Source organism: Trichocoleus sp. FACHB-40, from assembly GCF_014695915.1.
Classification (GTDB): Bacteria; Cyanobacteriota; Cyanobacteriia; order Cyanobacteriales; family FACHB-T130; genus Funiculus; species Funiculus sociatus.
In genome coordinates this window covers 1-57,671 of record NZ_JACJPF010000028.1, presented here as the reverse complement: position 1 = coordinate 57,671, position 57,671 = coordinate 1, and the positions used below count along the sequence as shown (strand labels likewise).

General features: G+C 45.7%; 42 protein-coding genes and 2 pseudogenes (1 of these 44 running past the window's edge). 19 read left to right on the top strand and 25 right to left on the bottom strand.

What is annotated here, in order from left to right; all coding sequences use genetic code 11:
* Window positions 1–749: the final stretch of a thioredoxin-like domain-containing protein gene (locus tag H6F63_RS02560; RefSeq protein ID WP_190634622.1), read on the top strand. The gene continues 772 nt to the left of window position 1, outside the view; 749 of the gene's 1,521 nt are visible here — the last part of the coding sequence; its start codon lies off the left edge, out of view; its stop codon occupies window positions 747–749.
* A gap of 104 nt (window positions 750–853) precedes the next feature.
* Here the strand turns inward: H6F63_RS02560 and H6F63_RS02555 are convergent, their stop codons facing one another.
* On the bottom strand, window positions 854–1,588 hold the full coding sequence (locus tag H6F63_RS02555; protein ID WP_190428181.1) for a circadian clock KaiB family protein: 735 nt from the start codon (window positions 1,586–1,588) through the stop codon (window positions 854–856).
* Between the two features lie 85 nt (window positions 1,589–1,673).
* Complete coding sequence (locus H6F63_RS02550) at window positions 1,674–3,044, bottom strand: PilT/PilU family type 4a pilus ATPase (protein WP_190634620.1); 1,371 nt, start codon at window positions 3,042–3,044, stop codon at window positions 1,674–1,676.
* Between H6F63_RS02550 and H6F63_RS02545 the strand changes: the two genes are divergently transcribed.
* The 3 genes from H6F63_RS02545 (at window position 2,941) to wecB (ending at window position 5,400) form a co-directional block, all read left to right on the top strand.
* Window positions 2,941–3,162 (top strand): hypothetical protein, encoded by a 222-nt coding sequence (locus H6F63_RS02545; protein ID WP_190634638.1) that lies wholly within the window; start codon window positions 2,941–2,943, stop codon window positions 3,160–3,162. The genes H6F63_RS02550 and H6F63_RS02545 overlap by 104 nt on opposite strands.
* Window positions 3,163–3,690: 528 nt before the next feature.
* Window positions 3,691–4,065, top strand: a complete 375-nt coding sequence (locus H6F63_RS02540; RefSeq protein ID WP_190447606.1) for a hypothetical protein — start codon at window positions 3,691–3,693, stop codon at window positions 4,063–4,065.
* A 216-nt stretch (window positions 4,066–4,281) separates the two neighbouring features.
* Window positions 4,282–5,400, top strand: coding sequence for a UDP-N-acetylglucosamine 2-epimerase (non-hydrolyzing) (wecB, locus tag H6F63_RS02535; protein ID WP_190634618.1), 1,119 nt, complete (start codon window positions 4,282–4,284; stop codon window positions 5,398–5,400).
* A gap of 14 nt (window positions 5,401–5,414) precedes the next feature.
* Here the strand turns inward: wecB and H6F63_RS02530 are convergent, their stop codons facing one another.
* The 3 genes from H6F63_RS02530 to ilvN all read right to left on the bottom strand — a co-directional run bounded on the left by H6F63_RS02530 (window position 5,415) and on the right by ilvN (window position 12,743).
* Window positions 5,415–6,515: an ABC transporter ATP-binding protein gene (locus tag H6F63_RS02530; protein ID WP_190634616.1), complete on the bottom strand. Its 1,101-nt coding sequence runs from the start codon at window positions 6,513–6,515 to the stop codon at window positions 5,415–5,417.
* A gap of 143 nt (window positions 6,516–6,658) precedes the next feature.
* Window positions 6,659–11,659, bottom strand: coding sequence for an AAA family ATPase (locus tag H6F63_RS02525; protein WP_199297574.1), 5,001 nt, complete (start codon window positions 11,657–11,659; stop codon window positions 6,659–6,661).
* A 565-nt stretch (window positions 11,660–12,224) separates the two neighbouring features.
* Entirely contained in the window at window positions 12,225–12,743 is a 519-nt protein-coding gene (gene ilvN, locus H6F63_RS02520; protein WP_190634614.1) for an acetolactate synthase small subunit, read from the bottom strand.
* 264 nt (window positions 12,744–13,007) lie between these two features.
* On the opposite strand from ilvN, the gene H6F63_RS02515 reads away from it, so the two are divergent.
* Window positions 13,008–13,376: a BON domain-containing protein gene (locus tag H6F63_RS02515; RefSeq protein ID WP_190634612.1), complete on the top strand. Its 369-nt coding sequence runs from the start codon at window positions 13,008–13,010 to the stop codon at window positions 13,374–13,376.
* 185 nt (window positions 13,377–13,561) lie between these two features.
* On the opposite strand, the gene H6F63_RS02510 is transcribed toward H6F63_RS02515, so the two are convergent.
* A complete protein-coding gene (locus H6F63_RS02510) occupies window positions 13,562–14,509 on the bottom strand; it encodes an alpha/beta fold hydrolase (RefSeq protein ID WP_190634610.1) in 948 nt (315 codons plus the stop codon).
* Between H6F63_RS02510 and H6F63_RS02505 the strand changes: the two genes are divergently transcribed.
* The 4 genes from H6F63_RS02505 to H6F63_RS02490 all read left to right on the top strand — a co-directional run bounded on the left by H6F63_RS02505 (window position 14,489) and on the right by H6F63_RS02490 (window position 19,349).
* A complete protein-coding gene (locus tag H6F63_RS02505) occupies window positions 14,489–14,680 on the top strand; it encodes a hypothetical protein (protein WP_190634607.1) in 192 nt (63 codons plus the stop codon). The genes H6F63_RS02510 and H6F63_RS02505 overlap by 21 nt on opposite strands.
* Before the next feature lie 315 nt (window positions 14,681–14,995).
* The gene (gene infC, locus H6F63_RS02500) at window positions 14,996–15,529 is read left to right on the top strand and encodes a translation initiation factor IF-3 (RefSeq protein ID WP_190428202.1); all 534 of its coding nucleotides are present in this window, start codon (window positions 14,996–14,998) and stop codon (window positions 15,527–15,529) included.
* A gap of 280 nt (window positions 15,530–15,809) precedes the next feature.
* The gene (locus H6F63_RS02495; protein ID WP_190634634.1) at window positions 15,810–18,794 is read left to right on the top strand and encodes a HEAT repeat domain-containing protein; all 2,985 of its coding nucleotides are present in this window, start codon (window positions 15,810–15,812) and stop codon (window positions 18,792–18,794) included.
* 75 nt (window positions 18,795–18,869) lie between these two features.
* The gene (locus tag H6F63_RS02490; protein WP_190428204.1) at window positions 18,870–19,349 is read left to right on the top strand and encodes a Crp/Fnr family transcriptional regulator; all 480 of its coding nucleotides are present in this window, start codon (window positions 18,870–18,872) and stop codon (window positions 19,347–19,349) included.
* Between the two features lie 70 nt (window positions 19,350–19,419).
* On the opposite strand, the gene H6F63_RS02485 is transcribed toward H6F63_RS02490, so the two are convergent.
* The 6 genes from H6F63_RS02485 to fbp form a co-directional block, all read right to left on the bottom strand.
* Window positions 19,420–21,711, bottom strand: coding sequence for a dynamin family protein (locus H6F63_RS02485; RefSeq protein WP_190634605.1), 2,292 nt, complete (start codon window positions 21,709–21,711; stop codon window positions 19,420–19,422).
* Window positions 21,712–21,858: 147 nt separating this feature from the next.
* Window positions 21,859–23,277: a cobyrinate a,c-diamide synthase gene (locus H6F63_RS02480; protein WP_190634603.1), complete on the bottom strand. Its 1,419-nt coding sequence runs from the start codon at window positions 23,275–23,277 to the stop codon at window positions 21,859–21,861.
* A 41-nt stretch (window positions 23,278–23,318) separates the two neighbouring features.
* Window positions 23,319–24,701, bottom strand: coding sequence for a glucose-6-phosphate dehydrogenase assembly protein OpcA (gene opcA, locus H6F63_RS02475; protein ID WP_190634601.1), 1,383 nt, complete (start codon window positions 24,699–24,701; stop codon window positions 23,319–23,321).
* A gap of 116 nt (window positions 24,702–24,817) precedes the next feature.
* Complete coding sequence (zwf, locus tag H6F63_RS02470; RefSeq protein ID WP_190634599.1) at window positions 24,818–26,347, bottom strand: glucose-6-phosphate dehydrogenase; 1,530 nt, start codon at window positions 26,345–26,347, stop codon at window positions 24,818–24,820.
* Between the two features lie 93 nt (window positions 26,348–26,440).
* Window positions 26,441–27,586, bottom strand: coding sequence for a transaldolase (tal, locus tag H6F63_RS02465; RefSeq protein ID WP_190634631.1), 1,146 nt, complete (start codon window positions 27,584–27,586; stop codon window positions 26,441–26,443).
* A 124-nt stretch (window positions 27,587–27,710) separates the two neighbouring features.
* Window positions 27,711–28,793, bottom strand: coding sequence for a class 1 fructose-bisphosphatase (gene fbp / locus H6F63_RS02460; RefSeq protein WP_190634597.1), 1,083 nt, complete (start codon window positions 28,791–28,793; stop codon window positions 27,711–27,713).
* A gap of 240 nt (window positions 28,794–29,033) precedes the next feature.
* On the opposite strand from fbp, the gene H6F63_RS02455 reads away from it, so the two are divergent.
* On the top strand, window positions 29,034–30,113 hold the full coding sequence (locus H6F63_RS02455) for an ATP-dependent 6-phosphofructokinase (RefSeq protein ID WP_190634595.1): 1,080 nt from the start codon (window positions 29,034–29,036) through the stop codon (window positions 30,111–30,113).
* A gap of 188 nt (window positions 30,114–30,301) precedes the next feature.
* Here the strand turns inward: H6F63_RS02455 and H6F63_RS02450 are convergent, their stop codons facing one another.
* From H6F63_RS02450 to nrdJ (H6F63_RS02435), 4 genes and pseudogenes are all read right to left on the bottom strand, one after another.
* Window positions 30,302–30,580, bottom strand: coding sequence for an RNA-binding protein (locus H6F63_RS02450; RefSeq protein WP_190440810.1), 279 nt, complete (start codon window positions 30,578–30,580; stop codon window positions 30,302–30,304).
* 331 nt (window positions 30,581–30,911) lie between these two features.
* Complete coding sequence (locus H6F63_RS02445; protein ID WP_190440813.1) at window positions 30,912–31,130, bottom strand: hypothetical protein; 219 nt, start codon at window positions 31,128–31,130, stop codon at window positions 30,912–30,914.
* A gap of 369 nt (window positions 31,131–31,499) precedes the next feature.
* Window positions 31,500–32,564: pseudogene (gene nrdJ, locus H6F63_RS02440) on the bottom strand (ribonucleoside-triphosphate reductase, adenosylcobalamin-dependent); the annotation flags it as partial.
* A gap of 243 nt (window positions 32,565–32,807) precedes the next feature.
* Window positions 32,808–34,037: pseudogene (gene nrdJ / locus H6F63_RS02435) on the bottom strand (ribonucleoside-triphosphate reductase, adenosylcobalamin-dependent); the annotation flags it as partial.
* Between the two features lie 175 nt (window positions 34,038–34,212).
* On the opposite strand from nrdJ (H6F63_RS02435), the gene H6F63_RS02430 reads away from it, so the two are divergent.
* Entirely contained in the window at window positions 34,213–34,791 is a 579-nt protein-coding gene (locus H6F63_RS02430) for an Npun_F5749 family FMN-dependent PPOX-type flavoprotein (RefSeq protein ID WP_190634591.1), read from the top strand.
* 57 nt (window positions 34,792–34,848) lie between these two features.
* On the opposite strand, the gene cysE is transcribed toward H6F63_RS02430, so the two are convergent.
* Both cysE and H6F63_RS02420 read right to left on the bottom strand, forming a co-directional pair.
* Window positions 34,849–35,616, bottom strand: coding sequence for a serine O-acetyltransferase (gene cysE / locus H6F63_RS02425; protein ID WP_190428226.1), 768 nt, complete (start codon window positions 35,614–35,616; stop codon window positions 34,849–34,851).
* 166 nt (window positions 35,617–35,782) lie between these two features.
* Window positions 35,783–38,182 (bottom strand): PhoX family phosphatase, encoded by a 2,400-nt coding sequence (locus tag H6F63_RS02420; RefSeq protein ID WP_190634589.1) that lies wholly within the window; start codon window positions 38,180–38,182, stop codon window positions 35,783–35,785.
* A gap of 497 nt (window positions 38,183–38,679) precedes the next feature.
* Between H6F63_RS02420 and H6F63_RS02415 the strand changes: the two genes are divergently transcribed.
* The gene (locus H6F63_RS02415; RefSeq protein ID WP_190634587.1) at window positions 38,680–39,513 is read left to right on the top strand and encodes a hypothetical protein; all 834 of its coding nucleotides are present in this window, start codon (window positions 38,680–38,682) and stop codon (window positions 39,511–39,513) included.
* A 2-nt stretch (window positions 39,514–39,515) separates the two neighbouring features.
* Here H6F63_RS02415 and H6F63_RS02410 read toward each other — a convergent pair whose 3' ends face one another.
* The 4 genes from H6F63_RS02410 to H6F63_RS02395 form a co-directional block, all read right to left on the bottom strand.
* Window positions 39,516–39,737: a hypothetical protein gene (locus tag H6F63_RS02410; RefSeq protein WP_190634585.1), complete on the bottom strand. Its 222-nt coding sequence runs from the start codon at window positions 39,735–39,737 to the stop codon at window positions 39,516–39,518.
* 123 nt (window positions 39,738–39,860) lie between these two features.
* Window positions 39,861–40,304 carry a hypothetical protein gene (locus H6F63_RS02405; protein ID WP_190634584.1) on the bottom strand — a complete coding sequence of 148 codons (444 nt, stop codon included), beginning with the start codon at window positions 40,302–40,304 and terminating at the stop codon, window positions 39,861–39,863.
* A 97-nt stretch (window positions 40,305–40,401) separates the two neighbouring features.
* On the bottom strand, window positions 40,402–43,524 hold the full coding sequence (locus H6F63_RS02400) for a PAS domain S-box protein (RefSeq protein WP_190634582.1): 3,123 nt from the start codon (window positions 43,522–43,524) through the stop codon (window positions 40,402–40,404).
* A 243-nt stretch (window positions 43,525–43,767) separates the two neighbouring features.
* Window positions 43,768–45,951 carry an ATP-binding protein gene (locus H6F63_RS02395; RefSeq protein WP_190634580.1) on the bottom strand — a complete coding sequence of 728 codons (2,184 nt, stop codon included), beginning with the start codon at window positions 45,949–45,951 and terminating at the stop codon, window positions 43,768–43,770.
* A 305-nt stretch (window positions 45,952–46,256) separates the two neighbouring features.
* Between H6F63_RS02395 and trpD the strand changes: the two genes are divergently transcribed.
* Window positions 46,257–47,354, top strand: coding sequence for an anthranilate phosphoribosyltransferase (trpD, locus tag H6F63_RS02390; protein ID WP_190634578.1), 1,098 nt, complete (start codon window positions 46,257–46,259; stop codon window positions 47,352–47,354).
* A 60-nt stretch (window positions 47,355–47,414) separates the two neighbouring features.
* On the opposite strand, the gene H6F63_RS30850 is transcribed toward trpD, so the two are convergent.
* Window positions 47,415–48,323, bottom strand: a complete 909-nt coding sequence (locus H6F63_RS30850; RefSeq protein ID WP_190634575.1) for a retropepsin-like aspartic protease — start codon at window positions 48,321–48,323, stop codon at window positions 47,415–47,417.
* 499 nt (window positions 48,324–48,822) lie between these two features.
* Between H6F63_RS30850 and H6F63_RS02380 the strand changes: the two genes are divergently transcribed.
* From H6F63_RS02380 to H6F63_RS02355, 6 genes are all read left to right on the top strand, one after another.
* The gene (locus H6F63_RS02380; RefSeq protein WP_190634573.1) at window positions 48,823–51,360 is read left to right on the top strand and encodes an ATP-binding protein; all 2,538 of its coding nucleotides are present in this window, start codon (window positions 48,823–48,825) and stop codon (window positions 51,358–51,360) included.
* A 346-nt stretch (window positions 51,361–51,706) separates the two neighbouring features.
* Window positions 51,707–52,852: a glutamine-hydrolyzing carbamoyl-phosphate synthase small subunit gene (gene carA / locus H6F63_RS02375; protein ID WP_190634571.1), complete on the top strand. Its 1,146-nt coding sequence runs from the start codon at window positions 51,707–51,709 to the stop codon at window positions 52,850–52,852.
* Between the two features lie 72 nt (window positions 52,853–52,924).
* Complete coding sequence (locus H6F63_RS02370) at window positions 52,925–53,293, top strand: STAS domain-containing protein (protein ID WP_190428330.1); 369 nt, start codon at window positions 52,925–52,927, stop codon at window positions 53,291–53,293.
* A gap of 175 nt (window positions 53,294–53,468) precedes the next feature.
* Window positions 53,469–53,885: a ribonuclease III domain-containing protein gene (locus H6F63_RS02365; RefSeq protein ID WP_190634629.1), complete on the top strand. Its 417-nt coding sequence runs from the start codon at window positions 53,469–53,471 to the stop codon at window positions 53,883–53,885.
* Between the two features lie 343 nt (window positions 53,886–54,228).
* Window positions 54,229–55,161 carry a 23S rRNA (guanosine(2251)-2'-O)-methyltransferase RlmB gene (gene rlmB, locus H6F63_RS02360; protein ID WP_347276761.1) on the top strand — a complete coding sequence of 311 codons (933 nt, stop codon included), beginning with the start codon at window positions 54,229–54,231 and terminating at the stop codon, window positions 55,159–55,161.
* Between the two features lie 108 nt (window positions 55,162–55,269).
* Window positions 55,270–55,554 (top strand): DUF1816 domain-containing protein, encoded by a 285-nt coding sequence (locus H6F63_RS02355; protein ID WP_190634566.1) that lies wholly within the window; start codon window positions 55,270–55,272, stop codon window positions 55,552–55,554.
* A 107-nt stretch (window positions 55,555–55,661) separates the two neighbouring features.
* On the opposite strand, the gene H6F63_RS02350 is transcribed toward H6F63_RS02355, so the two are convergent.
* Both H6F63_RS02350 and H6F63_RS02345 read right to left on the bottom strand, forming a co-directional pair.
* Entirely contained in the window at window positions 55,662–56,507 is an 846-nt protein-coding gene (locus H6F63_RS02350) for an alpha/beta hydrolase (RefSeq protein WP_190634564.1), read from the bottom strand.
* 94 nt (window positions 56,508–56,601) lie between these two features.
* Window positions 56,602–57,303 (bottom strand): CAP domain-containing protein, encoded by a 702-nt coding sequence (locus H6F63_RS02345; RefSeq protein WP_190634561.1) that lies wholly within the window; start codon window positions 57,301–57,303, stop codon window positions 56,602–56,604.
* Window positions 57,304–57,671 lie beyond the last annotated feature (368 nt).

Below are 57,671 nucleotides of genomic sequence, written 5' to 3'. Positions count from 1 at the left end.
AAAATCAGCAAGTGCAAACTATTGCTGGTACTGGCGAGCAAAGCCATCAAATTCGCCCCCACAGTGGTGCTGGACTAGAAACTAAGTTAAATTCCCCTTGGGATTTAGAAAAAGTCGGAAATAGCCTATTTATCGCTATGGCTGGCCCTCACCAAATCTGGGAAATGCAGCTAGAAACTGGCACCGTCAGCACCTATGCAGGCACAGGTGCAGAATCATGCGTCGATGGAAATCTTGACGAATCTGCCTTTTCCCAACCCAGTGGCATCACTACAGATGACCAAGAATTATACATAGCCGACAGCGAAATTAGTTCAATTCGCGGTGTCGGACTAGGCAAACAAGCTCAGGTGCGAACTGTCTGCGGCAGCGGTGAGCTATTTGGATTTGGAGATGTTGATGGTGAAGGCTACGACGTGCGACTCCAGCATTGTCTGGGTGTTGAATATGCCCAAAATTCGCTTTGGGTAGCTGATACATACAACCACAAAATTAAGCGAGTTGACCCCAAAAGCGGCATTTGCGAAACTGTTTTGGGAGGCACGGCAGGATTTCAGGATGGTGAAGGCACCAGCGCACGATTTTCTGAGCCATCAGGACTAAGTGCCGTTGGTTCCAATCTATACATTGCGGATACTAATAACCATGCTATCCGTTGTGTCAATCTCGCCACGCTGAGTGTCACAACCATAAAGTTTCCAGGGTTGTGTGCGCCAGATGTCTGTATTCCCGCCGCTTATGAAAATTAAATTTCTCATTCCCTGGCTGGGCCAGGGAATGCTATTTTCGGAGGCAGAGCCTCTAGATTTACATTGCCAGCCAGAGACTGACAACGAGATAAACAAGAGAAAATTTATAAATCCACAGCGCCGAGTACCTGTAGCACTCTTTCAATGTTATCCAAATCACCAACAATCCTTCGCACAGGCTGAGGCCAGACCCGAACAAGGGTCGGTGTTGCAGAGATATGATTAGACTCCGCCTGCTCTGGGTGTTTGAAGATATCAATAACTTTCAAAGTGTAAGGATGACCAAGAGATTGCTCTAACAGCTGGTGCAAACTTTGGAGAGTCCGTTCAGTGGTTCCATTATGTCCGGAAACAAACAGGCGCAGGACATAGCCACGAGTCGGGACTGTAGGTAATGAAGGTTGGAAACCAGTTCGCTCCAAGCGCACGATCAAGTCGTGGTTTTCCCAAAGCTGGGGAAATTGGTCGCGATAAGTTTCTAGTACAATCGGGTCGCCTAATTCTGGGGGCCAAGGAGCAATCTGCCAATTTTGCCAATCGCCAGTCTGAAAAACCCCATTCAGTAATGCCTGATGTCGTCGCACTGGCGGATAGACTTCAGCCGCAACCTGCAATTCTTGGGTGTAAGGAGCAAACCAGCGATCGATTGTGGCAGTGTACGCTGGCACTAAAAAATGAGGAGGCTCCTGTAACCCCAGCATTTCTTGAAGTCCAGCACACAAATGCAGGTGCCAGTGGTTCTGCTTAGTCGAGTCAATACAATAAATTAAATCCCCCCCTGGTGTAAACAGGGCAATGCCTTTGAACAACTGGGGGATGTGTAGTTGGTATTGGGTCAAGGAAATGCGCCAAAAGAATAAAAATTAAAAATTAAAAATGGAAGAAACTCTTCTTTTTTAATTTTTAATTTTACATTTTTAATCGTTATACCCGTCCTCTGAGGAATTGAGCCATCTCGTTAGGAGTAGGCGACATTTCCAAGGCAGTTTCTTCAGTAATTCTACCTTCTTGATAGAGGTCGAGGAGCGCTCTATTCATAGTAATCATGCCGTCAAAACTGGAGGCAAGCATGATTCCGGTAATCTCTTCATACTTACCTTCCTTGATGTAATCTTTGATCGCCTCAGTATTGATCAGGATGTCGTGGAAAGCAGCACGTTTCCCATCGGTGGTTTTGCACAAACCTTGGGAAATGATGGATACAAGAGATTCAGCGATCGCTATCTTCATAGAATGCTGCTCCTCAGCTGAGTAAAGATTGAGAATACGCTCAATCGTTTTCACAGCGCTGTTGGTGTGTAGCGTTCCCATTACCAAGTGACCAGTTTGAGCCGCTTTGAGGGCAGTGTTAACCGTTTCTTTATCACGCATTTCCCCCACCAGAATCAAGTCGGGGTCTTCCCGCAACGCTGCTTTCAGTGCGTTGTCAAACTTCAAGGTGTTCAAACCGACTTCCCGGTGTTTAATTAGAGACTTGCGACTGGTATGAACAAATTCAATCGGGTCTTCAATGGTGATGATGTGCTTTGCCATTTCTTTATTGATGTAGTCAATCATGGCAGCCATCGTGGTAGATTTACCAGAACCTGTTGGCCCTGTCACCAAAATCAACCCTTTATGGTAATGACAAATATCTTTAAATACTTCTGGCAACCGTAGCTGCTCCATCGTCAAGATATTGTTCGGGATGAGTCGCATTACCATCGCCGGGCCGCGCATGGAACCAAATACGTTGATCCGCGCCCGCGAAAACTCGTACTGCGTCACACCGTCAAAGTCTAGACGTTCTTCAAATTCCCGAATCTGAGCATCACTCATTACTTCCCGCAACCAGCTCATAAAAGTTGCTTCATCGGTTAACGGATAATCCGTCGTTTCCATGTCGCCCCGCTTGCGGAAGCGCGGAACTTCAGATACACCTACGTGAATGTCGGAAATTCCATTTTCATGAGCCTTGACGACGATTTCCCGTAATGTTGGTTGTCCTGGACTAGGGCCTACAGGTTTTGCAGGTGTGCGAGTTACAACAGTTGGTGCAGCCGAGGAAGGCGGGGGAGCTGGTCGCCCCGAAGCTGGCATCCCAGGCGGCATCCCAGGTGGAACTTTCGGGGGAGCCGGAGGAGCTGCGACAGCGGTTCTTTGTGTCGAAGACATTTCCACAGTTTGCATTGGCTGCTGCTGAGTGGAACTGGTGGCAGCTGCATCCCTTGCTGGAGGTCGCATTCCCGGCGGTGGCGCAGGGGGTACGCGGGGTGGAGGGGGCGGTGACATGGGTGGACGCTGGGGTTCTGTCATCTTTCAAATACCGCTGTTAGAAAAATTACATCAATTAATAAAGCGCACTTTCATCCCGCGAAGACGTTTCCTCAAGGCAGCCCTCAGAGGCGATGCGGGGGTTTGGCGGCTGTTGTAGGAGTTTTAAGCGCTCCTATTGGTAGTTTTCCCAAAACTAGGGGCTGAGTAACATTCACCGGAAAAAATTCTTTCTTTTCCGGGGATTGTTCAATTTGGGATTTCGGATGGGAGGCTTTCTCCCAGTTACCTCCTCCCCAGTCCCTTTCATAGATGAGCTTAATTATGAGAATATTTCTTGAAAATCATAAGATATGTTAAGCAGAATGGTGTTGGATTGGTTGTATACAAGTTATATAGGCGATCGCGTCTTTTTAGCCTGCCTAGAAAATAAGCTGAAATCCTAACACTCTTGAAAACCTATATCTTTTGGGGGATGGTGGTTATAATTTGCGCTTTACAATGAGCCGAGGCTGAAAAATTCGCAGCCATAAATAATCTAAACTGAGTGTAAATTTTAGTAAAGATAAGCTCATCTTAAGAAAAGGATTAACTATACTAATTTTCACGTCTAGTCGAGTCCGCAAGGATCGATTAAAAGTCATTTTCTACATATAAATTCGTTGTTTGGGTATCAGGAGAAAAAATCATGCAACTGACTCAGAACCAAAGTTTGGGAAAAGGTTATTCATTATCTACGATCAAAAGCTTTTTGATCTGGACTTTTACTTTAACGGTTTGCTTACTGGTTGTAGGCTTCCCGTTGGTTGTCCTCATGGTTACGGTAGGCGCAATGCTGGCGATCGCTTTACAATCGGTACTGCCTGTGAGCGCTGTATTATTGGTGGCAGGATCTTTGATTGGAGCAAATGTTTTGGCAGTTGTCGCTGGTGCAGCATTGTTAACTCTCAAAGGAGTACATCCTCAAGAAGTGCGTTGGTTGCACTGGCTGCATGGTGAAGCAAATCCTCGCCACACTTCAGTGTATGCAGCTTGTCCACTAACTTGCGATCTAGATTCCTAACAACTGAATAAATTGTGAACGCTCATCTAAAGAAAGTGTGTTGTCTGCAACAGTTCAATGACCCGGCATCTGCCGGGTCTTTTCGTAGGAGAATCTTTATATAGGATTGGGAAAAGCGAACAACTTTGTATGCGTCCGAAGTGTGAAAAACCGCATCAAGTACCATATAAAGGAAGCGATCGCAATTCCTATTACTCGCAAATGACCTAAATTTCCATGCTCCCATCTCCTTTTTCGATTTGCATCACCCTGGGAACCCGTCCGGAAGCGATTAAACTGGCACCAGTTATCCAGCAGTTCCAGCGATCGCCCAATTTTAAAACTCAGGTAGTTTTGACTGGTCAGCATCGAGAAATGGTTCAACAGGTGATGCAGCTATTTGGACTGAGTGCTGATTGGAATCTAGAAATCATGCAACGTCAGCAAACTCTCACAGATATTACCTTTCGCAGTTTGCGGGGACTAGAAGCCATATTTGGACAGTTGCAGCCACAAATGGTAATAGTTCAAGGTGATACAACCACAGCTTTTGCAGCTACTTTGGCGGCATTTTACCAAAAAATCCCCGTAGGTCACGTAGAAGCAGGATTACGCACAGACGATCTATTTAATCCTTACCCAGAAGAAGCCAATCGACGGCTGATTTCCCAATTAACCCAGCTGCATTTTGCGCCAACATCACTGGCGGTGGAAAACCTGCAACGTTCTGGAGTGACGGGTGAAATTCACCAAACCGGAAATACAGTAATTGATGCTTTGCTGACGGTGGCGAAAAGTCAGCCAGAGTGCGACATTCCCGGTTTGGACTGGAATAAATACCGCGTACTTTTAGCAACAGTTCACCGCCGGGAGAACTGGGGGGAACCACTCCAAGGAATTGCAGAGGGATTTCTACATATATTAGATAAGTTTCCCGATACAGCTTTATTGTTACCCCTGCATCGAAACCCGACAGTGCGAGAACCGCTACAAGCACTTTTAGGAACCAACGAGAGAGTTTTTTTAACAGAACCTTTAGATTACGCCCAGCTTGTAGGCGCAATTCAACGCAGTTACTTGCTGTTAACAGATTCCGGGGGATTACAAGAGGAAGCACCGAGTTTAGGTAAACCAGTGCTAGTTTTACGGGAAACCACAGAAAGACCAGAAGCTGTAACAGCAGGTACAGCAAAATTGGTGGGAACCGACTCAAATCAAATTCTGGTTGCGGCGACCCAATTATTAAGTAACCCAGATGCCTATCAAAAGATGGCAACAGCGATTAATCCTTTTGGCGATGGACGTGCATCTGAGAAAATTTTGCAAATTGTAGAGAAATATTTCTCTAGCTGTTAAAAATCACTAAACTTCTAAGGATAGAGAGTGTCGCCAGTGGTGGAGTCAAAGACAAACAGCTGAGTCAGGTCGAGTTGGATGGTCAAGCGATCGCCCGGACGACCCCGCCAATCTGCACCCGCCTGAAAATTCACCACAACACTAGATTCCGGTAAACGCCCACGAACCAGAGTCTCCCTCCCCAAAGGTTCAACAACATGCACCTCAACAACTAACTGTCCATATTCCTTCTCTTCTAGGGACGTTTGCGTTTCAATCCAAATATGCTCCGGACGAATTCCCAAATCAAAAGTTTTCCCTTCAGGGAGTTTTAACTTATTGCGAAGCGCAAACGGACAAGGTAAAGATTCGTTGCCTATCTGAAAAACTTCACCCGTGTAGGTCGCGGATAAAATATTCATCGGCGGACTACCTAAAAACGTCGCCACCATCCGATTAGCAGGTCTGGCATAAATATTTTGAGGGTCGCCAATTTGCTGAATCCGACCTTGATTTAGCACTATAATTTGATCGGCTAAAGTCATCGCCTCTACCTGATCGTGGGTGACATAAATAGTAGTAATTCCCACTTTTTGATGTAGCTGCTTGAGTTCCGCCCGCGTATCATCTCGTAACTGAGCATCTAAATTAGAAAGTGGTTCATCTAAGAGAAATACTTGGGGTTGACGTGCGATCGCTCTCCCCAATGCTACTCGCTGCTGCTGTCCTCCAGAAAGTTGCTTAGGCTTGCGATCCAGAAGATGGGAAATATCAAGCGATCGCGCTACCGTTTCCACCCGTTCTCGAACCATTTTCTTCTCAAAAGAGCGCATCCTCAGACCAAAAGCCAGATTTTCCGCTACCGTCATGTGCGGGTAAAGCGCATAGTTTTGGAATACCATCGCCACATCCCTGGCCCTAGCGGGGACACCATTCATCAAAGTATCCCCAATGTAGAGATTACCGCCAGTGGCAGTTTCCAAACCAGCAATCGTTCGCAAAATCGTTGATTTACCGCAACCGGAAGGCCCCACCATCACCCAGAATTGTCCATCAGGCACCTCAAAGGTAATATTCTCAATGGCAGTGGTATTAGTAAATCTGCGCGTAATGCCTTGTAAGCGAACGTTTGCCATAGTTTTTAGCTATTAGTCATTAGTTATTAGTTTATACGTAGTTATTAGTGAAAATGCCTTACTGTAGGCGCTTCGCCTTCCCAAGGGTAGTCGCAGCTTTGTACGTGGAACATCAAAGCTAAAGCGCTGTGGGTATATATTTCTTAATTATTACTATTGCAAAGAAAGCGATCGCTTGCTCGAACTTTCGGGTTATTTCTCAGATAGTCCTGCACCCAATCACAACTGTGCAACAGGAGATTATCTAAATCCAGATTCCAGATACTCGCTGTTTGATCCTGACTAGCAGAAGCAAGTGCTTTACCATCAGGACTGAAACTGACGCTTGTAACGCGACCACTATGACCTTGAAGAGTTTTAATCAAAGTATCATCAAGTCGCCACAATTGTACTGTATTTTCCCAAGTAGTCGTCGCCAAAATTTGACCATCTGGACTAAAACTAAGGTGAGAAACGCTATCAGTATGCCCTTCTAAAGTTCGATACAAAGATCCATCCCGCCGCCAAAGTTTGACAGTGTTATCATAACTAGCTGACGCGATTAGCTGACCATTGGGACTAAACGTTACATCCAAGACCCAGCCATTATGCCCAGCCAGAGTTTGGATGTATTTGCCATCAGATGTCCAGAGTTTGATAGTATTATCATCGCTGGTAGTTGCCAGTGTATTACCATCCGGACTAAAGGCAACTGCATTAACGCGATCGCTATGTCCCTTCAAAGTTTTAATCAGCCTACCAGAAACATCCCAAAGTTTCACTGTCTTATCGCGAGAAGCAGACGCAAGGATCTTGCCATTAGGACTAAAAGCCACATCCAAAACCCAATTTTTATGTCCATTCTGCCCATTTAAAGTCAAAAGCAGCTTACCCGATATACTCCAAATTTTCACCGTTTTGTCGCGAGAAGCCGAAGCAATCAACTGGCCGTCTGGGCTAAAAGTAACACTAAGTACCCGGTCTTTATGCCCCACCAAAGTTCCGAGTAACAAGCCACTTTTGTCCCACAACTTTACCGTTTTATCTTGACTAGCAGAAGCCAAAGTCTGACCATCTGGGCTGAAACTAATGTCATGGACATGATCCTTATGTCCTTTTAAAATAATGCGCGACATATCGTTAAGTCGCCAGAATTTAACAGTTTTGTCGTAACTACCGGAAGCCAAAGTCTGACCATCTGACGACCAAGATACGCTGGTGACAGCATCGCTGTGTCCCTTAAGAATTCTGTAGGAACGGCTTTCAAACTTGGCCTTACTGTCACGCCGCCAAACTCTCACCGTATTATCATTACTGGCAGAAGCTAACTTCTGACTATCGGGACTAAAACTAACTGCAAACACCCAGTCAGTATGTCCTGCCAGCGTCTGAACCAGTTCGCCGCTTTTGTTCCAAAGTTTTATCGTTTTGTCATCGCTTGCTGAAGCCAAAAGCTGCCCATCCATGCTGAAATTCAGGCAAGTCACTTTGCCTTGATGTCCCCGCAAAATTTTGTCAGGCTGGTCTACCTTTGGCTTGGAAATATCCCAAAGGCTGATGATTTTGTCATAACTTGCCGTCGCTAACAGCTTCCCATCCGGGCTGAAAACAACGCTAGTAACTTTGCTGTTATGTTTTAAGGTCTTCAGCAACTGGCCAGTGCTGCGGTTCCAAAGCTTTACCGTTTTATCATCACTTGCTGAAACCAATATTTTACCGTCTGGGCTGAAGCTGACGTTATTAACCGGGCTACTATGTCCTTTAATTGTTCTAATTAAAGTGCCGTCTGTTTTCCACAGTTTTATCGTCTTGTCTAAACTGCCAGAAGCCAACGTTTTACCGTCTGGGCTGAAACTTACACTGGTGACACTATCAGTGTGTCCAATCAGGTTTCCCAAAGTTTTCAGTAGTTTGCCATCGCGTCGCCAGAGTTTTACAGTCTTATCTGTACTCGCTGAGGCAATTGTTTGTCCATCTGGGCTGAAACTCACACCCCAAACTATATCCCGATGTCCCTCCAAGCGATTGCGCTCTTGCACGCCATAGACTGCTCGCTGCATTGCTAACAAGACGCGCAGCTGAGTCGCTGGTTCTACACCCGTGGCATTTTTTAGGCGTTTACCTGCCCTCAACGCTTCAATTAAAGCATCAAATTCCTTGTAGGAAACAAAGAGTGTTTCGGAAGAGGCACTCAGGGCGCTAAGCTGAGCATTAGTTTGCGCGATCGCAGCCACTTTTCTTTGGGCTTCCGCTCGCCACGCAAATTGTCCAGCCAAAATTGCCAGAATTGCCATTATGATACCAGCGGCAATCGTCCCCAGTTGTTGTTTCTGAACTCGATTCAGTTTTTCCTCACTTCTGGCTAGCTGTGCTTTCAGGTTCAAATCGGATCTATGGCGAATCCGCTCGACCAAATAATCATGCACCAACTGATAGCGGGCTTCTGACTCATCCCAGACGACAAACACTAAACCAGAGCCGATCAGAATCTCTAAAATTAAATTTAGTTTCTTTTTCTTGACAGATAAAATAGTTGCGAATTCCTCTTGAGTCTTCAGCGGGCGGGTTCCTTTTTTATCTGTTAATAAAAACAAAATATCCCAAGCGGCGGACTCGTTCTCTGGGCCACAATCAGCAATAACTTTTTTTAAAAATCTCTCTACCAGTTCTGCTTTTGGGTTAGCTCCAAGTTGCAGATATTGCTGCAAAGTTGTGATTTTGTCTTCTTCTTCTTGTAGTTGAGCGCCCACTAATTGCAACTCAATAGGTCGCACTTCTCCTAACTCTTCAGCCAAATCTTCTACCAACCGACTAATTAATTGCTGCTCCAAATTAAAAAATGGAGAACGTTCAGTTAATCTTTTAATCACCAATTTGGCATCTTTCTTAGAAAAGTTGCCCAAGTAATAACGAATTTCTTGATTTAAAATATCATTATTGATAATATCTAAATAATTAAGCCGTTCGCATTCTAATAAATAGTGTAGATAGTCCTCTCGCAGCGATAAAATAACTTTCAGAAAAGGAATGTTTAGACAGTCGCGCAAAAATTCATAAAATTGATGTCTAATCGCTGGGTTAGTACAAACAAAAAATAACTCTTCAAATTGGTCAAAAATTAAAACTGTTAACAGATTGCCGTTAGCATTTTGTCGCAACTGTTCTAGAATTTCAGTGGAAATTGGGAACTCTTGACTGGGTAAAGGGAATAATTCTCTCTCTCTACTGGTGTTTGCCTCTTCACCTTTCTGATTCCTGAGAGCCAGAGAATGGGCTAAATTTCTTCTCAGCGTCCCCAGCCAATCGCTGTAAGCCTGCACTACGACGGGCAAGACATCGCGAGCGCCAATACTTTTGAGTTGTAGTGCGGGGATTAAGCCAGCAGTAATAATTGAGCTTTTGCCAACCCCAGAAGGTCCGTGAATTAAAATCAGCTTGCGATCGTTGCGGCTGATGCGCTCGATAAGGCGGCTAACATCTTGTTGGCGACCGGAAGCCGCTATCTCCTGGGCAACAGAGCCTCTAGCTCGCGTTTCTAGTGCATGTGAGATACTTGGGTTAAGAGCTTGTCGATGGGGCTGTAGGCGTCCAGCACCAGTGAAGGCGCGGAAACCATACTGCTGTTCAATGGAACGCAGTTGTTGCTTAAGTAGAAAAGCTTGCAGATAGTGACCTTCTTCAAAGTAAAGCGATCGCAAAGCTTTGGCAATCCGAATATACAAATGCGGATCGTACTGATGGTTACACTGTTCTAGAGCTTGTTCCAAGTTTTTGACAGCAGTAGCAGTTTGCCACTCACCCAAATGCTGCTGGGACACAGCCAGAAGAAATAGATATAAACTCTCATACTGGGAGAGTGGCATTGCTAGACAGGTTGTATCTAAATTCGTTATCGCTAACGTCGAGAGTGCAAACCTTGCTTGCAAATTCACCTCTTCCCAGTTGCATACAGAAAGAGCAACTTCCGCCAAAAAGCCATAATCTTGAGCTTGCTGGAGGGACAATTTATAAGTTTGATGTAACAACAAAGCTTTTTGAGCCAAAACCTGCAAGTCTGCCCAAGCTTCTAAACGTTGCAGCACTTCACAAAGAGACGAAATAAACTTAGCAACCAGTTCTGGACGCTCAGCTGCTTCAAAGACCTTAATACACTCCTGTAAATAATCTCTGGATTGGTTCCAGTGTTGGCGGCTTTTTTCTGGTCGCAGGTTAGCCAAACGGCTGTAACATCGCCCCAAGTGAAATAACAGCAAACCCTCTCGCTCTTTCTGGGGGTTCTGAAGGCCTAGCATGGTAAAGCGTCGCAGACGAGAATGGAAAGAAGTGTTTCTCGCCTTTCGGTTTTTGTCAGTTGCCTTTTTGTGACCACTCAGCAGTGAGTTGTCACTTCGGAAATAAGCCAGACTTTTTTGATAATGGACTATGCTCGACTCGATCCGATCTCTGTTGTAGTCATTGCATCCCCGGACAAATTCCAGACTTGCTTGTAATTTTGGCTCTAATTGCTGTCCGCGATCGCGCAAATCTTCTAAAGCTGACTCCAGTTCTAGAGGATGGTCGGAAACACAAGGAGCGAGGGCAAAATTTTCTTGCGACTGATCGGTGCTGAAGTTTAGCTCTTTGGCAAACCAGGAGTCTGCTTTATTTTGCAGTAATTCCATTAACTCCGATGTGGACAGCACAAAGCGGATTGATGAAGCCGCCCAGCTTTTGAAATCCGGCGCAAACCGGATTAGCTTTTGCAGCACCGCATCCGTAATCCACAGCACTATCGGAAAGGGAAAATGAGCGCGAAACTCATCTCGTAGTAAGTTGGTAGATATCAGCACCTGGTCAAGCGCGATCGCTGACTCTAACCCCAAAATCATCAAAGCTGGCGGCATTTCCTGTTGTAGCTGCGATCTGCCTTGCTCCCCCACAGCTTCCAGAATCGGGTTGTAGAGGGTTTTGACTGTATCTGCTAAGAGCAGCTCCTGCATCAAAAACTGATTTTGTTGGCGTATCTGCTGCACCATCCGATTTTGTAAAGAAGCATAGTTGCAGCGCACCAAGATTAGCGAAAAGTACCCCTGAGAAAGTGCGATCGCTCTTAATAATGTCCTCACTGAGCGATCGTTGTATGCAGATGCCTCTTCTGGTTCCCTCAAATCAGTCATTGCTCTCATTTTCGGCCTGTGCGTTCGATGCAAATAGTCATCAACCAGTGCTGTAGCAGTGGCGGTATCTACAAACCTTATAAGCAATAATACTTAGTTTATTTTCCGGTTTTGCAATTGGCTGATTATCAGTATTTGCTAAATAAAGTTTTTTTACTCTCCTGTTGTCTCAGGACATATTTTCAGCACCCAAGTGAAGCCTGTTAATTATCAAAAATCGTTTATTAATCTTTCGCCAGCTCACATCTTATATGCCTTTAGCAGAGAATAATCAATATTTCTTTAGACAGAATATAGAAATCATTGTCCGCAAAAAGCATACGACCGATTGCCCACTCTATACAGTGCTTTTGATACCGAGTAACTAGCAGCCTATCCGGATTCTGTAGATATTAAAGTATGTTTCCGTGGCTATAAACTAATTTAGGGAACACTAAATTAAAGTTGCTGACATAAGAAAGACATAGATAGAAACCCGTTTTCTTAAAGAAAACGGGTTTCTCAAACCCTGCATATATTGGCCGCCTTCCTAGCGCCCAACAGTGGCAACGAAACAGGAAAAATTGCCAGTCCCTTAAAGTTTGGCTTCCAAAGATTTGAGAAACTCTGTATTAACGCCTGACTCGCGAGTGAGGGCAATCTTACCAGTACGAGCAATTTCCCGCAAGCCAAATTTATTTAGCACCTGCACAATTGCTACCAACTTCCCTGGATCTCCTACCACTTCTAAGGTCAGCGCATCCTCAGCGATATCTACTACCCTAGCGCGAAAAATCTGAGCCAATTCCACAACTTCTGAGCGATTCGAGCTGGTAGCATTGACTTTCAGCAGCATCAACTCTCGCTCAACACACGGAGTATCAGTAATATCCTGTACTTTAAGTACATTAACCAACTTGTAGAGCTGCTTAGTAAGCTGCTCAATTATCCGATCATCTCCTGGTACAACCATTGTGATTCGGGAGATTCCCAAATTTTCGGCAGGCCCAACAGCGAGGCTTTCAATATTAAAGCCTCGACGGGCAAATAAACCAGCTATTCGGGTTAGAACTCCCGCCTCATCTTCAACTAAAACAGAAAGAGTGTGTTTCATTGTATACAAAAGAAGCTGAAGCGCAAAATCTTGCTTTGCAATACAGGGTTTTCCTAAAGGTTACGCCAAGCACAAGCCATGCTGACGCAATATGCGGCAACGGGACACCACTTTATGTTACTTCATAGCGCCCCCTGTCCACAAAAACGCTTATATCTGTAGATTTAGCGATAGTAAAAGCTTAAATCTTTCCTTGGGAGATGTTATCAATTCGTCATTTTCATAATAATGGTGTAGTAAACTTCGTTCGGAGTAAGAATACTTATGGGTTGGTTAAAAAGACTTTTTGGGATGGAAAAGCCGCAAAATGCTCAAGTCAATGCGACTCCAGCACCGACAGCTCAAGCTCCTGCCTCAGCTGGTGCTGCAAGTGGTAGCGAGACAATTCCCCCAGAGCGAGTAGGGTTAAATGGGGAATATGACCAAAGCGGTCTTGCCAAGCGGGTTGCTCTGGCTTTTGACCAAGACCCATCGTTGGATGATATTGATACCCTCTACGTAGCGCAGACTGGCGGTACAGTGGTTTTAAAAGGAAAAGTTCCTAGTCAGCAAATTCTCTCTCAAATGGTATCGGTCGCCCGCAGTGTGGAAGGTGCCACGGGTGTTGAAAGCAATCAAGTCACCATTGGTTAGATTGTAGCTAGAGTAATCCTCTTCACAAAAGTAGGTGGGATTGAAGGATACAAACCCAATCTAAATATAGGCATTTGTTGGGTTTTGCTTAGTCGTTCAACCCAACCTGCCCTTATCCTGAGCGCATTTATCATGCGTAGCGCAGGAATAATGCCTGCGCTACCTGGCAAAAGTTACAGCCGCCGTTATTCTCTAGCAGTTAACTGCTTTTGCGGTGTAGCAGAGTCAGTTTTAGATGTGGCTAGAGTTTCCAGCCAGTCGAGGATCAGCTGATTAACTTCGTCTGGGCATTCATCGTGGGGACAGTGACCTGCATCAACCTCAACTAACTGGAGCCTTGCGTTGAGGTTGTTGAAGCGATGTACAAGACTGTAGGGAATCATCTTGTCTTTACGACCCCAAATCAGGAGCATAGGCACATTTAAGGTTGGCAGCAGCTTAGTGACACTAGGGCCAAACTGTGTCCCAGTCATCGCCTTAAAGATGGCGCAGAATGCCGCAGCAGAACCCCGATCTTGGGCAGGGCCTGCGAGAATATCCACCAGTTCGTCGGTAATAGCTTCGGGGTTAGAGTAAGCTAGGCTTGCCCACTTGCGGACAAAAGACGGGCGTTTAACCACAGAAAAAACGTTTTTCAGAACTAGGGGCGATGCCACAACGCCTTTAACACTTGCCACCAAAGGTCGTAAAAACTTGGGAGTAGCCTCCTCCTCCATAGTCGGATCGGGCAAACTCATCATCACAAAGCCCTGCACCATCTCCGGATGCGCCGCCGCCGCCGCTAGCGCAACCAACGAACCAATCGAGTTTCCCACTAGCACCACTGGCTGCTGAATAAAAGTGCGCCAGAAATCATAAACCTGCTCTACCCAGAGGTCAACTTTATAATTTGCCTGGGCCTTCCGGGAAGCTCCAAATCCCAGCATATCCAGGGCATAAACTGTGTGGGATTGGCTTAAAACCCCTAGATTGTGTCGCCAGTGTCCAATAGAAGCCCCGAATCCATGCAGCAGCAACACCGGGGTTGTTATCTGACTTGGTTGAGATGCACGGATGTAGGTATAGCGAGTCTGCCAACCTCGCCAAACCCAGTCTCTCTGACTGCCAATCCGATGCTGCCAATGCTGGGTCACGATCGCATTTGCCTCAAGTTAAGAAATGTTTACCATTTTGGTTTCTTAACTTCTATTTTAGAGGTTTGCAGCCGGTTGCTGTTTAAAATTCAGATCGAGGATAATTTGATTACGCTGGAAAAAAGGCAAGCTAAAACAGCGATCGCTCTGGCAGTGATACTAGCGGATTAGCTATAAAAGCTATGGAGTGTAAAGCTTTCAGCCTTTGTGCGGGGAAGATTTCTCCCAGTCGCCGTCCCGAGACCTTAGCTCTCAGATTGGCGACAAGTGCCTAGCTCAATTGAAAGTTAAATTACAACCCTGGACAGAAACCATATCAGACTAAGTAGAATGGCAAATACAAGGAGCGCAAAGCTTGGGTTCATTCTCATTGAATTGAAAACAGCTCCTGAGCATTTTGTCAGAGGCGATCGCTCTGGCGGAAAGCTTGCTACTTGGACAAACTAACTTACTTACCATTACAATTAACCGAGCAAAAATAACCTAATGCCTGTGATTGAAAAAAGACGCACGCGCGATCTACCCCAAATCAACGAAAGAATTCGCTTTCCCCAAATTCGTGTCATTGATACCGATGGCACGCAGTTGGGTATTATGGCACCGAATGAGGCTATACGCATTGCCGAAGAAAAAGAGCTGGATCTCGTTTTGCTGAGCGACAAGGCAGAGCCGCCCGTTTGCCGGATTATGAACTACGGCAAGTATAAGTTCGAGCAAGAGAAAAAAGCACGGGAGGCCAAGAAAAATCAGCATACGGCGGATGTCAAGGAAGTGAAGATGCGCTACAAGATTGAGGAGCATGACTATCAAGTGCGCGTCAATCAAGCCGAGCGCTTTCTGAAGTCGGGAGATAAGGTTAAAGCTACGATTACCTTTCGAGGTCGAGAAATTCAACACAGCGATTTGGCCGAGGAACTGCTGCAACGGATGGCGACAGATTTGCAGGAATTGGCGGAAGTGCAGCAAGCTCCCAAAAAAGAAGGTCGCAACATGATGATGCTGCTGTCTCCAAAAAAATAGCCTAAAAGAAGAAGTCAGGAGACTGACAATAGTCGCCAAAGGATAGACTAAAAGTCTGGAAGTGGTGGCAATAACCTCCATCAAGAATACAGGAGACAAAATACAGGAGGCAGAATCAAGGGGACAAAATCCATAAGAAAAACCTTGCCTCCTGACTCCTAACTCCTGAATGGGGGTAAGCTTTTATCTCCTGCCTGTACGGGTGAAGTATTTGGGCGGGAATCATAAAGCTGTTGCCCAGATCAATCGCCTCCTACAACTGACTTCTCCCTTGAGCGGCATGAAACTGAACAATCGCACTTGGTCTTGGTCCGACTGGGGACGGGGATTCCTCCAGTGGGTGAATCTCCGCCCAGAAGAAGGAGAGCGAACATTACTGATGTTCGCCTTCTACACCACAACCTCGGTGGGGATAATCTGGGCAGAAGCCAGCACCGTCGCTTTATTTCTCGAAAAGTATGGAGCAGAATCCCTGCCCTTGTTTTATATTCTCTCGGCAGGGATCGGTTCCGGGCTGGGGGTGGTGTATTCTTGGATGCAAAAGATTCTGCCCCTGCGCTCGGTAATTGTCGTAGTTGCTATTCTTGCAGTAGCCCCCCTACTTCTATTTCGCGTGGGGTTGAATATTGTCTATTTGTCTGGTGTTATCGTCTTTCTGATGCGCCTGTGGGTGGAAGCTATTAACGTCCTCAATGACATCAACACCTCCATCACAGCTAATCAACTATTTAATATTCGGGAAATTAAACGCACTTATCCGCTCATTAGTAGCGGCATTCTAGTTGCAGATGTTGTCAGCGGCTTTTCTCTCCCGTTCATTGTCGCCACAGTTGGGCTGAATAATGTTTCTATAGTCGCCGCTGTGATGATGGGACTGGGAGCCACAAGCCTTTTTTATCTTACCCAGCGCTATAGCCAAGCCTTCCCCGCTGCTCCCTATAGAGGTAGTGCTGCACAAGAAACAGATTTCACCTCGCGCCGACTTCGAGGGCCGCTACAGCGATACGCAATTCCGCTATTTGGCTTCTTCGTGGTTGGGCAGATTTTGTACTTGTTAATAGACTTCCAATATCTCAGTCAATTAGAGCTGAAGTTGGACAGTAAGCAAATTGCCAGCTTCCTGGGATTGTTTAGCGGGATTGTGGGTTTGTGCGAACTGGGGACGCAGTGGTTTATCTCTAGTCGTGCCATAGAGCGATTGGGGGTATTTGTCGCTGCTATGTTATTACCAGGAGCGATCGCTATCCTTGGCTTAATCTCCCTCACAGGCATAGGCAATTTTTTTATTGGTCTAATCTGCCTGAAATTCATAGACGAATTACTACGCTACACCCTGATTGCTGCTATTGGGCCTGTTCTGTTCCAACCCCTCCCAGACAACATCCGCAGCTCGGTTATGGCTCAGGTGCGGGGTATTGGTGAATCTCTCTCCACCGGATTTACTGGAGTGGCGATTTTAGGGGTCATCAGCCTGTTAGCTTTTGTTTTTCATCACTTGTCGGAGAACACATTACAGTATCTCCAAACTTGGGTGTTTGTCGCCGTCATCTTAATTGTGGCTCTCGTATGGTTGTTGATAGTTTGGCTGTTACGGTCAACCTATGTCGGCTTACTGGTTCAGAGCGCCCAAGGAGAACGCTTGAGCGTCTCGGATGTGGATTTGCGCGTTCTCAAGCGTACCATCATCGAAACCTTAGAGAAACCAGGAACGGAAGCCGATAAACGCTCTTGTATAGAACTGTTGTGCCAAATAGACTTGGAGGACGTTGGGGAAGTCCTCGCTCCGCTGCTGACTCACCTCACCCCGTCCTTGCAGCGTCAGAGCCTGGAAGCAATGCTGCTAAACCCAAGTCAGATTTATTTAGACCCAGTTCAGGCTTTAATTGCTCAACAACCTAACCCTGAAGTTCTCGCTCTGGCTCTGCGCTACGTTTGGATAACTCAAGACGAGCCAGATATAGGGCAGCTACAGCCTTATCTTCGCCCAAGTGTAGACCCAGTAGTGCGAGGAACTGCTGCTGCCCTGATTTTACGCCGGGGTACGCCTACGGAGAAAGCGGAGGCTACTAATACTGTGCGACGGATGCTAACCCATCAACGGGAACGGGAACGAGTTATGGGTTGTCGGGCGCTATCTGAGGCGGATTATTTGCAAGGGTTGCGGCTTTATATTCCCAGTTTGTTGCAAGATGAGTCTTTGCGGGTGCGCTGTGCCTTACTCGATGCGATCGCATCAACTCACTTAAACGAATATTATCCAGCTTTGGTGCGGGGACTTTACTATAAATCTACCCGCGAAGCCGCAATTAGCGCCCTCGTGCGCTTAGGCGATGAAGCAATTCCGATGCTGGTTGAGCTGGCTGAAGATCTCCATAAGCCAGATTTGGCGCGGCTACAAGCTTGGGTCGCTCTTGGTCAGATTGGCACACCAGAAGCGCTTAATCAATTGGTGGCTCACCTGAAAACGGGTTGGGGGACAACCCGACGCAACATTCTCCGCACTCTGCTAAAGATGCCTAATGAAGCCGGAATTGAGGGGGTTCTCGACCGATTAGGACGCAGTGGTGTGGAAACGTTAATTGAACAGGAAATGCTGTTTATCGGACAACTGTACGCTGCACTTCTAGATTTAAGCCGTTCTGAGGAACGAGTGCTGATTCCTGAATCTAATAGTTTCAAATCGGCTATAGACCAGACTTATTCAGCACTGGATTTGCTGCGGCGGGCGCTTTTAGAGGAGCAGTCAGATGTGGTGGAGCGGTGTTTTTTGTTGATGAAGTTTCTTTATCCATTGAATTCCATTCAAGCTGCGGCTTTCAATCTTCAGTCTGATTCGCCTTCTAATATCGCTTTGGGGTTGGAAATTTTGGATAATACTTTGGATATTGCCAGAAAGCGAAATCTTGTGGTAATTCTCGACCGACGACCAGAAGGCGAAAAACTGCAAAGTTTGGCGGAAATGGTGCCATATAAGCCGATGACTAAGAGCGATCGCTTGCGTCGTTTGCTAGAATTACGCCACTTTCTGTCAGACTGGCCTTTGGCTTGTTGTTTTCATGTGGCACGTCAGGCAAAATGGAGTCTCACGCCAGAACAAACGCTGGTGTGTATGCGCCATCCTACAGGTTTTGTGCGAGAGGCGGTTCTGGCTTATCTGAAAGCAGCTTCGCCGCGCGCTTTGGCAGAAATGCTACCCGTGCTGAAAAATGACCCAGACCGCCTTGTAGCCGCCCAAGTTGAGCAGATGATGTCAGAGCTGAAATAATTAGTTCATGCTAATGGAAGTATGGCTAATTGCAATTGACAATTAGCAATTAGCTATTGACAAAATATTAAATTTATGTTAACCAGCGTTGAGCGCCTATTATTTGTCCGGGGTGTCCCACTTTTTCAAGAATTGCGGGATGATTTTCTGGTGCGGCTGGCTTCTGTAATGGATGAGCTATCTTTTCCAGCGCAGCATACCATTTTTACCGAGGGACAAGAAGGGCGATCGCTTTATATTGTGGTCTCAGGTAGGGTAAGGGTGCATCTGGGCGATCGCGATCTGGCGCAACTGGATCAGGGTACTTGCTTTGGGGAAATGTCTCTGTTTGATGCTGAACCGCGTTCGGCTTCGGTTACGACTTTGGAATCCTGCGATTGTCTGGTGTTAACGCAGCTGCAATTGTATGATGCTATCGATGAAACTCCGGGAATTGCTGTGAATATCATTCGTCTACTTTCCCGTCGCATCCGCGAATTAAATAATAAGTTGAGTGTTTATCGGGCGGAAACTCAGGATGGGGATTTGAGTAAGGCTGGTAATTTAGGGGGATAAACCGCGTTAGCGCTATAGACGCGAAGAACAAGAGAGGAAGAAGAGAGTGCGATCGCATTCCCTCCCCAGCCTACACAACTGTTAATACAGGCTTCCAGCTATTCAAAGATTCCCGAATAGAATTCAATTCCGACAAATACTCATTTAGTTGCTTTTTTTGAGCCTGAAGATTTACTAAAATTTCCTCTGTATCTGCTTCTGGCTTTTCTCTTTCGCTCACCAAATAGTTAAATTCATCTTTGAATCTTTCAATGTAGTCCTTAATTTGTTGCTCTGCACTTCGGAAATCTGCTGTAACTTGTCTGTCAATAACTTGTTTGAAAATCTCTTGATTTATAGAAACCTGTTCATCTATCTTCAGCTTAACTTGCGCTGCTATTTGGTATAAGTCAATTTCTAAAAAATCGCCCTTATCTTCAAACGGTATATCGACTTGATATACATTAGTTGAAGTAGTGCGATCGCTCTCTGTTATAGTTCCTTTTTCTAGCCTCGCATATACCTCTTGCTGAGATTGAATTTCTGTATCAATGCCTAAAAATTCAAAACTCGGAAACTGAATGCAATTAATGTTCAATTCAATTTTCAAAGCTTCTTCTATAGAAGTAGTTATTTCATTGGATATTTGTTGAATTTGCTCTTGTATTTCTTGCACCAACTCCTCTCTACTGCGCGTTCCCTGTCTGATAAGCTGATCTTGCGTGTCTATCCACCAGTTTTGAATTTGAGAACCGAAGAATTCGTTTACAGCGCGTCGAATATTTTGAGCATCTTCTCTGGTAGCAACTCTAAGTTTATAGACTTGCGAATGGGGATTATCAGTTTTACTATTAAATAGATTAACAACTGCTCGTTTTATAGCTTCTACGAAAGTAGCTTTTCTTTCATTTATGACAAATATTGAAGATTCGCCTAAAAAAGGAATCTCTGTGATTTCCCGGTTAACATTACTCTGAGTAACCTTTAAATCTGTTGTATTTCCAATTTCAGTATTTAGATGAGCAAGTCGTTCAATTTCTTTTTGAATCTCGTTTTTAGCATTCTCAGCAAAAATGTTTATTTCAAATGTAAGTTTAGTAATTAATTTTTGCTTTTTTGCTTCTGAAAAGTTTTTAACTAAATCAATTTTCTTAGTTACAGATTCAGATTTTTCTCTATACTCTTTTACCTGATTTTTAAAAGCTTCAATTTCCATACCCCAAACTTTTAGTTCGGTATTTAGAGAATCCTCAATCGCCTTGGCAGCTTTATCTAGTTTTGCCAAAACATCACTTATAAGATTCCAACCATAATTTTTAGTAAGGTTTTGAATTATTGTTTCTTGAATAGTTGTTATGCCACTATCTTTTAAGGCTTTCGACGCAATCTCTATGGGTTGGGGAACTCTAACTTCACCGTCCTCATTTTCTTCGAGATATTCACCCAAAAACAATTTAACAAATTCTTTGGTATGACTGTTAGCTGCTGTATCTCCTTGAATCAGTTTCGCTAATAGTCCTTTTTTAGAACTTGCAGGATAGATCATTGGGTTAGAGAGTCCAAAGCCAGCTAACTCTACTTCAAGTTTTTTTATAAAGTCATTATTTTCTGTATTTACATCTATTGTTTTATCAGCTTTATTCAAAAGGAAGTAAATATTTTTCCTTTTTTCAGCTAATAGATTTTGTCGGTTCTCCATGACATCACGAAGCAAATCTGAAATCAAACTTTCTGTAGAAGAGGTGTAATCTAAAATAAACAAAATAGCATGGCATTTCCGCAATGATTCCAACGTTATTTGCTTTAATTCTGTGGAATAATGATATTCCCGATTTCCGTTAGCTACGCCAGGGGTATCAATGAGAGTAAATCCAGCCAGGGATGAGAGGGTGCTAATAGCCTCGATAGGATACTCGATTTCAAAGCGAATGGTATGGTCGGGATTATTATGATTGCGAATATATTGGGTACGTTCCAGAAATTTTTGGTGAATTTCTGCACCGTCACCTTCAGCAATAACAACAGGTTGTCTTTTACCGTGTCGATACTCTAAAAATCTAGGCACTTGCCCAACATCAATATGTCGGATATCTGTACGGCAAACGGTACAAGCGGCGGCTTCAGTTGCTAAAATATCCGCACCAATTATGGCATTGAGAAAGGTACTTTTACCTGTTTTAGTTGGGGCAATGACTGCAAGTTGATAGTTGTGTTCCTTTAAAGCGTATAGCGCTTTGGTGATGTCTTCCTCAATACTTTGTAAGCATTTAGTATCGTTTTCTTTAGCCAGGCGCTTGGATTGAATTTCTTGAAGGTATTGTAAGAGTAGTCTACCAGTGATATAGATGCTGTCGTGTGCTGCTTGGAACTGTTCAGAAGACATACTGGCTGTCCGAAAGAGGGTAGCTTTTGTTAGCTAAAGCTTACAACAGCTGAACGCAATAGGGCAGGGGAGGGTGATACTTACTAGGGTGGCTGACTGGATGGTGAGTGCTGAGTAGAACAAGAGAAAGTTTTCTGTGATGCTTCGTTAGTTGGCGATCGCGTCCGTTGAGACTTGAGAAAATCTCAGGCAATGTTCTAAAAATCTGGCGGGAAGATCCGGACACCCAGCAAAATGAAGATGGACATAAGAAGCATGAAGCTGATGCAGCAACCATCCTTCGACTGTGGTTGAACTGTGGGGATCGCAGCCTCGTGCCTGAAATAGAGGTGCACCTGGTTCCTGGGTTAACTGGGAACGGTGAAACTCATGCCCCCAAACTGTTGTACCAGCGGGTAGTAGGGGACTGTCTTGCAAAACCACGGCTTGCCGATAGCCCAATGTCAGACGCGATCGCATAACGGCTGTGGTGGGCAAAACTCCCACCATCGGCGAAGAATTTCCCTCAAAGTCTACAATCTGCTGACACAAATACATTAAACCGCCACACTCGGCATAGGTGGGCATTCCCGCTAAGATGGCTTTTCGGACTGCATCCCGGACGACTGTGTTGTCAGCTAACTGCTGGGCAAAAACTTCCGGGAACCCGCCCCCAAAATACATCCCCTGAATGCCTTCTGGTAGGCTGTCGTCGGTCAGCGGACTCCAGAATGCCAGTTCTACCCCAAGAGATCGCAAACTCTCTAGATTGTCCTCGTAGTAGAAGCTAAAAGCGCGATCGCGGGCAACTGCCAATCTTACCTTACCTCTTGCTTCTGTCTCAAGTTCGGGTCGGAGTTGGGGAGAGGTTCCCACTTGCAGCAACGGTAACAAGCGTTCCCAGTCAAAGCAATCTCCCAAGTGGGCAAGTCGATCTATCAAAGCGTCCAGATGGGACAATTCGGCTGTGGGTACTAAACCGAGATGCCGATCGGGAATGCTGATGTTATCTTCACGGCGAAGAATACCTAAAATCGGCAATTGCAAAGGTTCCAGGGCATCTTGGAGAAGTTGCAAGTGGCGATCGCTTCCGACTCGATTTAAAACTACTCCCGCAAATTTGAGACGGGGATCAAAGGAACGGAAACCGTGCGCGATCGCAGCCACCGAACCCGACAACCTGCTGCAATCTAACACCAACAATATCGGCAAATCCAACAGCCGCGCAACGTGAGCCGTACTTGCAAAAGTGACCGGAGATTGGGAATCTTGCCCAGTTCCCAGTTTCCAGTTCCCAGTCCCCTCCACACCATCAAAAAGCCCCATCACCCCTTCAACCAAGGCGTACTCTACCGCCTGAGTATGACGGGCAAAACATTCCTGCACATAAGTTTCCGATGTCAGCACCGGATCTAAATTCCGACAGGCACGATTTGTAACGTACCGATGAAACATCGGATCTATGTAATCTGGCCCAACCTTGAAAGATTGTACCTTTTCACCCCGACGACACAAAGACGACAGTAGGGCAAGCGTGACTGTCGTCTTGCCCACCCCACTGCGATCGCCTGCGATTACTAAAGCCATGCTTGCTAACTGCTAACTGAAGGATAGGTAATAGTTAACCATTAGCTATTAGCTTTATTCATCTTGATAATTTCCGCCGTGACCGCCAGACTTTCTTCGTAAAGCATATCGCGACCCCAACGACGCAGCTGCTGACCTAATAAAGTCTCAGCCTTTTGATCACTCAGAGGCGCTACCTGCTCAAATCGGCAAGCTTGCGCGCCGCCCCCAGCTTCCATCCGCATACAACCGCTAGTTTCCGAACACAGAACCGTACAACAGTCAGCATCCAGGTTAGTCGAACTCATCCGCAAGGCAATCAAATCCCCCGGAATTTCGCCCCAATCAGCGGTGGGAATTCCTGCTAACTCAGCTTCTATCGGGCGTTGGTCAGCAGTCACGAACGAGCAGTATCTCAGATCGTAATCGCCGCCTTCGCGCCTATAGGATACTGGATGCCACTGGAGACGACTTGCCAGCCAACCCAGGAACATCAGCGCCTGATCAGGATTGCCTTTTTCATAATTTATCGTCACTTTATCGACTTCTGTGAGAGCAGCACGGCGTTCTGGGGGATCGAAAGCCTCGGCAGTCAGTTCTTGCCATGCTGCCAAGCGTCGCCAGTTAAGGTCAGTAAGCTGGATACCTTGTTCCGCCAAAGTATGCACTCGCAATAAATCCGTTTCTGGTTCGCCAAATTGACAAGAGTCAACGATTACGGAATTGCTAACTGATGCCAGCCGCTTGAACAAAGCATTATGGGGATCGGGTGTCGCTTTCCACCAGAGAAACTTAGGTAAATCGCCGATCAGTAGTGCTGTCACTATGCCCCCAATGCGTTCTAGGGCATCGGCGGTGCCGCTTAGAGTGATGTATTCGCAACAAAGCAACGTATTGTTACTTTGCTTGTTCATCGGGCAATATACAGAGACTTGAACGGTTACGCCTTCGTCTATGCCAGAGTGGGGACACAGGGCAATGATCCGACAGGGATTTGAGGCAGCGATCGCATCCGCTACTCCGTAGCCTGTGACATTCAACGTTGCTTGTGTCTCTCCATTCCTTTGTGCTTCTTTTATGGCACCAGAGGAGCGTCTATGAGCCAAGTCTTCCCGCAGTCGGGCTAGGGTTTCAGCATCCGCCTTCCCAGTACGAGGCAGTCCATACGCTTTCTGGGCATCCTTCAAACCTGAATTCATCCGCGGCCCAGCGATGCCATCAATTGGCCCGGTGTAGAATCCCAAAGCAGCTAACAAGTGTTGAGTTTCTTCAGGTTCGTAAACTACAAATGTAAACGTAGTGGCTCTAGCGGCAGCAGGCGAATCGCCATTTTCAGTATTGTCTCTGTAGCTTTCCCAGATTTGATTTAGTTCCGCTTCAATATCACTCAGCGAAATATCTTTAGGTGCTTGTAGCGAAACAACGGGAGGAGATTGTGTTGTCATAGCTCAGTTGCCAGTTGCTAATGTTAATTGGGAATTGGGGAATTGGGAATTAGGGATTGGAGAATTGGGAATTGGAGAATTGAGAATCTTACCTAGTCCCCAGTCCCCAGTCCCCTTTATAGTCTTCGCCAGCGGCGACCATCTTGATTGATCAGGTGTTCTGCTTCCTCTGGTTCCCAAGTTCCCGCTTCATACTGGGGAATTGAAGCCGGGCCAGTCAATCCCTCCCACGCCGAGAGGGCTGGTGTCACCACCCGCCAAGCTTCTTCCACTTCATCGGCACGGGTGAACAAAGTCTGGTCGCCCAGCATACAATCGACTAACAAGCGATCGTAAGCATCAGAGCTGGTGACACCAAAAGAAGAACCGTAGCTAAAGTCCATATCTACGGTGCGAGTACGCAAATCTGGCCCCGGCATTTTCGCTTCAAAGCGTAGGGAAATTCCCTCATTCGGGTAAACACGCATAGTCAGCACGTTGGGACTAGCTTGTTGGGCAGCAGATTGAAAGATTAAGAACGGCACCTCGCGGAACTGGATAGAAATCTCGCTTACCTTCTTGGGTAAACGCTTGCCAGTCCGCAGATAAAAGGGTACGCCCTGCCAGCGCCAGTTATCAATCGCAAACTTCATAGCGACATAGGTGGGCGTTGTGGAGTTGGGATCGACTCCTGGTTCCTCCCGGTAGCCTGGGACGGGTTTCCCTTTCATCCAGCCTGCGGAATATTGACCCCTTACTGCTGATAATTCCAGGTTATGCACATCCGCTAAACGAGTTGCCTGAAGAACTTTCAGCTTTTCCGTGCGGATACTGTCAGCATCTAGTGAGTTTGGGGGTTCCATCGCTGTGAGGCAGAAAATTTGCATCAGGTGGTTTTGCAGCATATCCCGCAAAGCACCAGCCGTTTCATAATACCCAGCTCGGTCTTCTACGCCTACAGTTTCTGCGACTGTGATTTGAACGTGATCGACAAATTGGCGATTCCACAGTGGCTCAAAAATTGCATTGGCAAACCGGAAAACCAAGAGATTCTGAACGGTTTCTTTACCTAGATAGTGGTCGATCCGGTAAACTTGTTTTTCTTTGCAAACCTGCTGCACTATCTGGTTGAGTGACTGGGCAGAACTCAAATCCCGTCCAAAAGGCTTTTCAATTACCAGGCGGGTTTTTTCTGGGTCTTTTAGCATTTCTGCTGCACCCAGTTGACGAATCGCTTCTGGGAAGAATTTCGGAGCCACAGACAGGTAGAATACCCGGTTTCCCCGCGTTCCCCGCTTACCGTCGAGTTCTGCAAGGAAGGCTTTTAGTTTTTGGTAGCTTTCTGGCTTATCAATATCACCGGGACAGTAGTATAAACCTTGGGCGAAGTCTTGCCAAAATTCGTCCGACCCGATGCCACCGCCAAATTCTTCGATGCCTTCGCGCATCTCTTCTCGGAAGTAGTCGTGGCTCCATTCTCGACGCGCTACGCCTACAACTGTGATTTCTTGCGGCATACGGCGATCGCGTTTCATCTGATAAATCGCTGGCACCAGCTTGCGTTTTGTTAAGTCGCCTGATGCCCCGAATATTATCAGTATCTGCGGCTCTGGTACCCGTTCCTGCCGCAACCCAACGCGCAAGGGATTTTCTAGCAGTGTGGCCATAGATGTTGCTAATTACTAATTACTAATTGAAGGATTATTAATTGGTAATGAGTTGCCCAACCCATTACCAATTACCTATTATCTATTACCCAGTTACACAGGTTGCAGATGTTTGATCTTCTCTTCCAAGGATGCTGTTAGAGATTCAAAAGGCTTCACAAATTTCTCAATTCCTTCGACAAGCAATTCATCCATCACTTCGTCTAGATTAATGTCGATGTCGGGATCTTTGAGACTTTCTATGAGGTTATAGGCTTCTTCTACTCCTGTTTCAATGCGAGATGCAACATCGCAGTGGTCGGCACAGGCTTCGATGGTGTTCGGTGGTAAGGTGTTTACCGTGTCTGGCCCAACCAGTTCATCAACATACATCACGTCGCTGTAGCTGGGGTCTTTGGTGCTGGTGGAAGCCCACAATAACCGCTGGACATTTGCACCTTTTTCTGACAAAGCTTTCCAGCGATCGCTTGCGATAATTTCTTTGTACTTCTGGTAGGCGATTTTAGCGTTAGCGATCGCTATTTTCCCTTTGATGGCTAAGAGTTCTGCCTTTTTCTCTATTCTATCCACCCCGGCTTTCAGCTTGGCATCAATTCGTGCATCGATGTTGATATCGATACGGCTGAGGAAGAAACTCGCCACTGAGGATATTTTGCTGATGTCTTTGGCTTCAGCCGCCCGCTTTTCTAAGCCGCGAATATAAGCCCAAGCTGTCTCTTCGTAGCTTTGAGTTGAGAATAGCAAAGTTACGTTGACGTTGATTCCCTCAGAGATTACTTGCTCAACTGCTGGCAAACCCGCCGTTGTCCCAGGAATCTTGATCATGACGTTATCTTTACCAATTTCTTGATAATAGCGTCGGGCTTCCTCAATCGTCGCTTGGGTGTCGTGGGCGATAGTTGGCGGTACTTCAATGCTAACGTAACCATCCAGTCCATCGGATGCTTCATACACAGGTCGGAGAATATCGCAAGCATTGCGGATATCTTCAAAAACCAGAGTTTCGTAAATTTTCTCAACTGGCAATCCTTCACGAATTCCAGCTTCAATATCGGCATCGTAGATTGCGTTACCTGCGATCGCTTTTTCAAAGATCGCTGGATTAGAGGTGATCCCGCAGATCCCCTTATTTTCCACCATATCTTTGAGTTCCCCAGTCTCAATCAAGTCGCGAGTCAGATTATCCATCCAGATACTCTGACCGTACTGTTTAATTTCTAGTAGATGATTGTTTGGCATCTCTGTCATCTCTGTCATTTTTTTGACTCCTAGTAATTGTCGTTGTAGTTTTAGAGAAATAATGTTCTCTCTGAGCAGGTTTGAAGCCTGCTGTGAAAAAGGGATTTCTCAAAAAGGAAATACTTCACTGAGGTATGCGCGATCGCTCTCTAGCAGCTCTTTCCTCAACAGCCCTGGCCCGATCCTGAATGAAAGACTCCACCAAGGCGACATCATCTTTGCTACCAATAATCAAAGGCGATCGCGCGTGTAGTGCTTCTGGTACTACATCCAAAATCTCCTCGGTTCCCGTACTTGCTCGACCACCCGCTTGCTCTATCAAATATGCTAAAGGAGCAGATTCATACAGCAGGCGCAATTTGCCTTCCGGCTTTTTCACCGTACCAGGATAGAGGAAAACACCCCCTTGGAATAGAATCCGGTGAATATCCCCCACCAATGCCCCCCCATAACGGGCGGTGTAACCTTCATGACGATGCACGTAGCGGATGTAGTCTCGCAGTGGTTCCTCCCACTGCCAGAAATTACCCTCATTGACGCTGTAAATCGATCCGTGGTCTGGCAAGCGGATATTTTCACTCGACAGGATAAACTCGCCCAAACTGGGATCTAGTGTGAAAGCGTGAACTCCCGTGCCGATAGAATACACCAGCATCGTGCTGGGGCCGTATAGCACATAACCTGCGGCGATTTGGTTGCGTCCATTATTTTGCAGCAAATCGCTAGCCGTGCCATCTTCGTCCAGACCCTCTTGTTGGCGAATTGCGAAGATAGAACCAACGTTGATATTAATATCAACATTGGACGATCCATCAATCGGGTCATAGAGCAGGGTATAACGACCAATGGGACAGTTTTCGGGGATATAGTATGGTTTTTCCATTTCCTCGGAAGCCAAGCGGCAAACTAAACCGCTTTGCTTAAATACCGAGATAAATACGTCATTGGCATAGACATCCATCTTTTTGACGGATTCTCCCTGCACGTTCATCTCGCCCGTAAATCCCAAGGCTCCTGCGACTAAACCAGCTCGCGTAAGCCGCCGCGCAATCAGCTTTGCCGCCAGGGCAATGCGATTCATAATGGCACTGAGATCCTGTGCTTCTGCACCGAAGCTGTGCAGTTGCTGCAAAACGTGACGAGATAACGTCATGCAGTCGCGATCCAGGGCTTGTTCCGGAATGAAAGGCTGATCCACGTTAGACATGTGTTTCCTCCTCCCTATCGATAACGCTTTATTAACAAAGGCAGTTAATTTCAGGTACTGCCCCAACAGTATCAAGGCCCGGTCGCCTTACCTTCTATCTTAGGGAGCCATTTATCAGGTTGGTGTTTAACTTCAGATCAACTAAAGAAATCAATCTTTAGACAACTTTTTTATCGAAAAGACAACTCGGCAAGCAAAATCAGTTTAATATCGCCTCTTGATCGCAATTATCAGAACAAGATGGGACAAAAACGCATTGGAATCCTTACCAGTGGTGGAGACTGTGCTGGACTAAACGCTGTAATTCGGGCAGTAGTCTACCGTGCAGTTGGCACCTATGACTGGGAGGTGCTGGGGATCTGTCGGTCTACCCTAGGGTTGATGAGCAGTCCGCCGGAAGTTATTACTCTTGACATTGACAAGGTAGACCGTTTACTGACGATGGGCGGAACGGTTCTGGGGACGACAAATAAAGGCGATCCTTTTGCGTTTCCCTTGGAAGATGGAAGTTTGCGCGATCGCTCTGAGGAAATTATTTCTGGCTACCATCAACTAGGTTTATCAGCCTTAATTGGAATTGGCGGGGATGGCAGTTTAGCCCTTCTCCGGCGATTGGCAAACCAAGGCGGGATCAACTTAGTAGGCATTCCCAAAACCATTGATAATGATGTTGGCTGCACCGAACGCTCCATCGGATTTGATACCGCAGTTAATATTGCGACAGAAGCACTCGACAGGCTGCACTTTACCGCCGCCAGTCACAGCAGGGTAATGATTTTGGAAGTAATGGGGCGCGATGCTGGTCATATCGCTCTGAATGCTGGGATTGCTGGCGGTGCTGATATTATTTTGATCCCAGAAATCCCTTACACCCTGGAAAAGGTCTGTGACAAAATACGCGATCGCCAGTCGAAAGGAAAAAACTTCTCCATCGTCATTGTCTCAGAAGCCGTCTGCACACTCGAAGGTAATCCAGTTAAAAATATGGATCGATTTGGGGAATGTCGATTAGGCGGAATTGGTCAGTACCTGGCAGAGCAAATTTCTATCTCTAGCGGTGCCGAAACTCGCGTCACAGTATTAGGACACGTTCAGCGCGGCGGTATCCCCTCGTCGCTGGATCGATTACTGGGGACAGCCTTTGGCGTAGCGGCAGTCGATTTGATTGCCGATGGCAAGTACGATCAAGTTGTCACCTGGCAAAACCGCGAAGTTGTCAGCGTACCAATTGCTGAAGCAATTGGACAATACAGGGCAGTAGATCCCAATGATACTCTGGTCAAAACTGCCAGAGGGTTAGGAATTTGCCTTGGAGACTGAAATTTATGTCATTAGTCTTTTATTTTCCGTGTTAATGACCAATGACTAATAAACGCAACTTTTTGCACCTTTTTCTTAGCCCCCCTGATAAAGGGGGGTTAGGCGATCGCACACTTGCTCTCTACAAATTTAGTTCCCTTTTAAAAGGGTTCTAATCTGTAAAGTTCCACCGAAGCGTTAATGACTAATTAAAATCTGGCTCGCTTCGCGCCGCTGCGATCGTCCTCCCTCGGCCGTGCTTTATTAACTCTTAGCTGACGTCCCATCCACTCAGCGCCATCCAATTCGGAAATGGCGGCTTCTTCCTGGGCATCATCTGTCATTTCAACAAAAGCAAATCCTCGCATACGTCCTGTTTCTCGGTCTGTCGGCAACAAAACTCGCTTGACAGCACCGTAGTCTGCAAAGACTGCTTTTAAATCTTCTTCCGTAGCTTGGTAAGACAGGTTTCCGATGTAAATGGTCATGTCGATGTATAAGGCTGAAAGAGGAACTAAAGTTCAGAACCTTTACATGGTCAGACGCGAACTATAAATCAAGGTCAAGCATTATTTACCAATGATGAAATTTTATGACCCAAGCCTAGAAGTGCGGCTACACGAGTCCTAAACCCAACCATTGATAGGGCTGAACTTTTATATTTCGTCCTATCATAGCCTACTAATTTTATTGTGCAAGGCCATGTAGCCTACACAGTTGCGGCTTTTTTAATGTTGATTTTCTATGACATTTAACAAGAAATCTAATAGTGCTGAGTCCAAATAACACTACTTATTCAGGACTCAGCACTACTGAGAGTTAGTCAATAGAAATTGACTGAGGGCCACTGCTTCTGCCGTTATCACTGCTTGTGCTAGAGGAGGGATAGGAGCTAACCCCAGCTTCCGCGTCGAGCCAGCTTTTAACTGGATCGTCATTCAGGTTGACTCGGAGGATACCAGAGACAAAGCCGCCTAAGAAAGCTGCTGGGTGTTTGGTGAATTCTTTGAATACTGGTGTCAGTTCATCGAGAAACATTTAAGAGTCTCCTGGGGTTGTGGGTTAAACAATTGATTTTTCTAGATCGATCCTAGCGTGTTTGAATGGAGGCTTGGCTTGGCAAGAGCAGGAAGTAATACTTGTCGGTGAGGAATGTCGGTTAAATAACTTATCATTCATTTGCGCTACATAGGGGCATGGCATTGTCAGAGAAAAGGGAGGAGAATTAAGTCTTAGTCCCCCTTTTCAAGGGGGGCTAAGACCGTCTAAGCGTATCGATTATGACTTATTCAGACATCTTCTAAAAAGTTACCCGCTTCACCCCTAAAACACGGGATCACCGCAGGTGGGGGATGGAAGCTTAACCAATCGGTATTGACAATCTGACTCTTCTTGCCTCCCCTATACCTACTTTTGCTCCGAAAAAAGACACTTATCGGAATCACACCCAGCAGGGCCAGCTTCCATTGAGTAGCCAGCATCGTAGCGACTTAAGGCAGCATGAAAATTTTCATTCTGCCGTCGCAGTTCCACTTCTTGCTTGAACTGATCGTACTGCTGTTTTGTGATTGGCTCAAATGGCAAGCGCGGGAAGGTTTGGTGAGCATCGAAACGTGCCAAAAGTGCGGCTGAGATGTAGCCTTCATCATTTTGAATAGCTTCGTAAATGCTACTACCTAAAGCTTCTATCTCATGTTCGCGCAGCTCAATGGTGGCGGAGGTGTTGTGTCGCACAAAGAATTTTTGGACTTGCATATAGAAATCCATTTGCGCGATCGCGCTAAATTTGCCAATCTCGATTTGATCAGCACCAGGCAAATCAGCCCAAGGTACGGCGACGGGAATTTCCACCAGCCATTCCGTGCATCGGGGATCGAAGGGATCGTTCAGGAGATTGCCATTTTCATCTTTGTCAGACTGAGACGGAACGACATTGTAACCGTAGTCGATACACGCTAAGGCTACAGGGTCATTCTTTCTAAATGTGATGCGCCGCAGGAAACGTTGCGCCTTCGGGGGATGCCAACCAGGGGAAGCGCCGGTCAGTAAGGATTTAGTGCCAGAAGGCTGAACTGTGGTGCAACGGTTCGGGCGTTTTAGGGAATGGCGATCGCAATAATCCCACACGGTTCGATGCACAATTTCTCGCCAACGAGTCAAATATTCTTGCTCTTGTCGCTTAAACTCCAATCCTTCCGCGGTGTCGGGTCGTCCAGCTTCCCACCAACGCAACCAATCCACGCCAAAAGCTATCACAAAAAAGTCGAACAATCCTGTAAAAGATACGCCCACAATTGGATCGAGTTCGCGTGACTTTCGGTAACGTTCTTCGACAAATTCATGATTTAACAGTGAGGCTACTGATAATGCTGCTGCTGTGAAAGCTTCCTCTTGTTCTTTGTAGTTATGTGGGTCAATTTGATTGAGATGAATCTCCGAAAGATTACAGTGGAAATTAGAGCCAATGATTTCCTATTTTGTTATCCACTATTTCTAGTGGTATCGGACTATATCTTCACCTGATCTAGGTGGAGGGCGCTGTCTGACCATTATTGGTTTCCCGCAGGTCTAGTCTCTGAACCTTCTCCAACTCTGGGGCATCCTGCCTTACATCTGGAGCTTGGCTGCTGATTACCTTGCACATTTTTTGTGTTTAGGCTTCCAGCAATTCACCCTCTGACTATCTAACCTGTCCCCAGGCTAGGCGGCAAAATCTAGGCTACCGCAAGGATTCAAGCCAACACGAGCTAATCTATGCTCTATCTCCAAAGTATCTAAGTTGGGGTAGTGTTCTAGTAACCAATCTTGAGCTTTTCCTTGGTCATAAGCTTTCAGAAAATCAGTTTTTAGTTCAGGTGAAAATAGTAAATCGCAGTTAGCTCTAGCTATAGCTTCTCCAGCCCATTGAATCGCGCCTTCACCGGAGTAATACTGTTTTCTAACAGCTTCTACACACTCTTCAAGAGTTGGTTTGTGGTGAAAAACTCGCGTATGATTTGCCATTCTTAAAGCATCTCGATCTGGATCGATCCGCCAGTTACCATTTTCATCCTGCTGCCAAAGATTGCCTTTAGCACTGGCAAACAATTCATCATCGCTAATGCCTTGCCTCATGCCAGCTGACCTTCTCACGTTGCCAGCTACTACGACTACTGCGGCTTCATCAATTAACAAACAGCATTCAACTGAGTTTAATTGCCGTCCTACAGCTTTATTCAAAATTGCCGCACAGCGTTCATAAAGCCCAGGTAACTTAACAGGATTAGCAACGCCTCCAAAGCCTTTAAGGGCTTCTCCGGCAGCACGAACATCACTCAAGTCAATTGATATGTTGACTTCTCGTGAAAACTGTTCATCTGTGGATAATTCCAACAATGTTTGATAAGATTTGACCCAACCTTGGCGACTATCTCCCACATAAATAAGTACCTTATTACCTTCCACCTGAACTTCTGTCTGTTCGCGCCGAAGGTGTGGCTGGGTGCTACCTACATCCCCTTGTATAGTTACAATCAGACGATTGCGGATGGGTGGCAGTTGATTAATGTATTTTGGTTCGAGGACGGCACCTGTGCCACAGCCCATCATCGCCAGATCCATCATTAAGCCAAAGGCACGCCAATCCAGTACATTTGTACTGGTGCAGTTGTAAGCGCCGGAAAAGTTTTGTTGTTGCTCGATCCATTCACTTCCGCCTACCCACAACCAGCGACCGGAAGGCAATGCTTTGAGCTGGAGCTGCATCCGTTCTAGTAGGGCTGTCTCTTCTGGGGTAAGCTTACCTAATTTGGTTAAACCACGGACGCTTCTGGCGCATACTTCTTCCCACGTCTCGCGCCCAGCTTCTGTGCGGCGGCTATACGTTCTAAAAAATACAGGTAAGCCTGCTGGTGCAGTTTCAGGAAATTTGCTATTTTGGCGTACTCGCTCAAGCTCTCGAACCATAAGTCAAGTCAGATTATCTTTGGGACTGATCGATAGATCAAGACTATACGCGATCGCTCATATGGGGTCAAAACTTGCCAAAATACATAAAATGCGCTATATGTAGGTTGCACTCAGGACTAGCAACTAGGTAAGAATTTTTCCAATTCCCAATTCCCAATTCAAAATTACTTTAATGTCCCTTGCTCCGTGGCGATCGCCCTTAGCCGGTGCCTTGCATCGCAATGACAGCCAGCCTCATTGCCGCTACTTGCAGTTAGCCACCGTTCGGGCTGATGGACGGCCAGCCAACCGTACCGTCGTATTTCGGGGATTTCTACCAGACACCAACCAACTGAAATTTGTCATAGATTCCCGCAGTCAGAAACCAGAGCAAATTGATCATCAGCCTTGGGGAGAAGCTTGCTGGTACTTCACCAACACCCGCGAACAATTTCGCCTCGCAGGTACGCTAACCCTGGTACAACAAGAGCATCCCAACCCAGCCCTACAACAAGCACGTCAAACCACCTGGAAAGACCTCTCAGATGCCGCTCGCGTGCAATTCGCGTGGCCAGCGCCTGGCGAAACCAGAGCTGATGCCGTCGCCTTTTCGCCACCGCCACCCGATTCAGCCCAACCGCTAGCGAATTTTTGTCTACTACTCCTCGAACCCGTGCAGGTAGATCACTTAGAATTGCGAGGCGAACCGCAAAATCGGTGGCTATACAGCCTAGATTCGCAAACCTGGACTACTCAAGCTGTGAATCCATAAAGCATTAGAAGGCAAAAAAACAATTTTTTTTGCCTTCTAACATTTGCCTTATTGATATTAGATACCAGCACCATCCAAGAATTGCTGAATCACCCCATCCTTAAGGCGACAACTGGGAGCCACGGCTGCTGGAACATTCGATAAATTATTTGCCGCCACTAATTGAGCAGGAGTGGACGCATGAGCAGGTTGTTGATTTTGTAGCTCTTGCAACTGTTGTTCCAGCGACTCTAGCCGGTCTACCAAAGCGCGAATCACCGCGGCTTCAGAATCGGGCAAACTTCCATGTTCCAGTGGATTCACCCGGACACCGGAGCGATAGACAATCCTACCCGGAACGCCGACCACAGTACAATCGGAAGGCACATCCCGCAAAACAACCGACCCAGCTCCGATGCGGACACTGTTGCCGATTTGGATATTACCCAGAACTTTAGCACCAGCACCCACCACGACATTTTCTCCTAACGTGGGGTGACGCTTGCCGCCCTCCTTGCCAGTACCGCCCAGAGTAGCACCTTGATAAATGAGAGCATAATCTCCCACAATTGCGGTTTCACCAATCACCACACCCATCCCGTGGTCAATAAAAACACTCCGTCCAATTACAGCACCGGGGTGAATTTCAATGCCAGTAAGAAAGCGAGCTAGTTGGGAAATCAATCGAGGGATGAAGGGAATTCCCAGGACGTATAGCCAATGAGCAAAGCGATGGAATACCAGCGCCTGCAAACCTGGATAGCAAAACAGAACCTCCAGCCAGTTGCGGGCGGCGGGGTCACGCTCGAAGATGATGCGAAAGTCAGCTATAAGCGTAGATAGCACAGGCGTTTACCAATTTTGGCAAAATAAACCATATCTATCATATCGTTCTCAGTGATTTTCCCGATCGGGGAAACCGAACCTAAAATTTTCCCTCGTTCCCAGGCATATGCCCGGAGAACGAGGGAAAATTTTATCTTTTGCTTTTTACATAACAGGCTTTTACTTTTTAGACAAGCCTGCCATTTGACTGTTTGCGGCGGATGCCAATCACCGAGGGACGTGGTGGCCCTTGAGGATTGCCCTCAATGTTGCTGGGCCAATTACTGCCACGAGGCACAGTGCGTCGTTGATTAAAGACGCTGCTTCCAGTCAAGTCCAGAATCTCGATATCTCGACTCAGGATTTGTTGGGGAGTGAATGGCACCTCTTCGCCGGGGTGCTGCACCGAAAGAATCAGCGTATCCCCAATGAACGTTGGGCCAGTCAGTTCGCAACGCGGTGGGCCATAGGCAAAGGGTACGACTGCGCCAGCATCAGGCCCAGCGGTGGGAATGAAGAATAACCAGTTATTGCCAAACACCCCAATCAAGTTAGAAGTTTCAACATTGAGATTAGAGTCAATCTGACTAGGCGAGTTAGCACCCACTACCCTATGGTCGATGTTTAAGGGAGTTGCGGCAGCACCAACATCAAAACCATTGTGGGCGCTAGTAGACATATCGGTAACACCCCAGATGTTACCTTGGCTATCAAACGCTAAGTTATCCACATTAGCGAAACCATCTCCAGGGTTGGCTCCCACTTCCCCACCTTTAGCAAATCGCTGCCAGCGGAAGGTGGTACCCGTGCCATCGGCGCTATCTTCAATAATCTTGAAAAGTTCCCCGGATGGCTGTGGCGCGTTAATGTCAGCGCTGTACTTAGAAACTACAAAGATCCGTGAGTCAGGATAGCCATCGCTGCCCGGAGCGCCGTCTGTGTAGGCGATGAACACTTCTCTGGGATTGCGTGGATTAACTTCTAAGTCTTCGGGACGAGCCGTGGGAGTTCCGCCAACCAAGTTAGCAGCTAAAAAGGCATCCACTAGCACAGCACCCTGGCTGGTGTAGAAATCTGATAGCTTCTTACCTCTATAAGCGGGCAGAATTGTCGCTTCATTGGTTATGTCAACGCCCTGGAAGATACTACCTTGTGCAGGGTCTTCAGTGGGCCCGAAGCGTCGTATTGGGGTACGACCATTGCGGGTCGCTTTGCCCAATGCGGCAATTTCCCTTGAGGCAAGAACTGAGGGAGGAATTGGATTGGTGGCGGTATTTAATCTCAGCGGAATCCATTCACCCGTACCGTTAGGGTTGTAACGGGCAACGTACAGAGTGCCGTCTTCAAATAAGCGACTGTTGTTCTTATCAGTGGGAGAGCTAACTCTACCGGAACTGACAAATTTCCAAGTGTGACCTCCGCGTCGGTCATCACCCATGTAACCAATTAATTGTTTTCCAGCCTCAACCCGCATGGCAATATTTTCATGGCGGAAGCGACCTAAAGCGGTGTGTTTGCGGGGGCGGAAATTGGGGTCTGCTGGGTCAATTTCGACCATGTAGCCATATTTTTCCCCGACGAAGCCAAAGGTAGCCCCGGTAGTGCCTGCAATATAACCTGTCTGCGTGCCGTTGGCGTTTACGGGTTCTGTTACTCCAACGAAGAAGGCGGTACTGGCTTGGAAGTTCTCTTCAGCAGATAGAATGGTTCCCCAAGGACTGGTGCCGCCAGAACAGTTGTATCCAGTGCCGATGATTTTGTTACCCAGTCCATCTGAACTCAGAGGGAAGACTTGAGTAGCGGCTGGCCCAGTGCCAATTAGGTAATTTTGATCCCCTTGTTGGTAGCTCTTTGAACCCCAGGATGTGACATTTTTATAGGCATCGGAACGTTGAGAGTTAATCCCTAAACCTGAAAGATGGTGGAGGCGTCGATTTTTGGGATCACGGACAACAGAAAAGCGTCCGCCACGGTCTGCACGGGCAATCCGGACAATAGAGCCACCCATGTTGTACAAAAATTCGCCCAAGAGTTCGATATTCGTTCTGTCACTCGGCAAATTTTGTCCAATGACCAAAGGGTACGATTCGGGGAATTGTGCTAAATCCTCTGAGCTGCCTGGGGCGGCAAAAGAAAATGGGTAGGAGACATATTCGTGGTTAACCCAAAGGTAGCCGTCGTTGGGGTTCCTACCATTGAGGGGAATAAAGCCGGTGTAGTCGTTGTTGTAACCAAAGTATTCTTCTTGGTTGGGGAAGACGCGATCGCCCCAGCGTACAATTACATAACGTTCGTATTCCGGCGGAACTACAACGTCATCAAGAATGTTGTAAGTTCCTAATCTAGGATCTGCTGATTTATTTATTACTGTTCCCTGACCAATTGCCGTTGCGTAGTAACTGTTCTGCTCTGTGTAAATTGGCAAAGGATGTGGCAGACGCAATGGCGTAAATTTCAGAGGCTGTATTGCTTCAGCGATGCCTGAATCAAGCCCAAAAATTCTGTTTTCTACAGCAGGAGCTAGTACCGCAGCACCAGCACTGGCTCCAAAGAAAACAAGTAGCTGCCTCCGACTAAGCTTAGACATGAAAAACCCTCATTAAGGAATCGCAAGACTGGCGCACAAAAAATGCTGGGAACTTATAGTCAAGTCACAGCAATTATGTCAACCGCTAGTTAACACACCATTACCTAACAACATCGGTGTGGTTTGAGCTGGGATTAGGAATAATACCTACTGCGCGCTTTCCTTAACACAGGTGACGGCTCCCTCCACGCCCGACTGGTAAAAATCATTTGCGTGTTTACACGCACACCATAAATACTACTTACGTAAAATTAAGGTTCTTTAATCAGTTGGTTAATAAAAAATTAACAAGGCATTAAAGTTCTTAAGAAGCTTTCAAAATCAGAATTAAACATCAATTTAGAACTTCTTAACCTTCCATTAAAGCTTACTTAATGTTTAATGCTTTTAATCTAAGTACGTCAGTAAATATACTAGACTTAATTTGAGTCAAGCTGCTAAAAATTAGCAGTGGATAATGCGATCGCGTTTAAACCTAAGCAAATAAGGAGTAACAAATGAGGGGCATTACCTATTTTACTACACTTGCACTGTTTGCAAGTGTAGCTTTGCCTGATGCAGCAAATGCTGTAATTTTAAATGGCGGGTTTGAAGAAGGCTTCGGTAGTTGGCAAACCCTAGGCGACTACAGGATAGAAAATTCTGCTTTTGGCAGTGGAACAGTACAAGGAAATTCTCAAGCTTTTCTATCAACTGCTTACCGCGAAGTGATTGGTTTTGATGATAACTCAATTGAAATTTTTGGTGGGGATGCAGCGCCTGTCGCCTTCATTTCTGGCTTTGCTGAAGAATCTAGTTTAGAGGGATTCCTGGGTTTCTCAACATTTTTAGGAGATAAGTCTTTATATGATATTGCTACAGCAGAACCTATTGAGGGATCAGCAATAAAACAGACTTTTAGAGCAGGTTCTGGGCAGGTTTTATCTTTCTCTTGGAATTTTCTCACAAATGAGTCTGTAGGGGAAGCGGCTGTTGGTGATCTTACCTATCCTGACTTCAATGATTTTGCTTTTGTATCCCTAAAGTCAGACTCTGGCACCCAACTTTTCACCTTGGCAGATACAATTTCAGAATTCCAGAATTCTTCTACTAGCCTTGCTAATGAGACTGGATTCAAGACTTTCTCTTACAAGATTCCAACTTCTGGGGAATATACATTAGGAATTGGGGTTGTGGATGTAGGAGAGCCAACACGTATCTCAGCTTTGCTGATTGATAAGGCGCAAGTTGTTCCGGAGACTACACCTACGCTGGGTATGCTACTTTTTGGAGCTTTAGGAACAGTTTCGATGTTGAAGCGGGGTAAGAAAAAAACAGATTTTGTTTCTTAGATTTAGATTTTAACTGTTGTTGCCTGTTGTAGGGGCGTAATTAATCGCGCTCCTACTTTTTTATCGTTTTTTTTTTGGTTGCAGGCTTTGATTATCGCAATCGCTGATAAAGTAAATATAGGTTGGCTTTCACTAAGGTAGCTTTTTAATAAAGATAATATTTCTAAAGCAGAGTCAAATGCTATATAAATAATTATTTTTGGTTTCGTTGCTGCCCTACTCAACTTATACTTAACTAAATATTTTATGATAGAGGTGTCACTACAATTATTGGAAAAAATAGATGAGGCTATAGCCTTATCGTTCGCATTCCCAGGTTCTAGCCTGGGAACGAGAAAGAAGTTAGCTTAATCATCTCGAAACCCGGGATCGTCTTCGAGTCTGATTCTGTTTCGTGTAGGAGCAATGTTTGTAGGTGAAACAGAAGAGTTGTCAAAACCTAGCAGCAATCCAGAAGTAATAAAATATCGAGTCCAACGATGTATTCTAGGGTCTTGTTGCCAATCTGAACGAGAGACTTTTGAAAACAGAACTGGGACTATTTGTCCTTTAACGTCGCCGAAAACTCGGAGATAAATTTGGGTAGTCTCCGGGCTTTGTGATAATTCTTGGTCGATAGAGATAGTGGCTACGGTTTCTGCTTCTTCGACAACGTTTTCATAAGGTTGATTGGAGTTGGGGCTGAGGAAGAGATCGATTTTCCTAGGTTCAGATAAAGCTGGGTAAGCGATCGCGCCCAAACTACTTAAAATTGAAAATGTAGCTAAAATTCGCCAGATGCGGATAACCATTGCTTTTATTCATCATCAAGGTTTACACAGAGTAGCACTCTCAAGATTAAGGATTCAGTAAAGTTTGGTTAATTCTAAATAAAACTGTTGCTAATCTTTAAATCTGCCGAATTGGAATTTTAATTGCAAATTCTGTACCCTTTCCAGGCGCACTGATGCAGTTCAATTCACCTCCGTGTTTTTCGACAATAATTTGATAACTAATTGACAAACCAAGTCCAGTGCCTTTGCCTACTGGTTTGGTAGTAAAGAAGGGATTAAACAGTTGTTGTTTCATTGCTTGTGTCATCCCAGTCCCGTTGTCTGCAATCCGAATCACAACTTGATTGTTGTTTTGAACTTTGGTAGAAATCCGAATTGTGGGGATTGGGGACTGGGAAGAGTCTTTTCCAGCGCCTAATGCCAAGTCACAAGTCTCCAGTTCCAAAGCATCAATGGCATTGGCGATCAGATTCATAAATACTTGGTTCAACTGTCCAGCGTAGCACTCTACCTGGGGCAGGTTGCCGTATTCTTTGATTAGTTGAATGCCAGGGTAATCTGTCTTAGCTTTCAGACGATTTTGCAAAATTAGTAGGGTGCTATCAATACCTTCGTGAATATCAACTGCCTTCATTTCGGCTTCATCCAGTCGCGAAAAATTACGCAGAGATAAGATAATTTGACGAATGCGTTCAGCACCCACTTTCATTGAAGACAGCATTTTGGGTAGGTCTTCGATGAGGAAATCTACATCGATTGCTTCTATCTCGTCTCGAATTTCCGCCGCGGGATTAGGATAGTTTTTGTTATAGAGATGTAGTAGGTTAAGCAGGTCTTGGATGTAATTATCAGTGTGAATCAGATTGCCGTAGATGAAGTTGACGGGGTTGTTAATTTCGTGGGCGATCCCAGCAACTAGCTGCCCTAAGCTGGACATTTTTTCGGTTTGCACGAGTTGGGCTTGGGTTTGCTGGAGTTCGTATAAAGTTTGTTCGAGTTTGGTTGCTTGTTCTTGGAATTGTCGGGCGGCGGTGCGGGTAGCGGCGTAGAGTTCGGCTTGGTTAATAGCGATCGCAAGGTTATCTGTAACCGCACAAAGCAGTTCTACTTCGGCATCGCTCCAAGCTCTTGGTGTAGAATTACTACAACTAATAACGCCGATAGTACCTGAGAGAGTTTGAATTGGTAGCACCAACACCGAGGCATAGTTAAGAGAGCGCATAAATTCCTGCCAAACGCGATCGCTTTCTTTGTAGACATCATCCATCCGCACTATTTCCAGATCCAAAAGTTTTTCCGCGATTAGCCCCACCTCCGCCGCCGGGTAGTAACCTGTGCAATCGGGAAGATCCGGATGTCGATCTTCCTTAATCACCTCCCAACCAGGTTCTTCTCTGTCCTGGTAATACCAGGCGAAGTGACAGCGCTCAATTTGCAATAAGCTACGGATTTCCTGCACTGTGGTTTCCAAAACTGTATCTAGGTTGAGAGTGTTGCGAATTTGGGTAGTGATACGGTTTAGCAAATTTTCCCGGTTGGCTTTTTCTCTCAGCCGTACTTCCGATTGTCGTAGTGCTTCCTCAGCAGCTTTGCTTTGATTAATATTAGTCATAGTGCCGACATAGCTTTTCAATCCCTCTGACCCGATTTCAGCTGCTGCTTGAGCTAAAACCCAAGTTACCAACCCATCGGCTCGAATCAGCCGAAACTCGGATTGAAAAGGTAAATTATTCGTTACTGCTTGATGCCATTCCGAATATACTCGATCGCGATCGTCAGGATGTATGGCTTTTATCCAGCCTTCTCCCAGTGTTCCTTCTTTTGTTAGTCCAGTAATCTCACACCACTGCTCGTTAGCATACACAGAATTTCCTCGCGCATCTGCACGAAATATCACTACTGGGGACAATTTAGCTAATATTTGATATCGTTGTTCGCTTGAGCGCAGTGCATCTTCAGTCACTTTGCGTTCTGTGATGTCTGTAATCATCCCCAAAGTACCCAAATACTCACCTTGTGAGTCTAAGATGGGTTTTGTTGAAACGATTGCCCACATAGGAGAGCCATCTTTGCGAGTGAATTTGAAATCATGGTTTTCCTTAATGCCTTGGCGACGACGTTCCACATTGGCGGATGCGATCGCCTTTCCCTCATCATCCATAAAATCAAACAGCGACTTCCCGTGCATTTCTTGGGTACTGTAGCCCAACATTTCTGCCATTCTGGGATTCACAAAGCTGGTCTTGCTATCACTGTCAATAATCCAAACGCCTTCTAAGCTTGTTTCAATAATCCGACGATAACGCTCCTCAGATTCGCGCAATGCTAACTCTGCCTGTTTTCGTTCAGCGACCTCAGCTTTTAAACGATTAATGGCATTTTTAAAGATATTTGTACGTTCTTCTACTCTAATTTCTAAGACTTCATTCGACTGTTTCAAAGCTGCTTGTGTTATTTGGCGCTCTGTAATATCGAGAATAACAGCTAAAAATACTGATTCTCCATTTTGCACAATCAGTTGTATGTGTACTTTTACTGGATAAAGACTGCCATCAGCACGCTGGTGGACTGTTTGAAACTCTAGTTTTTGTTGATCATGTTGTACTAAAGGTGTAACCAAGTTCCAAAAAAAAGCTTCATCTAGTTCTGGATTGATGTCAAGGGGTGTAAGAGTTTGCATCTTTTCCAGAGAATAACCCAGGTTACGCCTAGCACCCGCGTTAACATACTGAAAGCGAAGAGTTTTGGTATTAACAATATAAATTTCGTTTAAGCTTGCTTCAACTGCATTTAACAGTTGCAAACGTTCAGCTTCAGTTTGCTTGCGATCGCTAATATCAACACAGGAACCGATGTAACCCCCAAAGCTGCCATCCGGTAGAAACCGAGGCGTTCCTGTATCCAAAACCCAGCGGTACTCGCCATCAGCACGCAAAAGGCGATATTCCATCTGGAATTTTTCACGGCCATCAAAGGCTGTAATATAAATATCTAAACAATGCTGCAAATCTTCTGGATGAACGCCTTCCGTCCAACCATTACCCATCTCTTTTTCTATTGTTCTCCCGGTAAAATCTAGCCAGATTTGATTAAAGTAATAATAGAGTTTGTCAGTGCCAGATAACCAAATCATTACGGGGGCGGTATCTGCTACGATCCGAAATAGTTCTTCGTCCCGTAAAGGCGTTTGTATTAGCTGTTGCTCAGTGTTCTGTACTTTTAGATCCTGGCTAGTCATTTTTGGGAGTAAGTTGGGTTTGATTTGAATATACTGGCATTTTAAGCATTAATTTCTGGATATAATAGGTCATGTATAAAGTCTGTATACAATTGCGAGTAATACGGGGTGGTGCGATCGCGATCGTAGGACGGATGTCACTATTGCTATAGCATATGCAACAAAAGGCTATAAAGTCCCAGCTTGGCAAATTACTCCAGATGCTTCACTATACTTACACCCGGTAGGTATGACAGCTTAAAATTAAGCCGAGACGGGTTGAGAAGATGTCTGTTTCAGTGGGAGAGCGATCGCAAACTCCGTTCCCTCACCTATTTGGGAATTTACAGAAATTTTTCCTCCATGTTTTTCAATGATTTGGTAGCAAATCGAAAGTCCTAAACCTGTACCTTGACCTACTGGCTTAGTAGTAAAAAATGGGTCAAATATTTTATCTTTAATAGGCAATGCGATTCCTAAACCATTATCCCGAATTCGCACTTGAATTTGGTTGTCAGAAGTTTTTATGGTTTTAATTATTATTTGCTTATTGGATTTTTTTTCATCGGTTAATAGCGCATCAATAGCATTACTAATAATATTCATAAATACCTGATTAATTTGCGCTGGATAGCACTCAATTAGAGGCAAATTACCATATTGCTTAATAACTTTAACTTCTTTTTTTAATTTGTTGCTCAAAATTAACAACGTGCTATCAATACCTTCGTGTAAGTTAACGTCTTTAACCTCGGCTTCATCTAGACGCGAGAAGTTTCGCAAAGATAAAACCATCTGCTGAATCCGCTTAGCTCCTACCTTCATAGAAGACAACATTTTAGGTACATCTTCAGTAATAAATTCTAGGTCAATTTCCTCACTAACCTCCTCAATTTCAGGAGATGAATATGGGTGCTGCTGATAAATATGCACTAATCTAAGCAAATCTTGAAGATATTCGCTGGTATGTTCAAGATTGCCGTAAATAAAATTAATTGGGTTATTGATTTCATGAGCAATGCCAGCTACCATCTGGCCGAGGCTGGACATTTTTTCAGTTTGAATTAGCTGAGATTGGGTTTGTTGTAGTTCTTGCAGAGTTTGAGAAAGTTTAGTTGCTTGTTCACGCAATGCTTCCTCCGCAACTTTAGTAGGAGTAATGTCACGCGCACTCGCATAAATTAACTTTTCTTGGGGAGACTGCACAGATGTCCACGCCAGCCATTTGTAGGAACCATCTTTGCAGCGATAGCGATTCTGGAAGTGGTAAGACGTTGTTATACCTGTGGAAAGTTTTTCCGATTCGGCGATAGTTGCTGCTTTATCTTCAGGATGAACGAAATCGATGAATTGGCTGCTAAGGAGTTCTTCGGTTGTGTAGCCAAGCGTTTTTTCAAAAGCTGGGTTGACGAACTTAAAATAACCGTCGAAACCAGCTATACAGAGCATATCAAACGAAATATTAAAGAAATTATCAAGCTGGTGTTGTTTTTGCTTTATGTCTTGGGTATAAGTTGCAACTCGCCGGATCATTTGGTTGAGAGAAATCGTCAACTTCCCAACTTCATCTTCAGTCGTCACGGGTGCTTGGAGGTTAAAATTTGATTCCTCTGTCACTTGTTGAGCAACTTTGGTGATAGCTTCAATGGGTTGCGCGATCGCTTTACTGGTATAAACTGCCAAAATAACTGCGATCGCTGCTGATACCAGCAAACTAATAATAATAATAAGGCTCCCCAGATTCCCGGCTTCATCGTAAAGTCTATCTCCTGCTTTTGCTTCTCGTTCTTGATAGAGATTAATTAGTTTTGATAGCTCGTCTGTGAGATAATTCAAGCGGACAGTAGTTTTACCATTAATAAACTTGGTGAGCGCTTGCTGTGCTGATGGAAGCTTCTTTGTCTTTACAGTAGACGGTTCAATTCCCTCCAGCACTGTCTTTAGTTCTTGATCATAAATTTGGAGTATGTTTTCATATTTATTGATTAAAGATGTTAGCTGGGTATAATGTCGAGCCAGGTCTTCCTTGTCTTCGCCCAAGTCTTTAAAGTATGGAGTAGAATTATTTAGGAAAATTTGAGTTTCTTTTATTAATTCTTTAAGTTCAAGAAGTTCTTGAATAAAAATCGGAGTTTCTTGCTCTAAGTCTTCGATATCATTTGATATAAGAAGTAATTCTCGTTGTTGAGAGCGAGCCTGTAAAATAGCTGTTTGTAAATTATTTAGAGAATTTATCCTGACACGCACTTTCTCAACTTGTTCCGCCGCCCGCGCATAATTGTATTGTTGGAAAATAATGCCAGTAGTTCCGCCCAGAACGGCAATGCTAATCGCTAGACTATACCCATAAACGATTTTCTGTCTAATACGTAAACGACTGGTTAGGCGGTTAAACTGAGTTGGTGAAAAATTTGGATAGGGATTTGGCAACTTAACTATAAAAGACATTTTTTCACTGGCTCTAATGACACAAAAATAACAAGTGATTCATAATATACACATGAAAAATACCACGTATAGTTTATAATTTAAAAGCGAAAAAATACCTAAGAAAAGTTTCAGTAACCCGAAAGCACAGGATAAAGTAAGTAATTTTACGGATTAAAATTGGGGAAAGGAAAAAATAACCCTGCCTGGGGGTACTAGACTGCCTGTTATGATTAGAAACAGTTTTGCAGTAAGCTGCTACTAGGCTTTAGCGGTACTTTTAGCTTGATATCGCTGAAGGCAACGCATCAACTACTGACCTGTCTATGACTTACTCTTCTTCATCTGTGGCAACCGATGCCTCTGGCGGTACGACTCAAACAGATTCAGCCATCTGGTCTAGCTTATTGCAACAGTTGTTAGACGGGCGATCGCTCTCGCGCGATCAAGCCGCAGAATTGATGCATGGATGGTTAAAGGAAGAAATTCCACCAGTGCTATCAGGAGCGATTTTAGCTGCTCTCCAAGCAAAGAGTGTCTCTGCTGAAGAGTTGAGTGGCATGGCTCAAGTCTTGCAATCCCAATCCTTTGCCCTTGAGAGTCCCCAGCCCCTAGCTTCCAATCACCTAATTGACACCTGTGGCACTGGGGGAGATGGGGCATCAACCTTTAATATCTCTACAGCAGTTGCTTTTGTTGCCGCTGCTACGGGCGTTCCGGTAGCAAAACATGGCAATCGTTCTGCCTCTAGCCGAGTCGGTTCCGCTGATGTGCTGGAAGCGCTGGGAGTGAACCTGAACGCCACGCCGCAGAAGGTACAGGCGGCGCTTCAGGAAGTGGGCATCACATTTCTATTTGCACCCGGTTGGCACCCTGCCTTGAAGGTAGTAGCACCGCTACGGCGAACGCTAAAAGTCAGGACGGTGTTTAATTTACTTGGGCCGTTAGTAAATCCGTTACGCCCCACAGGTCAAGTGATTGGGGTGTTCGATCCAAAATTGGTCAGCACCATTGCCCATGCTTTGGGGCAATTAGGCATTCAGCAGGGTATTGTCTTACACGGGCGCGAGAAACTGGATGAAGCTGGTCTTGCTGATGTTACAGACTTGGCGGTGTTGTCTGGGGGTGAAGTGGAGTTGTTGACGCTGAATCCCCAGGAACTAGGCTTAACAATGGCACCTACGGCGTTAATCCGGGGTGGAGATGTTTTAGAAAATGTGGCGATTTTGCAAGATGTACTCCAAGGGAAAGGAACGCCAGCGCAACAGGATGTAGTGGCTTTGAATGCGGCATTAGCACTCCAGGTTGGCGGTGTGGTAGCGATGGGTAATCATGCAGAGGGCGTTTCTCTGGCAAAGGAAATTATAAACAGCGGTGCTGCTTGGTCGAAATTGGAACGATTAATTCAGTTTCTTAAGGATTAGCCAGCGAGTTAAGAGTTGGAATTCAACATTCCAACTCTTAAGGACAACTGACAGTTTTGGTTAATTGGGACGGAACTCAACCACGTTACGTTTAATTGTGATGTCATAACCATCAAAGAAGTCATGCCCCAATAGTCCAACTTCCATGTCTGGTAAAGCGATCGCTACCAGCACATTCTTCTTGATTGCTCCGCCAACTCCGATAGACTTGACATAACCCAGAGGAAATTCTGCTACACCATTGGGAGTCTGCGCCTTGGCACTCGATACAGGTACTACTCTGAGTGCAGCTGCCATGCGTCGGGTAATCAAGGTGCCGGAAGCACCAGTATCCACAATCATTTCAAAAGTCCGGTTCCCGTCAAAGGTGACATCAATCACGGGGGTGCCACCTTCTCGCCTTTTGATTGGGGCTTGATAAACACCGTTTCTCAGAAGCCGAGGTTTGGAACTTCCTGTAGGCGCTTTCGCTACTACCACAGGCTGAGGTTTGGGTTTGGGAGGATTTGCCTTGTTCTGGGCATAGGTAAGATTGCGCTGGTATTGGGGGATTTTGGTTTTAGCGATCGCATGATAAGGACTAGAAGCCGGAATCGTTTTCATAAAAGCGATCGCTTGTTGCCAGCTGCTAATAACTAATTGCCAATCCTCTTTTGACTGAGCAGACAGACTGATGCTGCTGGCGCTTTCCGCAGAGTCAATCGCCCGCACATAAGCGTCGGCGGCGGCTTGCGGGGATAACTGCGGCTTATATGGTGTCTTTGCCGGAGATTTAGATTTAGTTGAAGCAGGTTTAGACACCTGCTTTGCACTAGCAGTTGGAGGCTTCTTGGCAGGAGGAGAAGCCGAGACGGGAGTTGCTGATGGACTCTGAGGAGTGGCAGCATTGTCTTGGCTACAGCCAAAACTTACGAGTGCCAGCGTACTTGAAAGCAAAATGATTGCTGCACGGGCGTGAGGAGACTTCACAATATCTGCATTTAATTCTCATCAACTATTTTATTGTCATCTATCCTTTAGTAGATTGGATATAAAAAAATTCTTAGACCTAAATAAATAAAGATGCGATCGCATTTATAGCCTTTATCCCCTGTTACCTGATGAGGAGATGACCAAGCCTGAAGGAAAGCGATTGTCCTACAAATAAATAAGGTAGGCAATACCCACCCTGCCCTTAATTGGTGACTCGTATTTTGTGTAGCACTACTATAGACATCTCTAAAAATTAGATTGTAATCCTGATCAAGCTTAGGCTGAAGTCCAATTTCTGGAGATGTTTAATGTATCCTTACCTTAATTGGAAGCTATGTTAGAAGTGGGGCATCTTACAGGGACACTCAACTATCTAGACCCACTTGAGAGATTCTTCAGTTCCCTCGCTCTTGAGCGCATATCTTGAAAGGCACTAATGCGGCTGCAAACATTCTCGGATTTAATTCTTAAAGGTTCATTAAGAGTACCACTTCGTATGGCTCTGATAGTTCCCTTTATCTTTCAACTCTCTGTTGCTGTGGGGCTACCAGCATACTTCTCTTTAAGGAACGGTCAGAAAGCAGTTAATGAGGTTGCAGCCCAACTGAGAAGTGAAGTTACAGCCCGAATTCATCAACATATCTCCGATTATATGGAGACACCTCAACTTGTTACCCAAATAAACGCCGATGCTGCCCGTTCTGGCAATTTGAATTTGCAGGACTCTTTAAGTCTAGAACGTCATTTCTGGCAGCAAGTGCAGTTATTCAAATCTCTAAATCCGATCGCCTTTGGAAGTGAACAGGGAGAAATTCATTCAGTCGATCGGCTTGATGATGGTTCATTAGTCATCCGAGTTATCGACCAATCAACCCGTGGTAATTATCACACTTACACCACTGATAGTCAGGGCAATCGCGGCAGGTTAGTTCGAGTTAACACAACCTTTGATCCTCGCACTCGCCCCTGGTATATAAAGGCTGTGAAAGGAAATAAACCTACCTGGACTGAGATTTATCCATACTTCTCATCATCAGGGTTAGCAATCAGTGCAACCCGACCTTTTTATAACCAGGCAGGTACTTTACTTGGCGTTACCAATGCAACATTGTCTCTCTCTCAGCTGGGAGATTTTCTGAATAGTTTAAAGATTGGTCGCACTGGGCAAATGTTTATTGTCGAACGTTCTGGAAACTTGGTAGCAAGCTCAACGGCTGAGCCGCCTTTTATTTTAAATCAAGAGGGAGGAAAACAGAAACAGGAAAGATTGGCAGCGATCGCTAGCAGAAATCCTGTGACTCGTCTAACAGCCCAGTATTTAAAGGAACGCTTTGGTAACTTCAATAATATTCGCCATAGCCAGCAGCTTGACTTTGAAATTGAAGGTAAGCAGCAATTCGCACAGGTGACACCGTTTACTGATAGCTACGGACTGGAGTGGGTAATCGTCGTAGTGGTTCCCGAAGCTGACTTCATGGAACACATTGAAGCCAACACACGAACCACGATTTTGCTATGTTTAGCAGCATTGATATTCGCTACAGTTATGGGGGTGTTCACCTCTCAATACATTACCCGACCGATTGCTCATTTAATCTCTGCCTCTCAGGAAATTGCCAATGGGAAGTTAGACCAAACTGTCAAAGTAGAGGGCATTAACGAACTAGAAGTTCTAGCCCAAGCTTACAACCAAATGGCAACTCAACTGCAAACATCCTTTACTGCTCTTGAAAAGGCAAATGAAGAGCTAGAGCTTCGGGTCGAACAGCGAACAGCCGAACTACAAGAACGGACATTTCAGCTAAAGCAATCCTTTGACTTGGAAGCAACGTTGAAACGGATTACAGACAGAGTTCGTGACAACTTAGATGAAGCACAAATTTTGCAAAAGGTTGTCCAAGAATTAGCTTCTGTACTTGCTGCCGAATGTTGTGCTGCTGCCCTGTATGATATAGAGCAAAAAACGTTAGTTATCAATTATGAATATGCCCAACCTCATTGGCCTTCTACTCAAGGTTCTAGGATTGAATTAGATGAGTTATCTGGAATTCATCAATCTCTGTTACAAGGGCAATGTTTACAGTTTTGTCAATTAGCCCCAAAGTTTGGTCGCCCTCATGCAGCGATTCTTGCCTGTCCTGTTTTTGATGACCAGGGTATCCTGGCTGATATATGGTTATTCCAACCGCCGATTTATAACTATAGTGAACTAGAAATTCGGTTATTACAGCAAGTTGCTAATCAATGCGCGATCGCTATTCGTCAGGCTCGACTTTACCAAGCGGCCCAAGCCCAAGTAGAAGAGCTAAAAAGTCTACATCAGCTTAAAGATGACTTTTTGAGTACCGTATCCCACGAACTGCGTACTCCTATTTCTAATATAAAGTTAGCGATTCGGATGCTGAAGCTAGCTCCCACTCCAGAACGGCATAAACAGTATCTAGATATTTTAGACGCTGAGTGCGCTAGAGAAGCTAACTTGATCAACGACTTGCTGGATTTGCAACGCCTGGAAGCTAATCGTTATCCTGTATTTGTCGAGTCGATAGTTCTGGAAGATTGCATATCCAGTATTATCAAACCGTTTCTATCGCGAATTCAAGAGCGTCAACAAGTCTTTAACGTTGATTTACCGCCTGACCTTCTGCCAATTATGTCAAGTCCAGATAGTTTGGGGCGGCTTTTAGCGGAACTCCTTAACAATGCCTGTAAATACACTCCATCTAATGGCGAAATTCGCTTTAGCGTCAAACAAGATATCGATTTATCTATCCCGAAACCTACTGCATCAATAACCAGCTTTGAGGTCAGCAATCAAGCAGAGATTCCAACGGCTGAAATACCCCATATTTTTGATAAATTTTATCGAGTTCCCAATGCAGACCCTTGGAAACAAGGTGGAACTGGATTAGGCTTAACCTTGGTGAAAAAGTTGGTTGAGCAATTGGGGGGAGAAATCAGAGTAGAAAGTGGTGAAGGTTGGACGAGCTTTACTATTTTATTAGGAAATACAGAAGTCATAAATGATTCGTGAAGGTGAGATACCGGACTTGTTAAAGTTGGGTATTTGAAGGGCTGGCTCACAATGCCGAGGAATACTATATAGCCGAGTAGAGAGCAATCCGATAGTCTTCTCTATTCAATAGACTGATTCAAAAAAAACTGGGAGATGAGAACTAATGAGGTCAAGTTTGTCAATCTCAGGGCTGAAGCTTATCTGTGAGATGCGATCGCCTTCCTCGAAACTTGGTTATCTCGCCACCAGATAACAGCAGATGAGCGTAGATGCGATCGCATCCTAATACACACTTCTACCCTAGCTGGGTGTGAGATGATAACTTACCACTAGCAACTAACAACCAAAAACTCAGCATCACCTTATGCCTTCTTCTTCTGCTCAAAGTGCCTTGCTCGTACTTGCTGATGGCACGTCCTACAAAGGTTGGTCTTTTGGTGCTTCTGGAACAGCCATTGGCGAAGTGGTGTTTAACACTGGCATAACTGGCTATCAGGAAGTTTTGACAGACCCCAGCTACTGCGGTCAGATTGTTACATTCACTTATCCAGAATTAGGCAACACTGGTGTCAACCTGGAAGATGAAGAATCGAATCGTCCTCAAGTCAGAGGCGCGATCGCGCGTAACATCTCCTCACGTCCCAGCAACTGGCGATCTACCCAATCCTTGCCCGACTACCTGAAACAACACAACATTCCCGGTATTTATGGCATCGATACGCGATCGCTCACCCGCAAACTGCGCTCTGCTGGTGCCATGAACGGCGCTATTTCCACCGAAATCCTCGATCCTGCCGAATTGCTGGAAAAAGTACAAGAAGCTCCCAGCATGGCAGGATTAAATCTAGTTCAGGAAGTCAGCACACAAACCGTCTACGAATGGTCTGATCCCACCGAATCGAGTTGGGAATTCAGTCCTGGCGTTGAGTCAAACGATGGCGAACCCCTCACCGTTGTCGCCATTGATTTTGGCATCAAACGCAACATCCTGCGGCGTTTGGCTGCTTACGGTTGCCGCGTCATCGTTGTACCAGCCAACACACCGCCAGAAGAAATTCTCAAACACAACCCGGATGGGATTTTTCTCTCCAATGGCCCAGGAGATCCAGCAGCCGTTACCGAAGGCATCGAAACCACCAAAGCCTTGCTAGAAAGCCAGAAACCCGTCTTTGGCATCTGCATGGGACACCAAATTCTCGGTCTTTCAATGGGTGCTGACACCTTCAAGCTCAAATTTGGTCATCGCGGCTTAAATCAACCAGCAGGTTTAAAACAGCGGGTGGAGATTACCAGCCAAAATCACGGCTTTGCAATTGATGCAGATTCCTTAAGCTCAGATGTGGAAATAACCCATCTGAACCTCAACGATCGCACTGTAGCTGGTTTACGGCACAAATCCCTGCCTTTCTTCTCCGTACAGTACCACCCAGAAGCCAGCCCCGGCCCCCACGATGCCGACTATCTGTTTGAGCAGTTTGTTGAGCAAATGCGATCGCATCGCCAAAATTAATCAATAGCAATTAGCAGCTGTGTGTTCTATAATGGAGCCTCGACTAAGGACAATCCAAGGTAGGAGGGTGTTATTCCTGAGCCACTAACCCTAACCGTAAGCTTAAGAGGCACTCGCGAAGTTAGGGACAATTACCAGCTATACCGCCTCACGGGTTTGTTAGATGCTTTCTCGGAACCCACGTTCCGGAAGGTGGTCAGCAAGTATATTGAGGAAGGTCCCAGCCACGTTATTCTGGATCTTTCTAACATCGACTTTGTAGATAGCTCTGGCTTAGGCGCTTTAGTGCAGCTGGTGAAAAAGGCTCAAAGCGTTGATGGTTCTTTGCAAATTGTCACCAATGCTCGCGTGACTCAAACCGTTAAACTGGTTCGCTTAGAACAGTTTCTCTCGTTGCAGCCTTCAGTTGAAGCAGCATTGGAGAAGATCAAGCAGCCTTGAGCTGAATGATAAATCGATAGGTGGGGCGGGGCTGACAACCCGCCCTTACCAATTTCTAGCACTGGCACGACTGCGATTTTCAGTGCAAAGCTAAAATTTAGAGGGCAAGGTGACTCAGGAGGAGGAAGGGCGTTTAGATAACCTGGCGACTAACTCGCCACTGGACAAAACCGAAATGTGGTTTAACCCAAGATGGGCTGTAGATCGAAAAGCTCAAATCCAACAGCTTTCCCCAGCGTCTTTGGCTTATTTGGGGGACGCTGTGTATGAACTATATATCCGCAGCTTTTATCTGCTGCCGCCAAAGCGATCGCAAGCCTACCACGACATGGTAGTAGCGCAGGTGAGAGCAGAAAGTCAGGCAAAAGCACTACAAGAACTCCAACCGCACCTCACCGACACAGAATTAGAAATTTTGCGGCGCGGGCGCAATGCCGCAGGACGACGCAAACGCCTCGATCCAGAAATTTATCAACAAGCTACCAGCTTAGAGACGTTGATGGGCTATCTTTACCTGACAGATCCCCAACGCTTGACCCAGCTGCTAGAACACTTACAACTAAACCAGATTTCAGAAGACAAAAATTCTTAACAATATGCCAGATAAAAAACGCCGCCCCCACCCTCCAGGCAGAAGTACCAGCCGAGGAAAGCCTATCCTATCCCAGCGCGTATTCCCAAAACGTGTTGGAGAGCAACGTAGTCGCCCTGCACGTCCCTCTCGCGATGAGGAACAGCAATCGGACGAGATAGACAGCAGTTCTATGGGCAAACACGAGCAAGTAAAACCGATTCGCCAGCGGCGCGATGTGGAGAAACCCCTACCCCCCAGCCGACGCGAGCAGAGCCAAGAAAAGGACAAACGCCCTCCTAAAGAAGATGGGGGCTGGGGAAAAGAAACTGGGAGGAGGGAAGGAACTCACAAGGAACGGGGGATTAAGCGAAATTCCCAACCCCAAATTTCCGAGCGCCATTCACCAATCCCTGGTAAATCTGAGCGAGGCAAGTTTGTGCGAACGGGGCGCGAAAAGCCGCAAAGAGGGAGATACTCAAGCGATGCTGCTAATACAGCCGCTTCGCTACGCGATCGCGCTGTTTCTTCGCCCCCAGAGGAAGAAACAGACATGATCTATGGTCGGCATCCTGTCCTCACAGCTCTAGAAAACCAGCGCCAGCTTAACCGGATTTGGATACTTCCCAACCTGCGCTACGATCCTCGCTTTCATACCTTGCTATTGCAAGCCAAAGAAAGGGGAGCCGTAATTGACGAAGTAGAACCGAGACGCTTAGATCAAATCACCAACCAAGCCAATCACCAAGGAGTAGCGGCTCAAGTCGCTCCCTATACTTACACTGAATTGGGCGACTTGATCGCCAATGCCAAATCCGTCTCAGAACAGCCAGTCTTGTTAGTAGCCGATGGCATTACCGATCCCCATAACCTGGGAGCAATTATTCGCACAGCAGAAGCCTTGGGAGCGCAGGGATTAGTGATCCCCCAACGACGGGCAGTAGGTATCACATCCGCTGTGATGAAAGTGTCAGCTGGAGCTTTAGAAAGTTTTTCAGTGGCCAGAGTCGTCAATCTGTCTCGTGCCTTGGAAGAATTAAAAGCAGCTGGCTTTTGGATTTACGGCACTGCCGCCGAAGGTAGTCAAATGGTACACACAACTCAATTCACTGGGCCAGTAGTATTAGTAGTTGGTTCTGAGGGTGAAGGTCTGAGTTTGCTGACACAACGCTGCTGTGACTTCCTGGTTTCCATTCCCTTACAGGGACAGACTCCTAGCTTGAATGCTTCAGTGGCGGCGGCAATGGCTCTTTATGAAATTTACCGTCAACGCTGGTCAAATAAAATCTACCTTTGATAATCTGTCACAAGACTCTTCAAAAAAGAATCATGTCAGAGTATAACAAAGTGTAAACAATAGCACATTTAGAAAATAGCATCGCATCCCCTAAAACAGGCACAGACTATGAAGGAATTCTTGATTAGCATTCTCCACTTCTTTGGACGGGCTTGGTGGGTTGAGATTGTCACTGACAACCCTCGCTGTACTTACTACTTTGGCCCTTTCATCAGCAGCCAAGAAGCCCACGCAGCCAAGGCTGGCTACATCGAAGACCTAGAACACGAAAGTGCCAACGGTATTAAGGTGGTCGTGAAGCGCTGTAAGCCAGGGAACCTAACCATTTGCGACGATTCGGGGGAGCGTTTTGACCGCAAAAGAACACCTACTTTTAGCGGTCAGCCTTCGTAGTCTTTGGTTCGTCCCAATTAACCCTCAGTCCGAATGGGTGTATACAAACAAAGCCCGCTAGGTAGCGGGCTTTAGAAGTGGGTATCACGCCCAGATTTGAATTAGACTCAGGCGGGCATTACTACCTGGGGGTGTTTGTCGAGCCAGTTGTCAATGTCTCTGTTGACCAGATCGGGAATCTCCCACGGGAATAAATGAGCGGTGTTGGGGTAGCAATGCCATTCACAATCCTTGAGGTGACGAGCAGTTTCTAAGCTCGAAATAGGGGTGATGTGGCGATCGCATTCCCCCGCCAGCATCAAACTCGGACATGGAATCTGCTCTAGGTCTGCCAGTCGGTTATACCCAGTTCTCAGCGCTGTGTTGAGGGCGCGATTGGCAGCAGCCGAGGTTTGTAAATAAGCTGACATTGCCTCTAATGCGAGGTAGTTGTAGGTACTCGGCGTGTGTTGCTGGATGAGATAGCGGTAGAGCGATCGCTTCCCAAACGTCTCAATATTCCACTCCCACCCAGGCTGTATCCGGTTCAAAATCGAAGCCAGCCCTGTGTAAAAATTATCCTGCCAACTAATCGGCGGATGGCTGCCACGGGGACGAGCCGCTGTACCAATTAAAATTAGACCGCTCACTCGCTCTTTTAGCCCCAGCGCCAACTCCATCGCCAATATTCCCCCCAACGACCATCCCAGTATCAAACAGCGTTCGATCTGTAAGCGGTCTAGAAGCGCCTCCAGGTCAATCAAATGGTCGCCCATAGTAAAATCCCCATTGAACCGACTACTACCATATCCCCGGAGGTCTGGGGCGATAGTTTTAAAACGATTTTCGAGGTGCTTAGTAAAGATAGACATACTGCGACCATTGCCGGGATGACCGTGCAAGCACAGAATGGGAAAGCCCTCTCCTTGGACGCGGACGCTGAGGTGATGAGCTGGGGAAGAAGTGTAAGGCATAAAAAGGCTCTCATGTAAAAGGTAAAAGACAAAATAATTCTTCACTTTTTCATTTTGCATGAGAGTGTTTTGCCTTTCCCAATTACCATTTCAACTATTTGTCTTTATATCCTCCAGCGTATGTAATCACGCACATATTTCTGTATCTAGCATGAGAACCGAAGCCAACCCCAGCTACCTTAAAAGCGGGGCTAAACATATTTTTTCTATGACCGCGATCGCTCACTCCATCATCAATAATTAATTGCATCACAATATCTTGGGCTGTGCTGGAACCGTAGCTGATGTTTTCCCCAGCGGTGGTTTGCCAAGAACCATAGCGGTTGATGCGAGTAAAGGGGGTACTGCGATCGCTTCCCGTGTGTCCTGTCGTACCCCTTGGGCCTTGGTCTTTGACGAGATCCTTCGCACCTAAAGACATCCCTTTAGATGCACTCAACGCTGACACAGGTTTGGCTGATTTTAAGAACGCGATCGCCTCATCAACTGCCCTCACGCCTTCCTGAGTCTGTAAATAGACGTTACCAGGCAATTTAACTCGCTTGCTATCAACAAAGCTCTTTTTATACTTTTCCAACACAGCAACATAAGCGGCGGGATTTGTCCGCGCCTTATTCATTTCCACAATCACCGCTTGTTCCAAAGGCGAGAGATAACTCGCTTGTGCCAACAAAGTAGATCCTCCTTGAGTGGGTATTGGAACGCCTGCCAAAGATGGGCTAGAGGGAAAAACTGAATGAAAGAAGGTCGCCAGTACAGTAATAGGGGCAAATGCCATAAATAGAATCCGACGCATAAATCACCTTACAATTTCCTGACAAGAGAAATAACGCTGTCTATATCAAATAGATTGACAGCAGCTTCCTAAAGTTTCCGAATTTCATAAAAATAAACGTTACTCTAAAATTTAGAATTTATCCAACACTAAATTTATCTTTTTACCACATTTTTTTAGCTGCTACTTCTGTAAAAGTGTTTTTGTTCCTTGTTAACCAGAGGCGAGCGCCCTCAAACTTCAGAAATCTTAAATTCAGTTTGTGAGCGATCGCAATAGACCTCTTGCAAAAAAGTTTTGTGGTATTGTGGAGGGTTAACTAAATAAAGACAGAAATCTACGCTTTCTGAAGTTCGTAGTTATAAATCCCAGCAATTAAGTGACAGCGC

Coding starts and splice junctions, on each gene's coding strand:
- H6F63_RS02415 (WP_190634587.1), top strand. CDS start 38,680: ATGAGGGGCATTACCTATTTTACTACACTTGCACTGTTTGCAAGTGTA.
- H6F63_RS02550 (WP_190634620.1), bottom strand. CDS start 3,044: ATGACAGAACCCCAGCGTCCACCCATGTCACCGCCCCCTCCACCCCGC.
- H6F63_RS02350 (WP_190634564.1), bottom strand. CDS start 56,507: ATGCCTTACACTTCTTCCCCAGCTCATCACCTCAGCGTCCGCGTCCAA.
- H6F63_RS02505 (WP_190634607.1), top strand. CDS start 14,489: ATGCTGCCAATGCTGGGTCACGATCGCATTTGCCTCAAGTTAAGAAAT.
- tal (WP_190634631.1), bottom strand. CDS start 27,586: ATGCCAAACAATCATCTACTAGAAATTAAACAGTACGGTCAGAGTATC.
- wecB (WP_190634618.1), top strand. CDS start 4,282: ATGCTCCCATCTCCTTTTTCGATTTGCATCACCCTGGGAACCCGTCCG.
- H6F63_RS02445 (WP_190440813.1), bottom strand. CDS start 31,130: ATGTTTCTCGATGAACTGACACCAGTATTCAAAGAATTCACCAAACAC.
- carA (WP_190634571.1), top strand. CDS start 51,707: ATGCCTTCTTCTTCTGCTCAAAGTGCCTTGCTCGTACTTGCTGATGGC.
- H6F63_RS02345 (WP_190634561.1), bottom strand. CDS start 57,303: ATGCGTCGGATTCTATTTATGGCATTTGCCCCTATTACTGTACTGGCG.
- H6F63_RS02515 (WP_190634612.1), top strand. CDS start 13,008: ATGGGTTGGTTAAAAAGACTTTTTGGGATGGAAAAGCCGCAAAATGCT.
- H6F63_RS02495 (WP_190634634.1), top strand. CDS start 15,810: ATGAAACTGAACAATCGCACTTGGTCTTGGTCCGACTGGGGACGGGGA.
- H6F63_RS02485 (WP_190634605.1), bottom strand. CDS start 21,711: ATGTCTTCTGAACAGTTCCAAGCAGCACACGACAGCATCTATATCACT.
- H6F63_RS02395 (WP_190634580.1), bottom strand. CDS start 45,951: ATGTCTTTTATAGTTAAGTTGCCAAATCCCTATCCAAATTTTTCACCA.
- H6F63_RS02525 (WP_199297574.1), bottom strand. CDS start 11,659: ATGAGAGCAATGACTGATTTGAGGGAACCAGAAGAGGCATCTGCATAC.
- H6F63_RS02455 (WP_190634595.1), top strand. CDS start 29,034: ATGGGACAAAAACGCATTGGAATCCTTACCAGTGGTGGAGACTGTGCT.
- infC (WP_190428202.1), top strand. CDS start 14,996: ATGCCTGTGATTGAAAAAAGACGCACGCGCGATCTACCCCAAATCAAC.
- trpD (WP_190634578.1), top strand. CDS start 46,257: ATGACTTACTCTTCTTCATCTGTGGCAACCGATGCCTCTGGCGGTACG.
- H6F63_RS02405 (WP_190634584.1), bottom strand. CDS start 40,304: ATGGTTATCCGCATCTGGCGAATTTTAGCTACATTTTCAATTTTAAGT.
- H6F63_RS02480 (WP_190634603.1), bottom strand. CDS start 23,277: ATGGCTTTAGTAATCGCAGGCGATCGCAGTGGGGTGGGCAAGACGACA.
- H6F63_RS02530 (WP_190634616.1), bottom strand. CDS start 6,515: ATGGCAAACGTTCGCTTACAAGGCATTACGCGCAGATTTACTAATACC.
- H6F63_RS02355 (WP_190634566.1), top strand. CDS start 55,270: ATGAAGGAATTCTTGATTAGCATTCTCCACTTCTTTGGACGGGCTTGG.
- zwf (WP_190634599.1), bottom strand. CDS start 26,347: ATGGCCACACTGCTAGAAAATCCCTTGCGCGTTGGGTTGCGGCAGGAA.
- opcA (WP_190634601.1), bottom strand. CDS start 24,701: ATGACAACACAATCTCCTCCCGTTGTTTCGCTACAAGCACCTAAAGAT.
- H6F63_RS02380 (WP_190634573.1), top strand. CDS start 48,823: ATGGCTCTGATAGTTCCCTTTATCTTTCAACTCTCTGTTGCTGTGGGG.
- H6F63_RS02420 (WP_190634589.1), bottom strand. CDS start 38,182: ATGTCTAAGCTTAGTCGGAGGCAGCTACTTGTTTTCTTTGGAGCCAGT.
- ilvN (WP_190634614.1), bottom strand. CDS start 12,743: ATGAAACACACTCTTTCTGTTTTAGTTGAAGATGAGGCGGGAGTTCTA.
- H6F63_RS02365 (WP_190634629.1), top strand. CDS start 53,469: ATGTGGTTTAACCCAAGATGGGCTGTAGATCGAAAAGCTCAAATCCAA.
- H6F63_RS02540 (WP_190447606.1), top strand. CDS start 3,691: ATGCAACTGACTCAGAACCAAAGTTTGGGAAAAGGTTATTCATTATCT.
- fbp (WP_190634597.1), bottom strand. CDS start 28,793: ATGTCTAACGTGGATCAGCCTTTCATTCCGGAACAAGCCCTGGATCGC.
- H6F63_RS02400 (WP_190634582.1), bottom strand. CDS start 43,524: ATGACTAGCCAGGATCTAAAAGTACAGAACACTGAGCAACAGCTAATA.
- H6F63_RS02450 (WP_190440810.1), bottom strand. CDS start 30,580: ATGACCATTTACATCGGAAACCTGTCTTACCAAGCTACGGAAGAAGAT.
- H6F63_RS02490 (WP_190428204.1), top strand. CDS start 18,870: ATGTTAACCAGCGTTGAGCGCCTATTATTTGTCCGGGGTGTCCCACTT.
- H6F63_RS02430 (WP_190634591.1), top strand. CDS start 34,213: ATGTCCCTTGCTCCGTGGCGATCGCCCTTAGCCGGTGCCTTGCATCGC.